Annotated in this window: 54 protein-coding genes, 1 riboswitch and 1 other annotated feature (2 of these 56 cut by a window edge); of the genes, 53 read left to right on the top strand and 1 reads right to left on the bottom strand. The window is 40.4% G+C overall.

Annotated features, from left to right (window positions below; all coding sequences use genetic code 11):
* From ACFS5O_RS15970 to ACFS5O_RS15790, 37 genes are all read left to right on the top strand, one after another.
* Window positions 1-64 carry the 3' end of a stage V sporulation protein D gene (locus ACFS5O_RS15970; protein ID WP_205726039.1) on the top strand. Its footprint begins 1,871 nt before the window's first position, so the window shows 64 of its 1,935 coding nt (coding positions 1,872-1,935); the start codon falls outside the window, past its left edge; the stop codon is at window positions 62-64.
* A gap of 224 nt (window positions 65-288) precedes the next feature.
* The gene (locus tag ACFS5O_RS15965) at window positions 289-1,755 is read left to right on the top strand and encodes a UDP-N-acetylmuramoyl-L-alanyl-D-glutamate--2,6-diaminopimelate ligase (protein WP_205726040.1); all 1,467 of its coding nucleotides are present in this window, start codon (window positions 289-291) and stop codon (window positions 1,753-1,755) included.
* Window positions 1,752-3,134: a UDP-N-acetylmuramoyl-tripeptide--D-alanyl-D-alanine ligase gene (locus ACFS5O_RS15960; protein ID WP_205726041.1), complete on the top strand. Its 1,383-nt coding sequence runs from the start codon at window positions 1,752-1,754 to the stop codon at window positions 3,132-3,134. The genes ACFS5O_RS15965 and ACFS5O_RS15960 overlap by 4 nt, the downstream gene beginning before the upstream one ends.
* A complete protein-coding gene (gene mraY / locus ACFS5O_RS15955) occupies window positions 3,131-4,105 on the top strand; it encodes a phospho-N-acetylmuramoyl-pentapeptide-transferase (protein ID WP_066393448.1) in 975 nt (324 codons plus the stop codon). Before ACFS5O_RS15960 ends, mraY begins: the two co-directional genes overlap by 4 nt.
* A complete protein-coding gene (murD, locus tag ACFS5O_RS15950; protein WP_205726042.1) occupies window positions 4,106-5,458 on the top strand; it encodes a UDP-N-acetylmuramoyl-L-alanine--D-glutamate ligase in 1,353 nt (450 codons plus the stop codon).
* A gap of 69 nt (window positions 5,459-5,527) precedes the next feature.
* Window positions 5,528-6,595, top strand: a complete 1,068-nt coding sequence (spoVE, locus tag ACFS5O_RS15945; RefSeq protein WP_379839663.1) for a stage V sporulation protein E — start codon at window positions 5,528-5,530, stop codon at window positions 6,593-6,595.
* 585 nt (window positions 6,596-7,180) lie between these two features.
* Window positions 7,181-8,095: a UDP-N-acetylmuramate dehydrogenase gene (gene murB / locus ACFS5O_RS15940; RefSeq protein ID WP_379839396.1), complete on the top strand. Its 915-nt coding sequence runs from the start codon at window positions 7,181-7,183 to the stop codon at window positions 8,093-8,095.
* A gap of 227 nt (window positions 8,096-8,322) precedes the next feature.
* Window positions 8,323-9,096 carry a cell division protein FtsQ/DivIB gene (locus ACFS5O_RS15935; RefSeq protein ID WP_205726045.1) on the top strand — a complete coding sequence of 258 codons (774 nt, stop codon included), beginning with the start codon at window positions 8,323-8,325 and terminating at the stop codon, window positions 9,094-9,096.
* Window positions 9,083-9,778, top strand: coding sequence for a DUF881 domain-containing protein (locus ACFS5O_RS15930; protein ID WP_205726046.1), 696 nt, complete (start codon window positions 9,083-9,085; stop codon window positions 9,776-9,778). The genes ACFS5O_RS15935 and ACFS5O_RS15930 overlap by 14 nt, the downstream gene beginning before the upstream one ends.
* 5 nt (window positions 9,779-9,783) lie before the next feature.
* On the top strand, window positions 9,784-10,491 hold the full coding sequence (locus ACFS5O_RS15925) for a DUF881 domain-containing protein (protein WP_205726047.1): 708 nt from the start codon (window positions 9,784-9,786) through the stop codon (window positions 10,489-10,491).
* A 1-nt stretch (window position 10,492) separates the two neighbouring features.
* Window positions 10,493-10,846: a small basic family protein gene (locus tag ACFS5O_RS15920; protein ID WP_066393455.1), complete on the top strand. Its 354-nt coding sequence runs from the start codon at window positions 10,493-10,495 to the stop codon at window positions 10,844-10,846.
* Window positions 10,847-10,981: 135 nt separating this feature from the next.
* Window positions 10,982-12,265: a cell division protein FtsA gene (ftsA, locus tag ACFS5O_RS15915; protein ID WP_066393457.1), complete on the top strand. Its 1,284-nt coding sequence runs from the start codon at window positions 10,982-10,984 to the stop codon at window positions 12,263-12,265.
* Window positions 12,266-12,297: 32 nt separating this feature from the next.
* Window positions 12,298-13,482 carry a cell division protein FtsZ gene (gene ftsZ / locus ACFS5O_RS15910; RefSeq protein WP_205726048.1) on the top strand — a complete coding sequence of 395 codons (1,185 nt, stop codon included), beginning with the start codon at window positions 12,298-12,300 and terminating at the stop codon, window positions 13,480-13,482.
* 709 nt (window positions 13,483-14,191) lie between these two features.
* On the top strand, window positions 14,192-15,103 hold the full coding sequence (gene spoIIGA, locus ACFS5O_RS15905; RefSeq protein WP_205726049.1) for a sigma-E processing peptidase SpoIIGA: 912 nt from the start codon (window positions 14,192-14,194) through the stop codon (window positions 15,101-15,103).
* Window positions 15,104-15,214: 111 nt separating this feature from the next.
* A complete protein-coding gene (gene sigE / locus ACFS5O_RS15900) occupies window positions 15,215-15,937 on the top strand; it encodes an RNA polymerase sporulation sigma factor SigE (protein WP_137789730.1) in 723 nt (240 codons plus the stop codon).
* A gap of 121 nt (window positions 15,938-16,058) precedes the next feature.
* Window positions 16,059-16,841, top strand: a complete 783-nt coding sequence (gene sigG, locus ACFS5O_RS15895) for an RNA polymerase sporulation sigma factor SigG (protein WP_066240567.1) — start codon at window positions 16,059-16,061, stop codon at window positions 16,839-16,841.
* A 91-nt stretch (window positions 16,842-16,932) separates the two neighbouring features.
* Entirely contained in the window at window positions 16,933-17,217 is a 285-nt protein-coding gene (locus tag ACFS5O_RS15890; RefSeq protein WP_066289211.1) for a YlmC/YmxH family sporulation protein, read from the top strand.
* 73 nt (window positions 17,218-17,290) lie between these two features.
* The gene (gene pgeF / locus ACFS5O_RS15885; protein ID WP_205726050.1) at window positions 17,291-18,112 is read left to right on the top strand and encodes a peptidoglycan editing factor PgeF; all 822 of its coding nucleotides are present in this window, start codon (window positions 17,291-17,293) and stop codon (window positions 18,110-18,112) included.
* A gap of 8 nt (window positions 18,113-18,120) precedes the next feature.
* On the top strand, window positions 18,121-18,801 hold the full coding sequence (locus ACFS5O_RS15880) for a YggS family pyridoxal phosphate-dependent enzyme (protein WP_205726051.1): 681 nt from the start codon (window positions 18,121-18,123) through the stop codon (window positions 18,799-18,801).
* A 12-nt stretch (window positions 18,802-18,813) separates the two neighbouring features.
* Window positions 18,814-19,236 (top strand): cell division protein SepF, encoded by a 423-nt coding sequence (locus tag ACFS5O_RS15875; protein ID WP_066393473.1) that lies wholly within the window; start codon window positions 18,814-18,816, stop codon window positions 19,234-19,236.
* Window positions 19,237-19,261: 25 nt separating this feature from the next.
* A complete protein-coding gene (locus ACFS5O_RS15870; protein WP_225218836.1) occupies window positions 19,262-19,537 on the top strand; it encodes a YggT family protein in 276 nt (91 codons plus the stop codon).
* Window positions 19,538-19,545: 8 nt separating this feature from the next.
* Window positions 19,546-20,319, top strand: coding sequence for a YlmH family RNA-binding protein (locus ACFS5O_RS15865; RefSeq protein ID WP_205726052.1), 774 nt, complete (start codon window positions 19,546-19,548; stop codon window positions 20,317-20,319).
* Between the two features lie 76 nt (window positions 20,320-20,395).
* Complete coding sequence (locus ACFS5O_RS15860; protein ID WP_137789726.1) at window positions 20,396-20,899, top strand: DivIVA domain-containing protein; 504 nt, start codon at window positions 20,396-20,398, stop codon at window positions 20,897-20,899.
* Window positions 20,900-20,944: 45 nt separating this feature from the next.
* Window positions 20,945-21,170, top strand: a binding site (T-box leader).
* A gap of 93 nt (window positions 21,171-21,263) precedes the next feature.
* Window positions 21,264-24,026, top strand: coding sequence for an isoleucine--tRNA ligase (gene ileS / locus ACFS5O_RS15855; RefSeq protein ID WP_205726053.1), 2,763 nt, complete (start codon window positions 21,264-21,266; stop codon window positions 24,024-24,026).
* A 342-nt stretch (window positions 24,027-24,368) separates the two neighbouring features.
* Window positions 24,369-24,854, top strand: a complete 486-nt coding sequence (lspA, locus tag ACFS5O_RS15850; RefSeq protein WP_269148796.1) for a signal peptidase II — start codon at window positions 24,369-24,371, stop codon at window positions 24,852-24,854.
* On the top strand, window positions 24,841-25,755 hold the full coding sequence (locus ACFS5O_RS15845; RefSeq protein ID WP_205726054.1) for an RluA family pseudouridine synthase: 915 nt from the start codon (window positions 24,841-24,843) through the stop codon (window positions 25,753-25,755). The genes lspA and ACFS5O_RS15845 overlap by 14 nt, the downstream gene beginning before the upstream one ends.
* Before the next feature lie 193 nt (window positions 25,756-25,948).
* On the top strand, window positions 25,949-26,491 hold the full coding sequence (gene pyrR, locus ACFS5O_RS15840) for a bifunctional pyr operon transcriptional regulator/uracil phosphoribosyltransferase PyrR (protein ID WP_205726055.1): 543 nt from the start codon (window positions 25,949-25,951) through the stop codon (window positions 26,489-26,491).
* A 179-nt stretch (window positions 26,492-26,670) separates the two neighbouring features.
* Window positions 26,671-27,990: a solute carrier family 23 protein gene (locus ACFS5O_RS15835; protein ID WP_205726056.1), complete on the top strand. Its 1,320-nt coding sequence runs from the start codon at window positions 26,671-26,673 to the stop codon at window positions 27,988-27,990.
* A gap of 128 nt (window positions 27,991-28,118) precedes the next feature.
* A complete protein-coding gene (locus ACFS5O_RS15830; protein ID WP_205726057.1) occupies window positions 28,119-29,039 on the top strand; it encodes an aspartate carbamoyltransferase catalytic subunit in 921 nt (306 codons plus the stop codon).
* Window positions 29,014-30,306 carry a dihydroorotase gene (locus ACFS5O_RS15825; protein ID WP_205726058.1) on the top strand — a complete coding sequence of 431 codons (1,293 nt, stop codon included), beginning with the start codon at window positions 29,014-29,016 and terminating at the stop codon, window positions 30,304-30,306. The genes ACFS5O_RS15830 and ACFS5O_RS15825 overlap by 26 nt, the downstream gene beginning before the upstream one ends.
* The gene (locus tag ACFS5O_RS15820; protein WP_205726059.1) at window positions 30,303-31,400 is read left to right on the top strand and encodes a carbamoyl phosphate synthase small subunit; all 1,098 of its coding nucleotides are present in this window, start codon (window positions 30,303-30,305) and stop codon (window positions 31,398-31,400) included. The genes ACFS5O_RS15825 and ACFS5O_RS15820 overlap by 4 nt, the downstream gene beginning before the upstream one ends.
* On the top strand, window positions 31,393-34,599 hold the full coding sequence (carB, locus tag ACFS5O_RS15815; protein WP_205726060.1) for a carbamoyl-phosphate synthase large subunit: 3,207 nt from the start codon (window positions 31,393-31,395) through the stop codon (window positions 34,597-34,599). The genes ACFS5O_RS15820 and carB overlap by 8 nt, the downstream gene beginning before the upstream one ends.
* Entirely contained in the window at window positions 34,596-35,366 is a 771-nt protein-coding gene (locus ACFS5O_RS15810) for a dihydroorotate dehydrogenase electron transfer subunit (protein WP_205726061.1), read from the top strand. The genes carB and ACFS5O_RS15810 overlap by 4 nt, the downstream gene beginning before the upstream one ends.
* Window positions 35,363-36,301 carry a dihydroorotate dehydrogenase gene (locus ACFS5O_RS15805; RefSeq protein WP_205726062.1) on the top strand — a complete coding sequence of 313 codons (939 nt, stop codon included), beginning with the start codon at window positions 35,363-35,365 and terminating at the stop codon, window positions 36,299-36,301. The genes ACFS5O_RS15810 and ACFS5O_RS15805 overlap by 4 nt, the downstream gene beginning before the upstream one ends.
* Complete coding sequence (pyrF, locus tag ACFS5O_RS15800; protein WP_205726063.1) at window positions 36,274-37,008, top strand: orotidine-5'-phosphate decarboxylase; 735 nt, start codon at window positions 36,274-36,276, stop codon at window positions 37,006-37,008. Before ACFS5O_RS15805 ends, pyrF begins: the two co-directional genes overlap by 28 nt.
* A complete protein-coding gene (gene pyrE, locus ACFS5O_RS15795; protein WP_205726064.1) occupies window positions 36,977-37,615 on the top strand; it encodes an orotate phosphoribosyltransferase in 639 nt (212 codons plus the stop codon). Before pyrF ends, pyrE begins: the two co-directional genes overlap by 32 nt.
* 31 nt (window positions 37,616-37,646) lie before the next feature.
* Window positions 37,647-38,306, top strand: coding sequence for a class I SAM-dependent methyltransferase (locus ACFS5O_RS15790; RefSeq protein ID WP_318300274.1), 660 nt, complete (start codon window positions 37,647-37,649; stop codon window positions 38,304-38,306).
* A 335-nt stretch (window positions 38,307-38,641) separates the two neighbouring features.
* Here the strand turns inward: ACFS5O_RS15790 and ACFS5O_RS15785 are convergent, their stop codons facing one another.
* Window positions 38,642-40,351, bottom strand: coding sequence for an Rqc2 family fibronectin-binding protein (locus ACFS5O_RS15785; RefSeq protein WP_205726066.1), 1,710 nt, complete (start codon window positions 40,349-40,351; stop codon window positions 38,642-38,644).
* 97 nt (window positions 40,352-40,448) lie between these two features.
* Between ACFS5O_RS15785 and ACFS5O_RS15780 the strand changes: the two genes are divergently transcribed.
* From ACFS5O_RS15780 to ACFS5O_RS15705, 16 genes are all read left to right on the top strand, one after another.
* Entirely contained in the window at window positions 40,449-43,121 is a 2,673-nt protein-coding gene (locus tag ACFS5O_RS15780; RefSeq protein WP_205726067.1) for a calcium-translocating P-type ATPase, SERCA-type, read from the top strand.
* A 407-nt stretch (window positions 43,122-43,528) separates the two neighbouring features.
* On the top strand, window positions 43,529-43,786 hold the full coding sequence (gene remA, locus ACFS5O_RS15775; protein ID WP_066240628.1) for an extracellular matrix/biofilm regulator RemA: 258 nt from the start codon (window positions 43,529-43,531) through the stop codon (window positions 43,784-43,786).
* A gap of 15 nt (window positions 43,787-43,801) precedes the next feature.
* Window positions 43,802-44,419: a guanylate kinase gene (gene gmk, locus ACFS5O_RS15770; protein WP_066393532.1), complete on the top strand. Its 618-nt coding sequence runs from the start codon at window positions 43,802-43,804 to the stop codon at window positions 44,417-44,419.
* A complete protein-coding gene (rpoZ, locus tag ACFS5O_RS15765) occupies window positions 44,419-44,625 on the top strand; it encodes a DNA-directed RNA polymerase subunit omega (protein ID WP_066393535.1) in 207 nt (68 codons plus the stop codon). Before gmk ends, rpoZ begins: the two co-directional genes overlap by 1 nt.
* A 141-nt stretch (window positions 44,626-44,766) precedes the next feature.
* Window positions 44,767-45,975 (top strand): bifunctional phosphopantothenoylcysteine decarboxylase/phosphopantothenate--cysteine ligase CoaBC, encoded by a 1,209-nt coding sequence (coaBC, locus tag ACFS5O_RS15760; RefSeq protein WP_205727255.1) that lies wholly within the window; start codon window positions 44,767-44,769, stop codon window positions 45,973-45,975.
* Window positions 45,972-48,380 (top strand): primosomal protein N', encoded by a 2,409-nt coding sequence (priA, locus tag ACFS5O_RS15755; protein ID WP_205726068.1) that lies wholly within the window; start codon window positions 45,972-45,974, stop codon window positions 48,378-48,380. Before coaBC ends, priA begins: the two co-directional genes overlap by 4 nt.
* Window positions 48,381-48,399: 19 nt before the next feature.
* Window positions 48,400-48,873, top strand: coding sequence for a peptide deformylase (gene def / locus ACFS5O_RS15750; protein WP_205726069.1), 474 nt, complete (start codon window positions 48,400-48,402; stop codon window positions 48,871-48,873).
* A 2-nt stretch (window positions 48,874-48,875) separates the two neighbouring features.
* On the top strand, window positions 48,876-49,805 hold the full coding sequence (gene fmt / locus ACFS5O_RS15745; protein WP_318300203.1) for a methionyl-tRNA formyltransferase: 930 nt from the start codon (window positions 48,876-48,878) through the stop codon (window positions 49,803-49,805).
* 2 nt (window positions 49,806-49,807) lie between these two features.
* A complete protein-coding gene (gene rsmB / locus ACFS5O_RS15740) occupies window positions 49,808-51,181 on the top strand; it encodes a 16S rRNA (cytosine(967)-C(5))-methyltransferase RsmB (RefSeq protein WP_205726070.1) in 1,374 nt (457 codons plus the stop codon).
* Entirely contained in the window at window positions 51,174-52,259 is a 1,086-nt protein-coding gene (rlmN, locus tag ACFS5O_RS15735) for a dual-specificity RNA methyltransferase RlmN (RefSeq protein ID WP_144700850.1), read from the top strand. Before rsmB ends, rlmN begins: the two co-directional genes overlap by 8 nt.
* Window positions 52,260-52,266: 7 nt before the next feature.
* The gene (locus ACFS5O_RS15730) at window positions 52,267-53,025 is read left to right on the top strand and encodes a Stp1/IreP family PP2C-type Ser/Thr phosphatase (RefSeq protein WP_205726071.1); all 759 of its coding nucleotides are present in this window, start codon (window positions 52,267-52,269) and stop codon (window positions 53,023-53,025) included.
* A complete protein-coding gene (pknB, locus tag ACFS5O_RS15725) occupies window positions 53,022-55,052 on the top strand; it encodes a Stk1 family PASTA domain-containing Ser/Thr kinase (RefSeq protein ID WP_205726072.1) in 2,031 nt (676 codons plus the stop codon). Before ACFS5O_RS15730 ends, pknB begins: the two co-directional genes overlap by 4 nt.
* 2 nt (window positions 55,053-55,054) lie before the next feature.
* On the top strand, window positions 55,055-55,945 hold the full coding sequence (gene rsgA, locus ACFS5O_RS15720) for a ribosome small subunit-dependent GTPase A (protein ID WP_205726073.1): 891 nt from the start codon (window positions 55,055-55,057) through the stop codon (window positions 55,943-55,945).
* Window positions 55,945-56,592 carry a ribulose-phosphate 3-epimerase gene (rpe, locus tag ACFS5O_RS15715; RefSeq protein ID WP_205726074.1) on the top strand — a complete coding sequence of 216 codons (648 nt, stop codon included), beginning with the start codon at window positions 55,945-55,947 and terminating at the stop codon, window positions 56,590-56,592. The genes rsgA and rpe overlap by 1 nt, the downstream gene beginning before the upstream one ends.
* A 20-nt stretch (window positions 56,593-56,612) precedes the next feature.
* A riboswitch (TPP riboswitch) is annotated at window positions 56,613-56,719 on the top strand.
* A gap of 91 nt (window positions 56,720-56,810) precedes the next feature.
* Window positions 56,811-57,380: an energy-coupled thiamine transporter ThiT gene (gene thiT, locus ACFS5O_RS15710; protein ID WP_205726075.1), complete on the top strand. Its 570-nt coding sequence runs from the start codon at window positions 56,811-56,813 to the stop codon at window positions 57,378-57,380.
* Window positions 57,377-57,671: the beginning of a thiamine diphosphokinase gene (locus ACFS5O_RS15705; RefSeq protein ID WP_205726076.1), read on the top strand. Its footprint extends 350 nt past the window's final position; the window shows 295 of its 645 coding nt (coding positions 1-295); the start codon lies at window positions 57,377-57,379; its stop codon lies off the right edge, out of view. Before thiT ends, ACFS5O_RS15705 begins: the two co-directional genes overlap by 4 nt.

The following is a 57,671-nucleotide window of genomic DNA, read 5'->3' as shown; positions in this document are numbered from 1 at the left end:
GAAGCTTGAAGCTGGTAAGACAATTCGTTTATTTTTGGGTGACAAAAAAGAAGTGGAAGATTAAAATAAAGAATGTACACATAGCCAAGCGCGGAATCTTGCTTGGCTTATTTTCTTTAAAGATGCATATTAAACGCTCTATTATAGAAAGATGTTACTTTGGTTCACTCATCTTCAAGTGATATAAGATAACACAAAAAGACGCTTTCTATGTGCTGCTACAACTATGCGAAACTACACTATTTAAAAATTAATGCTTAACAATGATTAGAGGAGAGATCAGGATTAATGGAATTAAAAGAACTGCTTACATATTTAGTGAACTATGAAATGGATATCCAAGCCAATCCTGAAATTACCTCCATTCAAATGGATTCCAGGAAAGCTGGGGAAGGCTGTCTTTTTGTTTGTATGGAAGGTCTACTGTTTGATGGACATGATTTTGCAGAAGCCGTCGCTAAAAATGGTGCTGCTGCTATTTTAGCTGAGAAGGACATCGATGTTAACATTCCTGTTATAAAAGTGAAAAATACAAAAAAAGCTCTTGCGGTATTAGCGGATGCCTTTTATGGCCACCCTTCACAAAAGCTTCATCTGATAGGGATAACTGGTACGAATGGGAAGACGACGACATCACATCTCATTGAAAAAGTTTTAAGAGATGCTGGGAAAAGCACTGGGATGATCGGGACGATTGAAATGAAGATCAAAGATCAAAGCTTTAAGGTAGCCAATACTACACCTGATTCATTATTTTTGCAGAATGCGTTTTATCAAATGAATCAAGAGAAAGTTGAGGCAGCTGTAATGGAAGTGTCTTCGCATGCTCTCGTTCAAGGTAGAGTCTGGGGATGTGACTTTAATATCGCTGTATTCACGAACTTGACACAAGATCATTTGGACTACCATAAAAATATGGAAGAATACAAGTTTGCAAAGAGTCTTCTGTTCTCTCAAATGGGAAATACTTATAACAAATCAGATCGAAAAGTTGCAGTACTAAATAACGACGATCCAGCTTCAAAAATGTTTGGAAGTGTAACATCGGCACAGGTTATTTCTTATGGAATAGATAATGATAGTGACGTTCGTGCGACCAATATTTTGATTGGATCTCAAGGAACTACATTTACACTGCATACTCCAGTCGGGTCACGAGAGGTTACGTTGAAGCTGATCGGAAAGTTCTCCGTATATAATGTGCTGGCAGCAACAACAGCATGTTTGTTATCGGGATTAGATCTAGATCAAATTCTTTCAAGTCTAAAAGAAGTAACAGGAGTTTCTGGCAGATTTGAACCTGTTATCGCAGGTCAAGATTATACGGTGATCGTTGACTACGCACATACGCCAGATAGCTTAGAGAATGTTCTGAGAACCATTAAAGAATTCGCTACAGGGAAAATTACAGCGATTGTTGGGTGTGGTGGTGACCGTGATAAGACAAAGCGCCCACTCATGGCAGGAATTGCAGCTAACTTAGCTGATCATGCGATCTTCACTAGTGATAATCCGAGAACAGAGGATCCTCTTCAGATCTTAAAAGATATGGAAGAGGGTGTAGACGAAGGGAATTATGTGACCATCCCTGATCGTAAAAAGGCAATTGAATATGCAGTTGAACAGGCTAGTGCAAACGATGTTATACTAATAGCCGGTAAAGGTCATGAAACCTATCAGATCATTGGTAAAGACATTTTAGAATTTGATGATCGAATCGTTGCAAGGGAAGCAATTAAGGCGGTGAAAAAATGAAATTAGATTTTAAAGAACTGGTCTCATTAGCAGATCGTACGAGTGGAAAGTATGAAAACCTTATATTAGAGGGTGTTTCTAAAGATACAAGACTTAAAAGTGAAAATGCACTTTACTTACCGATAGCTGGCGAGCGATTTGATGGTCATGATTTTCTACTAAATGCGATTGAACAAGGTTGTACAGCTACGGTCTGGGAGGAAGGGAAACTTCTTCCAGAAGGATTGCCGGAAGATTTTCCTATTCTTTACACAAAAGATACAGTGGCGTTTTTGCAAGATGTATCTAAATATTATTTGAAGAAGATCAATCCTGTTGTTGTAGCTGTAACGGGCAGTAACGGTAAAACAACAACAAAAGACATGATCGAAAGTGTTTCTTCTGAAAACTTTAAGACGTTTAAAACGCAAGGGAATTACAACAATCATATTGGAATGCCTTTGACCATTCTAGCGATGGAAGATACTACAGAAGTACTCATTCTAGAAATGGGTATGAGTGATTATGGAGAGATATCTCTTTTAAGTAAGATTGCAGAGCCAGATGTGGCTGTTATTACGAATATCGGTGAAAGCCATCTCGAACAACTTGGTAGTCGTGAAGGAATTGCAAAAGCGAAACTTGAGATCGCAGATGGTTTAAAACAAGGTGGGCTGTTTATCATCGATGGAGATGAACCGCTTCTTTCACATGTAAAAGGTGAGAACGTATTACAAGTTGGTTTTGGAGATTCAAATACACTGAAGTTATCTAACCTTAAGACAGATGTAAATGGTGTAACGTTTTCTTTAGAAGAAGGTACGACCGTGTATCGCATACCAATGCTCGGACGTCATAATATTAAAAATGCAGCATATGCCATAGCTGTAGGACATTACTTGAATATTGAAGAAAATAAGATACTAGAAGGACTTGAGAACCTTAAAGTGACTTCCATGCGTCTTGAAATGAAAAGCGGCAAGAAGGAAACACTTCTTATCAACGATGCCTACAACGCTAGTCCAACGAGTATGATTGCAGCTCTAGAAACACTTGCTGAACTGAAGGATTACTCTAAAAAGGTCGCTGTCCTCGGAGATATGTATGAATTAGGCTCAAATGAAGAAGAGATGCATCGAAACATAGCGAAGCATGTGGATGATACGATTTCTCACGTGATATGTGTAGGGCAAAAAGGTGCTTGGATCGCAGATGAACTAATGAAACATAAAAATGAAGACCTTGAAGTTATTCAATGTCTGACAAAAGAAGAAGCGGAAGAACCAATAACTAGATTATTATCAAAAGACACTGCTATTCTTTTTAAAGCATCAAGAGGGATGGTATTAGAAACCCTAGTCTCGAAATTTGTAGAGAAAGAACAGGAGTCGAAAAAATGATTGAGCAAGTCTTACTATTTACATTAGTAGCATCCTTCTTAATTGCGGTATTAAGTTCACCCTTTTTCATTCCGTTTTTAAGAAGATTGAAATTTGGGCAGAGCATCCGTGATGAAGGCCCGAAATCTCACCAAAAAAAGCAAGGAACACCTACGATGGGCGGGATTGTTATCGTCTTAGCCCTCGTTATCGCAACTTATGCGATGACCGCTAAGTTTTTTGCAGTTACAGCAGAAACCCATCTGCTAATCCTCGTTACATTAGGATATGGACTTATTGGTTTTTTAGATGATTTTATTAAAGTAGTGAAGAAAAGAAATCTCGGTTTAACATCGAAGCAAAAATTAGTAGGGCAATTAATCATTGCAGCTCTTTTCTTCTTAGGATTAAGAGCGATTGATTTTTCAACGGAAATTTCAGTTCCTGGAACAGATTTTTCGTTTGACCTAGGATGGTTTTACCCAGTATTGGTTGTATTCATGTTAATCGGTGCTTCTAATGCAGTAAACCTAACGGATGGACTGGATGGATTGTTGGCAGGAACAGCAGCTATTGCTTTTGGTGCATTCGCTGTCTTGTCATCTACCATTCTCCAATTTGAAGCTGCCATCTTCTGTGTGGCTGTTGTTGGTGCTGTACTTGGCTTTTTAGTTTTTAACGCGCACCCAGCGAAAGTGTTCATGGGAGATACCGGATCACTGGCTCTAGGTGGTGCGATTAGTGCGGTCGCAATCTTAACCAAGCTTGAGATTTTGCTAGTTATTATTGGCGGAGTTTTTGTAATTGAAACCCTTTCTGTAATGATTCAAGTAGCTTCATTTAAGTTAACTCGCAAGCGTGTATTTAAGATGAGCCCGCTTCATCATCACTATGAATTGTCAGGCTGGAGTGAATGGCGTATCGTTGTTACATTTTGGCTTGTAGGATTGGTATTTGCAGCACTAGGAATTTATTTAGAGGTGTGGGTATAAATGAAGGACACTACTTTTTTTAAAGACAAAAAGATATTAATCGTAGGATTAGCCAAGAGCGGTTTTGCTGGTGCAAAACTGCTTCATTCGTTTGGGGCTCATCTAACAGTGAACGACAAAAGCCCTAGAGAAGGAAATGCAGAAGCAGAAAAACTGGAGAAACTTGGTATTGAAGTGGTTTGTGGAGACCATCCGCTGACATTGCTAGATAGCAAGTTGGACTTTATTGTAAAGAATCCAGGAATTCCTTATCAAAACCCTTTGATCGATGAAGCGGTCAAACGAAACATTCCGGTATATACGGAAGTGGAAATTGCAGGTATGATTTCAGACGCATCCATTATTGCGATCACAGGGTCAAACGGTAAGACGACAACAACCACCCTAATTGGGGATATGTTAAAAAACAGTGATAAGACACCAGTCGTAGCAGGGAATATCGGTACTGTGTTCTCCGAGGTTGCTGCCAAATCTACTGAGAAAGATATATTAGTAGCTGAACTTTCTAGCTTTCAGTTAATGGGAACAGAGCGGTTCAAGCCACAGATCGCCGTTTTTCTGAACTTATTTGAAGCACATTTAGATTATCACGGTTCTCTTGATGAATACGGAAAAGCAAAAGCTAAGATCACTGAGAACCAAGATTCCTCTGATTATGTAATCTATAACGCAGATGATGAACGTGTCTCATATTTAATGAAGAACTCTAAAGCTAAACATATCCCATTTTCTGTTAAAGAGAAACATGAGGGTGGGGTCTATGTGGAAGATGGTGCACTTTATTTTCAGGATCAAAAAGTTATTGATCTAAGCGAGATCGTCTTACCTGGTAAACACAATCTATCTAATATTATGGCAGCTGTAGCCGCTTCTTTATTAGCTGGCGCAACATTAGAACAGATCCGTCAAGTCCTAACTTCGTTTCCGGGAGTTAAACATCGTCTCCAGTATGTAGGAGAGCTTAACGGAAGACGTTTCTACAATGATTCCAAAGCCACGAATATATTAGCGACGAATGCCGCGTTGTCGGCATTTGAACAACCTGTAATCTTACTAGCTGGTGGTCTTGATCGTGGAAATTCATTTGATGATCTGCTTCCATCACTAAAGAATGTAAAAGCAATGGTTACTTTTGGTCAAACCGCTGAAAAATTAGCACAAACTGCAAATCAGGCAGGAATAGAAACGATAAAACGTGCTGATAATGTGGAAGATGCTGTTCCCCTTGCGTACAGTCTATCGGACGAAGAAGACGTTATCTTGTTATCCCCTGCATGTGCAAGCTGGGATCAATATAAGACATTCGAACAAAGAGGGGACATGTTTATCAACTCTGTGCATAAACTTAAATAAGGTTTGTACAAATAAGAAGAGTTGAGGTGTTTCCCTTTGCCTGCAACGAGATCAACCCCTGATATCATAATGATTGTTGTTACGCTTTTGTTGTTATCGATCGGTATAATAATGGTTTATAGCGCGAGTGCAGATTTAGGGCTATACAAGTTTGATGATGCGTTCTTTTTTGCAAAGCGACAATTATTATTTGCCGGTGTGGGAATTGCAGCGATGTTTTTTATCATGAACATCAATTACATGACGTGGAGAGTCTGGTCTAAGATCCTTCTGATCATTTGTTTTGTATTGTTGATCGCTGTTCTTATCCCAGGTATCGGTATGGTACGAGGCGGTGCAAGAAGTTGGATCGGTGTGGGTGCTTTTTCCATCCAGCCGTCTGAATTTATGAAACTTGCCATGATTACATTCTTAGCTAAGTATTTATCAGAGCATCAAAAAAAGATCACTTCACTGAAAAAAGGTTTAGTACCTACTCTAGGATTAGTGATGATCGCTTTTGGAATGATCATGCTTCAACCAGATCTAGGAACCGGTGCTGTGATGGTCGGAACTAGTATCGTGATGGTTTTTGTTGCAGGAGCGCGTATCTCTCATTTTGTTGGGATGGCTTTGATCGGTCTGATCGGACTTGCGGGGCTGATCATATCTGCTCCTTATCGAATTAAGAGGATTACTTCTTTCCTTGACCCTTGGAGTGATCCATTAGGTAGTGGATTTCAGATTATACAGTCACTCTATTCTCTCGGTCCAGGTGGATTGCTTGGACTAGGCTTAGGGCAGAGTAGACAAAAATTTGGTTATCTCCCTGAACCGCAAACGGACTTTATCTTTGCGATTCTGTCAGAAGAGCTCGGTTTTATTGGTGCTGTTTTTGTATTAATCCTCTTTAGCCTTCTCTTATGGCGAGGTATCCGAATCGCTTTAGGAGCTCCAGATCTATTCGGCAGCTTTTTAGCGATAGGAATCATAGGAATGGTCGCTATACAGGTGATGATTAATATCGGAGTTGTAACAGGTTTGATGCCTGTAACTGGAATAACACTTCCATTTTTAAGTTATGGAGGATCCTCATTAACACTAATGCTCGCATCAATTGGAGTAATCCTCAATATTAGCCGGTATTCAAGGTATTAATACTTGAGTTTCAAAGGAAATTCTCTTATTCTAAACATAGCGATTTAAAGACGTTACCCTGTCAATTATGGCAGGGTAACTTCTTTTTCTATATTTGTTTTTTAATGTTATTGTTTCTTATAAGCTAGTCTCTGCTCTTAAATTCTTGTCTTCTAGACAGTTGATTGAAGTGGAGGGTGCGAGACTCTCAGCTAGGACAGGCGGGCAGTCCTAAAAGTGGAAGTGGCTCGTTCAGCCCCGACTAGCAAAAGGTGAATGGGCTAGTAAGGCGCACTTTGCCTTATGGTCCATTTAGCTTTTGACCTCGAGGGGCTAGCCACTGCAACTAGGCAGGTGAGACACTTATACGAGAAACGTACGAATGTGGCTCACCGCCTGCCCCGCGGAAAGCGAGCATGCTGTAACGTAAATCAACCACATTCAAGAGCGACAATGATAATCAGATGTCGTTTTTCAGAAATAAGAAACAAAATCGTTAGTTCTAACGAATACTACTTTGTCGATGTTTAAGGACATTGAAAACATGGAAAAGATTAACGCATAGCATATAAATAGAACGATGCGTATGAACGTAGGGGGTTTTTAATGATGTATAGCCAATTAGCTGAGAAATTAAAAAGTGAAGATTTAGGTACTGTCCTAGTAAATGAGCCATTAAAAAATCACACCACATTAAAAATTGGTGGGCCAGCTGATCTTTTTTATGAACCGAAAGATATTGAAAGTCTAAAAAAAGCATTAGGTTATATAAAAGAAGCGAACGCACCGATACGTGCAATCGGAAGAGGATCTAACCTGTTAGTTGCTGACGGGGGCATAGAAGGTGTTGTCATTAAAGTAGGGGAGGGGATCAACCACCTTGAAAAAGACGATACCAAGATCAGAGTTGGTGGTGGATATTCACTCATTCCGCTTGCAACTCTAATGTCACGTGAAGCATATACGGGTCTAGAGTTTGCAGCAGGTATTCCGGGCTCGGTTGGCGGCGCTGTTTTCATGAATGCAGGTGCGCATGGATCAGATATGTCAAAGATCGTTGAGAAGGCTTTAATACTATTACCTGATGGTGAACTTACATGGCTTACTAATGAAGAACTTAAATTCTCTTACCGTACTTCTGTCCTTCAAGAGACAGGTGGGATCTGTGTAGAAGTCATCCTCGTTTTGGATAAGGGCGATAAAGAAACCATTATGGCCGAGCTTAAGAAGAATAAAGATTATCGCAGAAACACTCAGCCGTGGAACTTTCCATGTTGTGGTAGTGTGTTCCGTAATCCTCTCCCTAATTATGCAGGACATCTTATTGAAACATCGGGACTTAAAGGAACAAAAGTAGGTGGAGCACAAGTTTCTGAGATGCACGCGAATTTCATTGTAAATACTGGAGATGCAAAAGCAAAAGACGTGCTGGATCTTATCAGTTTTATACAAAAAACGATTAAAGAAAAGCATGGTGTTGAACTTCATACAGAAGTTGAGATCATTGGTAGAAATGATTAACAAAAAATTGGATAAATAGTGCTGAATTGCGGCTTATCCGTGCTATAATACAAAGAACAAGAAAAAATTAACTTTTGACGTTTCGAAACGAACCATACATTTCGTTATCTTCTGACAGTTGGACTGTTATCAGTACCTTTTGAAGACTTGGCGTCTAGCTGCCAAGTTCTTTTATTTCTGTCAACCGTTAATGTTTCTTGTACTAACTTATAAAACGGAGGAAGAGGATGGACAAGGTAAAGGTTGTCAAGATTGAGGACCGAATTCCGAAGCTGAAAGAACACCGCAAACAAAAAGCAAATCGTCGTCTTATTTATTACTTGTCCTTTTTCTTCCTGTTATTGTTGGTCGTCGTTTATTTTCAATCTGATCTTAGTCATGTGAAGAAAATTACCGTCTCAGGCAACTATTTTGTAACCGACAATGAAATTCTTGAAAAAAGTGAAATCTCAACAAAGACAAAGTATTTAAATGTATCTGAGGATGAAATGATGGAGCGACTTGAGGAAATCTCAGAAATTAGTTCTGTTTCCATCCAAAAGAAGTTTTTTAACCAAGTTATAATTAAAGTGAGTGAGTTTCAACGAGTCGGTTATTTCAGAAAAGAGAACCTATACTACCCGATGCTTCAGAACGGGAAGATGTTAGAGCCTTTGAAGAAAAATGAGAGACCCGTGAATGCGCCTGTAATCGTCAGCTGGAAGGATCCAGAACAATTAGAGATGATGGCACAGGAACTACAAAAACTACCTGAAGGAATCATTCATCGTATATCTGAGATCACACATACACCTGCTGCCAACAGTTCAAATCAACTAACGTTGTTTATGACGGATGGTAACAAAGTGGTGACGACGATCTCTAAGTTCTCAGATAGGCTGACAGCATATCCGTCTTTAGTCAGCGAACTAAAACCTGAGGAAAAAGGAACATTTTATTTAGGAATCAGCACACGTTTTGAACGATACAACAAAGTGGAGGAAAGTAATGAGCAAAATTAAAGGGACGCATCTTTTCCTATCTTTAATCCTTCTCGTTACCGGGTTCATACTATCTTTCTCCTATCAGAGAGCACAGATCGAAAAGCAAAATGTTGTGCAGAACAATGAATGGAAAAAAGAAGATTCATTGCGAAGCCAAATCTTAAATCTTCAAAAAACGAATAGAGAATTAGCAGGCGACCTTCAAAGTCTGCAGCAAAATGTTGAGAAGAAAGAAAACAAGCTGGCAGATCAAGAGGAGATATCTTCTAAACTAGTAGAAGATTTGAAAGAGCTCAGAATGGTAGTAGGAAACGTAAAAGTGAAAGGGGAGGGGGTAGAAGTTACCCTTCAAGATTCCTCCTATATACCGGAAGGGGAGAACCCTAACGATTATATCGTCCATGAAGAACATATTAGAAGTGTCATTGACGAACTTCACGTATCAGGTGCGGAAGCCATTGCGATAAACGGTCAAAGGATCTCTCATGATACGTATATCGCTTGTATCGGTCCTGTCGTTTCTGTGGATGGTAACCAATACCCTGCACCTTTTGTGATCACAGCCATTGGGAATTCCACAACCCTAGAGAAATCTTTGAATCTATACATCGTTGATAAAATTGTAACGGATGGTGTAGAAGTGAGAGTGGAGCAAGAGAGCGCGATCGAGATGGAGCCATTTATTACAGAAGAGGGATGAGTTAGTTGAAAGAGAGACAATTCATGTTCGCAACAATTGCCCTCATACTTGGCGGAATGCTGGCGATCCAATTTGAGACCACAAACAATCCTGTTGTTCGGGATACTCGAGATTTATGGGAATTAAGAGCTGATTTGGAAAAAGAAAAACAGCGTCAGCAGGAGCTTAATGAGGAATTTGAACGCTACAGTGAACTTCTAAACCAATACAAAGGTAACGGGAAAGACGAAAAAATCCAAGCAATGGAAAAAGCACTCGGAGATTTAAAAAAACAAGCAGGATTAACGACGATTAGCGGACAAGGAATCGTGATAACGATCGAACCTTTTAATGAAGAGCTAATTGGAGTAGGTCAACCTGTTCCTAAAATAGATCCTGATATGCTTAGAAGACTTGTAAATGAATTAAATCGATATGATGCAAAAGAGATCAGCATCGATGGACAACGTATCGTATCGAAAACCCCGATCCGGGAAGTGAATGGAAACATTTACATAAACAATGAGCCTGTTTCTTCATTTCCGATTGAAATCAGAGTTTTGGCAAAAGACAATGAAAAACTTCATCAGAAGATTATTGCTTCACCAGCTGTTGAAGAATTTATTCGAGAAAATTTTCTTGTAGAATCTAAGCAAACCGCTAAAGTTATTTTGCCAGCTTTCGATAAAGATATGAAGGTGAAGTTTATGAAACCGGCAAAGGAGGAAACGTAAGATGTGGTTGCCGGTACTTGGACTGCTATTAGGTCTGTTATTAGGTTTCATGTCTGATATCCGGGTCCCTCCAGAATATGCAAACTACTTATCCATTGCTGTCTTAGCTGCACTTGATACCCTATTCGGCGGTATTCGTGCACATCTTCAAGGCAGTTTTGAAGATAAAGTGTTCATTACTGGTTTTTTCTTTAACATTTTATTGGCTGCAGGGCTTGCATATTTAGGGGTGCACCTTGGTATTGACCTGTATCTAGCAGCAATCTTTGCATTTGGTGTTAGGCTGTTTAATAATATCGCAGTTATTAGACGCTTAATCATTTCAAAATGGTCAGATTCACGCAAAAAGGCCTAAAAAATTTGAAAAAACGGTAAAAAAAAAGAGGGATAACCCGTTGTTTGTGGAATTTATTCCATAATTAAGCGCAAATCAAGGGATTTTTTAAAAAAATGAAGATTTATTGGATGAAAGGTAAGGAGGTGCCACAGAATGAACAGCAATGAAATTTATGTAAGTTTAGACATCGGTACATCCAATATTAAAGTGATCATTGGAGAAATGACTAGTGAGTCCTTTAATGTAATTGGTGTTGGCCATGCAAAATCAGCTGGAATCAGAAAAGGTTCCATTGTAGATATTGACGAAACTGTTCGTTCCATTAGAAAAGCCGTAGAGCAAGCCGAAAGAATGTTAGGTATTCCGATTAATGCCGTCATCGTAGGTGTTAAAGGAAACCATATTCAGCTTCAACCTTGCCACGGTGTAGTTGCGGTATCAAGGGAAGACCGAGAAATTGGTGATGAAGACATTGCTAGAGTAATAGAGGCAGCTCAAGTTATGTCAGTGCCTCCAGAACGCGAAATTATAGATGTGATTCCTCGACAATTTATTGTCGATGGTACAGATGAGATTATCGATCCACGAGGCATGCTAGGTGTACGCCTTGAGATGGAAGGAACCGTAATAACGGGTTCCAAAACGATCTTACATAATTTATTACGATGCGTAGAACGAGCTGGACTAACAGTGGCGGACATTTGTTTAGAGCCATTGGCAACATCATCGATTGCACTTTCACGAGATGAGATGGAGCTTGGTGTAGCACTGATCGATATTGGTGGGGGTTCTACTACACTATCTGTTTTTGACCAAGGAACCATGCAGTTAACATCCGTTCTTCCGATAGGTGGAGACTTTATCACAAAAGATATTTCCATCGGATTGAGAACTTCTGCTGAAGATGCAGAAAAGATTAAGCTGAAGCATGGTCATTCTTTCGTGGATTATGCATCAAAAGATGAAACATTTACTGTATCGCAAATTGGATCTTCACAAGAACAAGAAATCTCGCAATACGAACTCTCATTAATTATTGAAGCTCGTATGGCTGAAATATTTGAGATGATTGATGATGAATTGCATCAGCGTGGATATTCCGAACTGCCAGGTGGTTTTGTTATTACAGGCGGAGTTGCTGCAATTCCAGGAGTACTTGAACTCGCTCAAGATATCTTCCAGCAGAACGTACGCGTTTCGTTGCCGGATTATATCGGAGTCAGAGAACCGAAGTTTACAGCGGGAGTTGGATTAATCCAATTCACTCACAAAAATATTAAAGTTCAAGGAAAAGAAGTTGCTACTGCGTTAGTTGATAACGCTGGAGAACCTTTACCTAAAAAGAAGCAACAATCCAGCCAAAAATCGGGACAAGAAAAACAATCCGGTGGCATGAAATCAAAAGTCAAAGACTGGTTTGGTTTATTTTTTGAATAACATTAAGGAACTAGTCATTAGGAGGAACGCTCATGTTAGAGTTTGATATGAATATGGATCAATTGGCGACAATTAAAGTTATTGGTGTTGGTGGCGGCGGAAGTAACGCTGTTAACCGAATGATCGAACACGGTGTGCAAGGTGTAGAATTCATCTGTGTAAATACAGATGCTCAAGCTCTAAACCTATCTAAAGCACCTGTAAAAATGCAGATCGGTACGAAATTAACAAGAGGACTTGGTGCAGGTGCAAATCCTGATATTGGTAAAAAGGCTGCTGAAGAAAGCCGCGAGCAGATCGAAGAAGCACTTAGCGGTGCGGATATGGTCTTCGTTACAGCTGGTATGGGTGGCGGTACTGGTACTGGTGCAGCTCCTGTAGTCGCAGAGATCGCGAAAGATCTTGGCGCTCTTACAGTGGGTGTTGTTACAAGACCGTTCACTTTCGAAGGACGCAAGCGTTCTACTCAAGCAGTAGGTGGAATTTCTGTATTAAAAGAAAAAGTGGATACACTGATTGTCATTCCGAATGATCGATTGTTAGAGATCGTAGATAAAAATACTCCTATGCTTGAAGCTTTCCGTGAAGCGGATAACGTACTTCGTCAAGGTGTACAAGGTATCTCTGATTTAATCGCTGTACCAGGATTGATCAACCTTGACTTTGCCGATGTAAAAACAATCATGACGGAACGCGGTTCTGCACTGATGGGTATTGGTGTAGGTACTGGGGAGAACCGTGCCGCTGAAGCTGCGAAAAAAGCCATTTCATCTCCACTTCTAGAAACATCTATTGATGGAGCAAAAGGTGTATTGATGAACATTACTGGTGGAGCTAACTTAAGTCTTTACGAAGTAAACGAAGCTGCAGATATCGTTTCATCTGCTTCTGATCCTGAAGTGAATATGATCTTTGGTTCCGTGATTAATGAAGAACTTAAAGATGAGATTTTAGTTACGGTAATCGCTACTGGATTTGATGAAACGGAAAAGATGGTTAACAACCAACAGAGAGCAGAGCGTCCTAGAATGCAACAAGCTCCAACATCTAGTCAGTCTCATGCATCTCAAAGTCAATCTCAACCACAAAGCCAGTCTCAAGGGCAAACTCGTGAAGAGAGCCAAGAATCAAGAAATACTTCTTACACGAATGCTGATTCAGATACGCTTGATATTCCAACATTCTTGCGTAACCGCAGCCGTAACAGAAGAAGATAAATACAAAATGAAAGCATGTTCTCTATTTTAGAGAGCATGCTTTTTTGTTTTAGCAAAAAACCTCTTCCTAAAGGTATTTTAAAGCTGTTTTAGGATTCATGTTGCATTTGTTAGTTGTCGATTTCCGTTCCAGTATGCTCGCTTTCCGTGGGGCAGGCGGTGAGCCACATTCGTAACGTTTCACTTTTAAGTGTCTCACCTGACCGCCAGTCCCACAGGAGTCTCGCAACTTCCACTCCAATCAACTTGACAATGAAGAATTACAAAATCTTTTTTAGTAACCAGCTTTTTGATAAGAGCCAAATTAAATCAGCTTTTCTAAAGTACTAGTGGCATTTTTGAGAAGAAGATTGTTGCTATCAATAAATTTTGAAAAATGCTTCAATGAATAGATAATTGGAGAGGGAGGGCGAGACTCCTGCAGGATGAGTGGGACAGGTGAGACCGTTCAATGACGCAAAGCGGCGAATGGGCTCAACGCACACCCTGCGGAAAGCGAGCTCTGCATCGGAAATTAACCTCCTTCATGAACAACAATGTATAAGCATACAGTTTTTTGTCATATTCTTGTCCGAAAAGCGTATATCTAACATATAAGTTATTTTGACAAAAATAGAGAAAATAAGAACTTTACTTCTCTCATAAACTGACAGACTTTCAAACAACCTATACGTTATACTGATTTCAAAATTAAGAAAGGAGAAAACCAATGACCCTTTATTTGGATGTCATTTGGTTTCTTAATTTCTGCATTGATTATGTTTTGATCTCTCTGACAGCGTATGTGCTAAAGCGCAATGCATCGAAAAAGAGAATCCTATTTGCTTCTTTATTAGCATCAAGTTATGTGTTTTTAATCATCTTCCCAGAACTTATGTTATTTTCACAACCAGTCATGAAATTTATCCTATCCGTTTTCATCATGATTGTGGCCTTTGGGTTTAAGCGTTTTAAATTTGTTATGAAGAATATCGCCATGTTTTATTTCGTTTCTTTTGTTACAGGTGGAGGTATTTTCGGTCTTCATTATTTTATGCAGAGTGATGCTGTGATTATGAATGGTGTTATCACGACAAAAAGTTCAGGGATGGGTGACCCGATCAGCTGGCTTTTTGTTGTAGTGGGTGTTCCTCTTCTTTGGTACTTTTCAAAGAAACGAGTTGATGATATTTCTGTGGAAAAAATGGATTCCAACAGTCTTGTCAAAGTTTCTATCAAAATTGATCAAACCATAATTTCTGCAAATGGCCTTATTGATACCGGAAATAAATTATATGATCCCATTTCTAAAATGCCCGTCATGATTCTTGATATGAACAAACACGGTGACTCTTTTCCTGAAGTTATCCGAACCGCTGCGAAAGATGTTCTCGCATTGAATACCGATGACAATGAGCACCCTTGGCTGAATAGACTCCGAATCGTACCGTACCGTGCAGTTGGTCATCAGCAGTTTTTAGCTTGTTTGAAACCAGATCATGTTGAAATTGAAAAAGAAGGTGTTTCTTTAGTATCTCCACAATGCCTCATAGGCTTGAGCTGGACTGTTTTATCTAGCGAAGGACAGTTCGATGCCATCGTTCATCCTAAGATGTCTATGCAACATGTACAAGCGTCTTAAAAGGCAAAAGATAAATCGGGAAAAAAATACACCTGATACACATTGAAAGTATTTTTAACAACAGTTATATGTGAGAAACAACTAAAAAGATCATGTGGAAGGGGAGTTATGATGTTTAATAAGTGGCGTTTAAAGATGACGATGTATTGGTATAAGTTACTCTTTAAGTTAGGGCTGAAGTCAGACGAGATTTATTATATAGGTGGGAATGAAGCTTTACCACCACCACTTAGTAAAGAAGAAGAAGCGGTCCTACTTGAAAAGCTTCCTTCTGGTGACCAAGCTGCTAAATCTCTTTTGATCGAAAGAAACCTTCGTCTAGTTGTTTACATTGCACGAAAGTTTGAGAATACAGGAATTAACATTGAAGATTTAATCAGTATTGGAACGATAGGCTTGATTAAAGCTGTAAACACGTTCAATCCAGAAAAAAAGATCAAGCTCGCCACTTATGCTTCCAGATGCATTGAGAACGAAATCTTGATGTATTTGCGCCGGAACAACAAGACGCGGTCAGAAGTATCATTTGATGAACCGTTAAATGTGGATTGGGATGGAAACGAACTTTTGCTCTCAGATGTTCTAGGTACAGAGGACGACATCATTACTCGCAGGATTGAGGCTAATGTAGACCGTAAACTCTTATTAAAAGCTCTTTTTACATTGAACGACCGTGAAAAACAGATCATGGAACTTCGCTTCGGTCTTTCAGGCGGTGAAGAAAAAACACAAAAAGATGTGGCTGATATGCTCGGTATTTCTCAGTCTTATATTTCCAGATTAGAAAAAAGGATCATAAAGAGACTTCAAAAAGAATTTAATAAAATGGTTTAGCATTTATTCTATATAGGTTTTGAATTGTTTTTACCATTATCTCTAAAATGACAATTGCATAAATTTCCCTCCGTTCGGTGATACTTAATTTGAAATTAGCTCCCGGCAGGAGGGAAAAGACTTGACAAGAAATAAAGTTGAGATTTGCGGAGTTGACACATCAAAGCTTCCTGTTTTAAAAAATCCAGAGATGCGTATTCTTTTTGATAAGATGCATAAAGGTGATCCTGATGCACGCGAAACTTTGGTTAACGGAAACCTCAGACTCGTTCTGAGTGTCATTCAACGGTTCAACAACCGCGGAGAGCATGTAGATGATTTATTTCAAGTAGGGTGTATTGGGCTGATGAAGTCCATAGACAATTTTGATCTAGGTCAGAACGTTAAGTTTTCAACCTATGCAGTTCCGATGATCATTGGTGAGATTCGCCGATATCTTCGAGACAATAACCCGATAAGAGTTTCTAGAAGCTTAAGGGATATCGCATATAAAGCACTGCAAGTTCGAGATCAGCTTATGAACAAACTATCTCGGGAGCCAACTGCACAACAGATTGCAGAAGCTCTAGATGTACCGAAAGAAGAAGTGGTCTTTGCGCTTGACGCCATCCAAGATCCAGTTTCACTATTTGAACCGATATACAATGACGGCGGTGATCCGATCTTTGTGATGGATCAAATCAGCGATGATAAAGCAAAAGACATGCAGTGGATTGAGGAGATCGCTTTAAAAGAAGGAATGCGCCGTTTGAATGATAGAGAAAAGATGATCTTAACGATGCGTTTCTTTCAAGGGAAAACGCAAATGGAAGTAGCGGATGAGATCGGAATATCACAGGCACAAGTATCAAGACTCGAAAAAGCAGCGATCTCTCAGATGAATAAAAACATCCAAAGCAGTTAAAACCCGTTTTCACGGGTTTTTTTATTTTTGGACAGAAACATGAAATAGCTTTGTCCTTCATATACTGAAAGAAGAAAGGCGGGGATCGTAGATGAATAAGATATCAGATTTTCAAGTCAAAGATGTGGTTAACGTAGCAAATGGGAAAAAGCTCGGTCATATAGCTGATCTTGAAATCAACTTAAATACAGGTAAGATAGATGCGATCATCATCCCTGGTGCTGGAAAGATGCTTGGTTTTTTTGCAAGAGAGAACGACATCGTGATTCCTTGGAGAAATATTGTTAAGATCGGTGCAGATGTTATTCTTGTAAGACATATGGAAGCTAGCGAACTAAATGAATATGTTAAAGAACCGTTTGATCAATTGAAATAAACGGTTCTTTTTTCTTTCTTGCTTAAAATTGTGGTAAAATAAAGATAAAACTTTCCAGGAGGAATAGATACAGATGAACACATTTGAACGCTCTGGAAAGCATCTTGCAATAAAGAGTTGGCAAAAGATAAATTCTAATCTTATAGCTGGTTTCACAACACGTGAGGGCGGGAATAGTACAATGCCCTTTCATTCTATGAACATGGGCTTTCATGTGAATGACAATCCAGATATGGTACGAAAAAACCGCAAATTATTTGCAGATGAGATCGGTTTTTCAGTTGAAAATTGGGTAGGCTCTAAACAAGTTCATGCTAAAAATATTGTAAAGATAACGAAAGAAGACAGAGGTTTAGGTGCTTTAGATTTCGAAACAGCAATACCAGATGCGGATGGATTATATACATCAGACGAAAATATTCTTTTAACATCCCTTTATGCGGACTGTGTTCCTCTCTACTTTTATTCACCCAACGATAACTTAATCGGACTCGCGCATGCGGGGTGGAAAGGAACGGTTGCGAAGATCGGTCCATCGATGATCACCATGTGGCAAGATAAAGAGAATGTTGACGTAAAGTCGGTATTAGCTGCGATTGGTCCTTCTATAGGACAATGTTGTTATGAAGTAGATGATGTAGTGATAAATGAAGTAAATATAGCGCTAGGCGTAGATAATGTAGACAAGGTGTATAAGAAGAATGAAGCAGGAAACTATCAATTAAACTTAAAAAAATTGAATGAGGTCCTTCTTTTAAGAGCTGGAGTATTGCCTGAAAATATGAGCGTTTCCGATCAATGTACGAGCTGTCAGAACGACGTGTTCTTTTCACATCGTTCTGACAGGGGCAAGACAGGAAGAATGATGAGTTATATAGGCAGGAAAGGGGATTAATTAAGAAATTGGGTATCAAAGAAAACAAAGAGTACATTTTAAATGAAATACAAAGCGCATGTGAGAAAAAAAACAGGTCTTCAAAGGGCGTTAATTTGATCGCTGTGACGAAATATGTGAGTAACGAAACAACAAGAGAAGCAGTCTTAGCAGGTATCGAACATATTGGTGAGAACAGAATAGAAGGACTGTTATCCAAAAAAGAATATCTGAAAGACCTGCCTGTAAAATGGCACTTTATTGGAACTTTGCAGACTAGAAAAGTAAAAGACGTGATTGAACATGTGGATTATATTCATTCATTAGATCGTTTAAGTTTAGCAAATGAGATTCAGAAAAGAGCAGTTAAGACTATTTCCTGTTTTGTTCAAGTTAATGTAGCTGAAGAAGATTCCAAACACGGCTTGCCAGTAAAAGATGTAGTAGCTTTTGTCGATAAACTAAAGGACTACGATCGTATAAAGGTTGTCGGCCTGATGACTATGGCACCTTTTACTGAGGATGAATCCTTAATCAGAAACGTGTTCTCAACACTAAAGCAACTTCAATTGGAGATACAGAAACAAAAAATGGTTCATGCTCCATGTACTGAACTATCTATGGGGATGTCTAACGATTATTCGATTGCTGTTGAAGAAGGTGCAACATTTATTAGAGTAGGGACGAGTTTAGTAGGAAAAGAATTTTAGGAGGTGGTACAGATGGGAATTAAAACAAAATTCAAGCGTTTCTTTGATCTGGAAGACGATTATGAGTATGAAGAGGAATATGAGGAAGAGTCGATGCCTGAAGAAGAAGAAATCACACCTTCCCATACGAAAAAAGGAAAACCGAACGTGGTGAGTCTTCAGAGTATCCAACAACAAGTTAAAGTTGTGCTTGTCGAACCTCGAGTATATGCAGAAGCACAAGATATTGCGGATCAATTAAAAAATCGCAGAGCTGTTGTTATGAATTTACAAAGAATTCCGCATGATCAAGCAAAAAGAATCGTAGACTTCTTATCAGGTACTGTTTATGCAATCGGTGGCGACATTCAAAAGTTGGGACCGAATACATTTTTATGTACTCCTGAAAATGTTGATGTTTCCGGAACGATTTCAGAAATGATGGAAGAAGATTAAATCAGGTAGGTGAAAATTATTGAATATGATCTATGCAGTTGAAGACGTAGTACTAACTCTTATTCAGATCTACTACTACATGATTATCGGGTACATACTATTATCTTGGTTTCCAAATGCTCGTGAGTCATCTATCGGTCAGGTGATCGCTAGGCTAGTTGAACCATATCTTTCTCCATTTCGAAAGATTATTCCGCCTCTTGGCATGATTGATCTTTCTCCGATCGTAGCACTTATGGCACTGCATTTTGCTCGTTTTGGAGTATCGGCGATCGCACAGATGATAGCACGTTCACTGTAGGTTTTGTTATGAGTATCTATCAGCATTACAGACCAGAAGAGCACGAATTTGTGGACCGGGTCTTGAACTGGAAGTCGGAGGTGTTGGAGAGGTATAGTCCAAGATTGACTGACTTTCTTGATCCGAGAGAACAAGAAATCGTAAAAACCATCATTGGTAACGATACTGAAGTTCGCCTCTCTTTATGGGGAGGCTCTTCTTTTTCTGAACGGAAGAGAGCATTGATTTATCCGGATTATTTTACTGCTCAAAATGAAGATTTTCAATTAGTCTGTTATGACATTCAATATCCTGCTAAATTCTCTACGATTGAACATCGAGATGTTTTGGGTGCTTTAATGAACATAGGTGTTAAAAGAGGTAAGTATGGTGATATCTTAATTTCAGGAGATCGTGTACAGTTCATCTGTGCAACCGAGATCGCTGGATTTATCGATTTGAACTTAACGAAAATCGGCAAGACAGGTATTACGCTACATACGATTCAAGAAGATGAATTAGTAGAAGTAAAGACTGAATATCACGAAAAGACTGGTACTGTGTCTTCCCTACGACTTGATGTGATTGTCGCTGAGGTGTACAACCTGTCTCGTGCAAAAGCTTCTCCTTTGATACAAGGAGGACGAGTTAAGCTCAACCACAAAATCGTTGATCATGTTTCAACTGAATTGATGGAAGGTGATGAGCTCTCTGTAAGAGGATTTGGCAGGAGTAAACTCATCGCGATCGAGGGAACGACTAAGAAAGAGAAGTGGCGCATCCGCTACGGACTTTTAAAATAATTTCCTTAAATAGAAGGAATGACAGAAAATTTGTCGAAATTAGGTAAAAAATAATGCATCAATGGAGGTGGCCGTTGTGCCTTTAACACCACTGGATATTCATAACAAGGAATTCACAAGAGGTTTCAGAGGGTATAGTGAAGATGAAGTGAATGACTTTCTAGATCAAGTCATCAAAGATTATGAAACAGTGATCCGAGAAAAGAAAGAACTAGAGGAAACGGTAGCGAACCTTGAAGAAAAGATCTCTTATTTTAAAAACATTGAGGAAACTCTAAATAAGTCGATTCTGATTGCTCAGGAAACAGGAGAAGAAGTAAAGCGAACAGCTACGAAAGAAGCTCGTTTAATTGTTAAAGAAGCTGAAAAAAATGCGGATAGAATCATTAACGAGTCGCTTTCTAAATCTCGAAAGATCTCGATGGAAATCGATGAATTAAAGAAACAGTCTTCTGTTTACCGAACACGTTTCAAAATGTTGATTGAAGCGCAACTTGAAATGTTAAAGAATGATGACTGGGATTCTTTAAATGCACCAGATAATCTTGAAGGCTATGAACTTCAAGAAGTAAAGTCGTAAGCTTGACATTACTTTGAAAAATCGCATATACTTTTCTAAGATTAATATGTGACGAAGACGGGGACAGTAAATTACTTTAATCTATTCAAGCGATCTAGGAAATGGTGCGAGCCTAGTATAGAGAAGTATTCGAAGATCACCCTTGAGTTCCTGAACTGAAAAAAGTAGTAAGTTCAGGCGCTTCATCCACGCTACGGATGACTAAGCGGGTTTCGTGTTTTAATACGAACCTATTAGGGTGGTACCGCGGGATAACCTTCTCGTCCCTACTGTTAGCATGCAGTAGGGGCGAGAAGGTTTTTTTGATTTCACATGGTACTTTTGGTCATCTGTCACGTTTTATCGTAATGAAGGAGGAAAGATGATGAATTATAAAGACACGTTATTAATGCCGAAAACAGAGTTCCCGATGCGAGGAAATCTTCCTCAAAGAGAACCTGTTGTTCAAGACAAGTGGAAAGAACTAGACATCTACAATATGGTGTTAGGAAATACGAAGGATTTACCTCCGTTTATCCTGCATGATGGACCACCTTATGCCAATGGTGATATCCACATCGGACACGCAGAGAATAAAATTTTAAAAGATATCATCGTGCGCTTTAAATCAATGACAGGTCACTATGCGCCTTACGTTCCTGGTTGGGATACTCACGGATTACCGATCGAAACAGCTCTTACAAAAAGCGGTAAAGTAAAACGCAAAGAATTAACTGTTGCAGAATTCCGTAAGCTTTGTGAAGAGTATGCGTTGAAGCAGGTCGATCATCAACGTGAGCAGTTTAAACGTCTAGGTGTTCGTGGAGATTGGGAAAACCCATATATCACGTTAGATAAAGGTTACGAGGCTCGACAGATTGAAGTATTTGGTGAAATGGCTAAAAGAGATCTGATCTACAAAGGGTTAAAACCTGTATATTGGTCTCCTTCTTCAGAATCTGCATTAGCAGAAGCAGAGATCGAGTACCAAGATAAACGCTCAGCTTCTATCTATGTAGCTTTTGATGTTAAGGATGGAAAAGGTGTTCTTGATACAGATGAGAAACTTGTAATCTGGACAACGACTCCATGGACGATTCCAGCAAACTTAGGAATCTCTGTTCATCCAGAATTAGACTATGTTTCTGTTCAAACGGAAAATGGTAAATACGTTGTTGCAGAAGCACTATTAGAATCTCTTACAAAAGAATTCGAATGGGAACAAGCTGAAATTGTTAAACGTTTCAAAGGTGCTGAAATTGAAAATGCAGTAGCAAGCCACCCGTTATATGGACGTGATTCACTAGTTATGCTTGGTGACCACGTTACAACAGACGCAGGAACAGGCTGTGTTCATACAGCTCCTGGTCACGGGGAAGATGACTTTTTAGTAGGTAAGAAATACGGATTAGAAGTATTGTGTCCGGTTGATGACAGAGGTGTTATGACAAAAGAAGCACCTGGTTTTGAAGGATTGTTCTATGATGAAGCGAACAAGCCGATCACGGAACAATTACAAGAAAAGGGTGCACTTCTAAAGCTTTCATTCATCACTCACTCTTATCCACATGATTGGAGAACGAAAAAGCCAGTAATCTTCCGTGCGACTGCACAGTGGTTTGCATCTATTAAAGGAATCCGTGAAGATATGCTGCGCGCGATCGAAGAAGTAAACTGGGTTCCAACTTGGGGCGAAACACGTTTACACAACATGATCAAAGACCGTGAAGATTGGTGTATTTCCCGCCAAAGAGCTTGGGGTGTTCCAATTCCTGTCTTTTATGGTGAAGATGGTGAAGCAATCCTTACAGAAGAAACGATCGCTCACGTTGTAGAATTGTTCAGAGAGCATGGCTCAAACATTTGGTTTGAAAGAGAAGCAAAAGATTTACTTCCTGAAGGATTTACTTCTCCTCATAGTCCGAATGGCCGTTTCTCTAAAGAGACGGATATCATGGATGTGTGGTTTGATTCAGGTACATCTCACTGGGGTGTTCTTGAAGAGAGAGAAAATTTAGTAAGACCTGCAGATTTATACCTTGAAGGTTCTGACCAATACCGTGGATGGTTTAACTCTTCTCTTTCTACATCTGTTGCGATCACTGGAAAAGCTCCTTACAAAGCAGTCTTAAGCCATGGATTCGTTCTGGATGGAGAAGGACGTAAGATGAGCAAGTCAATCGGTAATACATTAGATCCGATCAAAGTGATGAAGCAACTTGGTGCTGATATCATCCGTTTATGGGTATCTTCTGTAGATTATCAATCTGACGTACGTGTATCAGACGATATCTTAAAACAAGTAGCCGAAGTATACAGAAAGATCCGAAATACGCTTCGTTTCTTGTTAGGTAACCTGCATGGTTTTGATCCGAATCAGCATGCTGTGAAGTTTGAAGATATGCCTGATCTAGAAAAATACATGATGGTTAAACTTGATAAAGTAGTAGCCAAAGTAAAAAAAGCTTACGAAGAATATCAGTTTATCACGGTATATAATACGATTCACAACTTCTGTACGATCGAGTTGAGTTCATTCTATCTCGATATGGCAAAAGATACGCTATACATTCAAGCAGAGGACGATCATAAACGCCGTAGCATTCAAACTGTGCTTTATCAATCCTTAATGGCTCTTACAAAACTTTCTGCTCCAGTACTTTCTCATACAGCTGATGAAGTATGGGAATACATTCCGGGTGTTGATGAAGTGAGTGTTCAATTAACAACAATGCCAGAAGTGCAGAACTACCAAGGTACAGAAAAGCTTGAAAAAGACTGGGATGTATTCATGGATGTTCGTGATGAAGTATTAAAAGCACTTGAAGAAGCAAGAAGCCAAAAAACAATTGGTAAGTCACTTACGGCTTCCATCACTCTTTATCCAACTGAATCATTAAAACCATGGTTAGAATCAGTGGAAGACTTAAATAAGCTCTTTATCGTTTCTAAAGCTGAGGTTGGAGGAGTAAAGTCAGAAGCTCCAGAATCTGCAGGAGTCTATGAGCATGTTGCTGTTTCGGTTAGCTCTGCAGAAGGTGAAACATGCGAACGCTGCTGGGTTGTTTCTGAAGATGTTGGTCAGAACGAGAGCCATCCAACACTTTGTGCAAGCTGCGCGGAGATCGTTGAAAAGCACTACGCTTAAAAGCTGTTTTCATATTCAAAGTTGTTATTTGTTAATGGTTGATTTCCGTTTCAGATGCTCGCTTTCCGCGGGGCAGGCAGTGAGCCACATTCGTACGTTTCTCGTATAAGTGTCTCACTTGCCTACCTGTCCCGCAGGAGTCTCGCATCTTACACTCCAATCAACTTGACTGTGAAGTGAATGAGCTAGAGTGCATTCCATTTTAGAAAATACCCCAAAAAACAAATCCCGCATTTTGCGGGATTTTTGTTTGTTGTGGTGTACTTCATTGATGTTAGGCACAAATTAAATTGTAGAACGTCCGATGGCTGTGCTACAATTCATAAAGACATTAATTTCTGTATCGGAGGAGTTCTATTGTTTTATTATCTTGTAGCTTTGTTCATCTTGGTAATCGACCAAGTGACGAAGTGGCTAATCGTAAAGAATATGGAATTAGGGCAATCTATTTCTGTTATTGATCAAGTATTCTACATAACCTCTCACCGAAACAGGGGAGCCGCTTTTGGTATTCTCCAAGATCAGCGATACTTTTTTATCATAATTACCGTTATTGTTGTGGGTGCAGTAGTTTATTACCTACAAAAACACGCACATGATACACTCCTGAAAACGGCGCTTGCTCTCGTATTAGGAGGAGCTATTGGTAATTTTATCGATCGTTTGCTTCGCGGAGAAGTTGTTGATTTTCTAAATGTTTACATCGGCAGCTATGACTTCCCGATTTTTAATGTGGCTGACTCAGCACTCGTCGTAGGTGTTGGTTTGATTTTTATTCAAAGTTTTATGGAAAGCAAAAAGAAGGAGCCAGAAAATGAACAAATTTGAATATACGGTAACTCCTGAACAAGCAGGAAACCGTATTGATAAAGTTTTATCTGATGTACAAGATGATTGGTCACGTTCACAGATTCAAAACTGGATCAAAGATAAGATCGTATTGTTAGAAGGAAAACCCGTAAAGTCTAATTATAAATGTGTAGCTGGAGATGCCATCGAGATTGATATTCCAGAACCAGAAGTACTTGATGTTGTTCCAGAAGAGATGAATCTGGATATCGTATATGAAGATTCTGATGTGCTTGTGGTAAATAAGCCTCGTGGGATGGTCGTACACCCCGCACCTGGCCATTACAGTGGAACACTTGTCAACGGACTAATGGCACACTGTAAAGACCTATCTGGAATCAATGGTGTACTTCGTCCAGGGATCGTCCACCGTATTGATAAAGATACTTCTGGTTTATTAATGGTCGCAAAAAACGATAAGGCTCATGAATCACTTGTTGATCAGCTTAAAGCAAAAACAACAACTCGTGTTTATAAAGCAATCGTTCACGGAGTGATGCCACATGACCAAGGTACGATTGATGCACCGATTGGAAGAGACAAAAGTGATCGTCAAAAAATGACCGTAACCGATGAGAACAGCCGAGATGCTGTTACACATTTTAATGTGATCAAACGCTTTACAAATTACACGTTTGTAGAATGTCAACTTGAAACAGGACGTACTCACCAAATTCGTGTTCATATGAAATATATTGGATTCCCATTAGCCGGAGATCCGAAGTATGGCCCTTCAAAGACGCTGCAGATCGAAGGTCAAGCGCTTCATGCGCAAACTTTAGGGTTTGATCATCCAACGACGGGTGAATATATGGAATTTGAGCGAGAAATCCCAGCGGATATGATGGAGCTATTAGATCTTTTAGAGAAAAGAAGTTGACAAACGTTTAACGGTTTGTCATAATCAATGTAACTTAAATAGTCCTTTAACTTTAGTCCCGTGAGGCTGAGAAGGAAACGTTATTCTTGAGAATTCTTGTTTAGGATTTCTCTATCCTCTCGTCATGTGACGGGAGGATTTTTTTTTTGGAATTAACGGTTAAAGGCAACAAGTTTTAAAGGAGGGTTAGTTTATGTCAAAGACCATATTAATGGATGACCAAGCAATCAGAAGAGCACTTACTCGAATCGCACATGAGATCATTGAGCGAAATAAGGGAGTTACAGACATTGTATTAGCTGGCATAAAGACCCGTGGCGAATTTCTTGCAAAGCGTCTTGCTGAACGCATCGAACAGATTGAAGGGAACGCTGTTTCAGTAGGTGTCATTGATATCACATTGTACCGAGATGATCTTAAGATCAAAACGGACAATTCAGAACCCGAAGTAAAAGGAACGGATATCCCGGTTGAAGTGACAGACAAAAAGATAATCCTAGTGGATGATGTTCTTTATACAGGAAGAACAGTTAGAGCGGGAATGGATGCCATCATGGATCTAGGACGAGCTTCTAATATACAGCTTGCGGTTCTCATCGACAGAGGACATAGAGAGCTTCCGATTCGAGCCGATTATGTTGGAAAGAATGTTCCAACATCAAGCGAAGAAATCATTTCCGCTTCTTTGATTGAAGTGGACGGATTCGATGAAGTTTCTATCTCAACAACTAAATAAGTCCCTTTAAATTCAGTCCAGAGAGGCTGGCAAGGGAGGTATGAATCAAGTGACACGATCCGTGTACACTTGTGCCTCCGCGGCCTCTTTTGCAAAAAGCAGAAGAGGTTTTTTTATTGCAAAGAGCTGAAAGTACCTTTGCAAAAAACTATGTGTTATCAATCAGGAGGTCAATCGTTATGGAAAACCAGACAAAAGCGATTTTAGATGTACATGATAAACCATCACCCGTTCAGTGGTTAACGTTGAGCTTGCAGCACCTGTTCGCCATGTTCGGAGCTACCGTATTAGTACCGTTCTTAGTGGGGCTTCATCCAGGTGTAGCTCTCGTTTCGAGTGGACTTGCAACCTTAGCTTATCTACTCGTGACAAAAGGACAGATTCCAGCGTATCTTGGATCAAGTTTTGCATTTATCACACCGATCTTAACGGTAAAAGCTTTTGGAGGGCCAGAGGCAGCGATGCTTGGAAGCTTTTTAGCTGGATTAGTATACGGAGTGGTAGCTCTTTTGATCAAAGGGTTCGGTTTTAAGTGGCTGATGAGAGTGTTGCCACCTGTAGTAGTCGGTCCGGTTATTATTGTAATCGGTTTAGGATTAGCAAATGTAGCAGTAGGCATGGCGATGAACGATCCGGCCACAGAAAAATATAGCTTGATGCACTTTACGGTAGCATTATTTACTCTCGCAGTAACCATCGTTTGCTCGATCTTCTTTAGGGGAATTTTAGGAATCATCCCGATTCTGATCGGAATCATAGCAGGCTTTACTTTTGCTTACTTTAGAGGAATCGTAGATTTTTCGAAAGTAGCTGAAGCGAAGTGGATTCAAGCTCCAGATTTCTTCGTACCTTTTGTAAATTATACACCTGACTTTACGTGGAGCATCGCAATGATCATGATGCCAGTGGCTGCGGTAACGATAGCAGAACATATCGGACATCAGCTCGTGCTTTCAAAAGTAGTTGGGCGAAACTTTATTGAAAAGCCAGGTCTTCATCGTTCGATCTTAGGCGATGGAATGGGAGTGATCATTGGTTCATTCATCGGAGGACCTCCTGTAACAACATATGGTGAAAATATTGGGGTATTAGCGATCACGCGTGTCTATTCAGTCTTTGTGATCGGAGGAGCAGCGGTAACAGCCATACTATTCGGATTCTCTGGAAAAGTAACAGCGTTGATCAGTACGATTCCTACAGCGGTCATGGGCGGCGTCTCCATCCTATTATTCGGTATCATCGCTTCATCAGGTTTACGCATGTTAGTAGACAACAATATTGATTTTGGAAACAAAAGAAACTTGATCATCTCATCCGTGATCTTAGTAACAGGAATTGGTGGAGCAGCATTAAAGATTAATGCGAACTTTGAGATTGCAGGTATGGCATTAGCAACGCTTATCGGTATCGTTTTAAACCTAGTGCTTCCAGGGCGACAGAACGACAAAGATCTAATAAACAAAATGTTCAAAACAAACGATAACGACACAGCCGCATAAAACACCTTTTAACTAAGTACGAGAGACTTAAAAGGGTGACGACAAGAGAGGAACGATATTCTTCTTCTGTTAAGAGCACCCTGAAAACATTTCAGGGTGCTATTTTTATGTCAAAAGGAGAGATTAGGATGAACCATTTACTAACGATGAATGAGTTATCGATTGAAGACATTCAATTTATATTAAGAAAAGCAGAAGAGTTTAAAAGCGGAAAGCAAGATGAGATCTTTCAACAAAAGTTGATCGCGAATTTATTTTTTGAGCCAAGTACGAGAACAAGGTTCAGCTTTGAAGCTGCAGAACACAGACTTGGCATGAAACCTTTAAACGTAGAAGTGACCGGTTCCTCCGTACAAAAAGGAGAGACGCTTTACGATACGTTACGAACGCTAGAAGAAATAGGCGTGGAAGCTTTTGTGATCAGGCATCCGGAAGATCGCTTTTTCGATGGCTTAGCTGAAAAAATAAATGTGCCGATCATCAACGCTGGCGATGGTTGTGGCAATCACCCAACTCAATCTTTGTTAGACCTACTAACGATTCAACAAGAATTTATCGTACTACAGGGATTAACGGTTGTAATCGTAGGGGACATTCTACATAGCCGTGTCGCTCGCTCGAACGCAGAAGTCCTCCGAAAGATGGGGGCTAGAGTCCTTTTCTCAGGGCCAGAAGAGTGGTTCGTGGATGAATGGAAAGAAGACTTTATACCGATGGATGAGGCAATCGAACAAGCTGATGCTCTTATGATGCTCAGGATACAACACGAAAGACATAGCGCTTCTATGCATCTCTCGAAAGACGATTACCATCAGCAATATGGATTAACGGTTGAACGCGAGAAAAGGATGAAAGCACACAGCATCATCATGCACCCAGCACCTGTAAATCGAGGCGTTGAACTAGCAGATGAACTTGTAGAGTGTGAACGCTCAAGAATATTTAAGCAAGTACAGAATGGTGTGTTTATCCGAATGGCGGTATTGAGATGGGCATTGAATACGAATCAGGAGGCTATTAACGATGAGCTACTTATTAAAAAACGCTAAGATCCTAGACGGAAACAACAATCTTGTGCAAACAGATATCTTAATTGTGGATAACAAAATCCAAAAGGTAGAGAAAGATATTGATACTCAGAATCATGAAGTGCTAGATGTAGCAGGAAAATTAGTAACACCGGGTTTTGTAGATCTTCATGTTCACTTAAGAGAGCCAGGTGGAGAACATAAAGAGACCATCGCATCAGGTACGAAAGCAGCGGTAAAAGGTGGATATACAACACTTGCTGCGATGCCAAACACGAGACCTGTACCAGATAGCAAAGAAACTTTAGCGCTCGTACAAAACAAGATCAGTGACACAGCAAACTGCAGAGTACTCCCTTACGCATCGATCACAACAAGGCAGATTGGAAGTGAGTTGACCGACTTTGAAACGCTCCTGGCGGGTGGTGCATTCGCTTTTACGGATGATGGAGTAGGAGTCCAATCAGCGGGTATGATGCTGAACGCGATGAAGGAAGCAAATCGACTGGGTGCTGTCATCGTAGCACATTGTGAAGACAACACCCTTCTTCCTAAAGGAGGAGCTTTTCACGAAGGTGAGTTTACAAAGAAGGAAAATTTGCCGGGAATTCCATCTGTTAGTGAATCTGTCCACATCGCACGTGATGTACTACTCGCAGAAGCAGCAGATGCAAGATATCATGTTTGTCACGTGAGTACGAAAGAATCTGTTCGAGTCATAAGAGATGCGAAATCAGCAGGAATTAAAGTAACAGCAGAAGTAACACCCCATCACTTGATCTTAAGTGATAAAGACATTAAAGCGAACGATACACACTATAAAATGAATCCGCCGTTAAGAAGTGAAGCTGATCGCCAAGCTTTAATCGAGGGACTAAAAGATGGCACGCTTGATTTCATTGCAACCGATCATGCACCACATAGTGCAGAAGAGAAAGCACAGAGTGTTGAACTTGCACCTTTTGGAATCGTGGGCCTTGAAACAGCGTTTCCTCTTCTATATACAGAGCTAGTTGTGAAAAAGAAGATATTCACGCTGCAAGAACTCGTGGATAAGATGACGAAAAAGCCTTCAGAAAGCTTTAATCTTCCATATGGCAGACTTGAAGAAGGCTCGCTTGCTGATCTTACAATCATCGATTTAGAAAAAGAAGAAACAATCCATGCTAAGGATTTTGTATCTAAAGGAAAGAACACACCGTTTGACGGTTGGAACTGCATAGGATGGCCAGTTGCGACCATATTTGATGGAAAACTTGTTTATCAACGAGAGGAGAGCTTAGTATGAAACGCTACTTAATTTTAGAAGATGGAACGATTTTTAACGGATTGGCTTTTGGTTCACAACGTGAATCTAGTGGAGAGGTAGTATTCACAACAAGTATGACAGGATATCAAGAAGTGATGACGGATCCCTCATATTGTGATCAGATTATCTGCTTCACGTATCCACTAGTAGGAAACTACGGAATCAACCGTTCAGATTATGAATCGATCTCTCCTGCAACGAGTGGAATCATTGTGAATGAACATGCTGAGTTTCCAAACCATCATGAAGGCATGCAATCCCTAAGCAGCTGGCTGACAGCCAAAGATATTCCTGGTTTATATGGTATTGATACACGTAAACTTACAAGGAAAATCCGACAGCACGGAACGTTAAAAGGTAGAATGACAAATTCTATTGAAAATGCTGAAGAAATAATAAAGAACTTAAATGCCGAAGAGCGAATAACGGATCAAGTGACTAAAGTATCAACAAAAACACCTTATCACTTACCGAACAGCGGTCATCGAGTGGTAGTCGTAGATTTTGGGGTAAAAAGCGGAATGTTACGCGAGTTGTCTAAAAGATTGTGTGATGTGATCGTTGTTCCACACAACACATCTGCAGCAGATATTATCCGCCTTCAACCGGATGGTGTGCTCTTGAGCAACGGACCTGGAGATCCAAAAGATGTTCACTCAGCAATTACGATGATTCAAGAGCTTTTAAAAAATAACATCCCGATCTTAGGAATCTGCTTAGGTCATCAGCTGTTAGCTCTTGCTTGTGGTGGCGATACAGAAAAGCTGAAGTTTGGACACCGAGGATCGAACCATCCAGTAAAAGATCTTGAGACTGGAAAAATTGCGCTCACTTCTCAAAACCATGGTTATGCCGTAACAGAAGCATCTCTACAAAACTCAGAGCTCGTTCTAACACACAAAGCCGTTAACGATGGAACGGTGGAAGGATTGAAACATAAAGTAAAACCAGCGTTTTCGATTCAATATCATCCAGAAGCATCACCTGGACCACAAGACTCGAATCCGATCTTTGATGACTTCATGAACATGATAAAAACAACGAAGAAAGAAGGTTTGATGCAATATGCCTAAACGACATGACATCCGAAAAATTCTAGTGATTGGTTCTGGACCGATCGTAATTGGACAAGCTGCAGAATTTGATTATGCAGGGACACAGGCTTGCCAAGCTTTAAAAGAAGAAGGATATGAAGTTGTACTCGTAAACTCTAATCCTGCGACGATCATGACAGACCCTAATATGGCAGATAAAGTGTATATCGAACCTTTAACTCTTGAGTTTGTATCTCGTATCATACGCCAAGAACGTCCAGATGGACTGTTAGCTACATTAGGTGGACAGACAGGTCTGAATCTAGCGGTTGAACTTTTTAACTCAGGCGTTCTAGAAGAATACAACGTGGAACTATTAGGTACGAAACTTCCTTCGATCCAACAAGCTGAAGACCGTGATTTATTTAGAGAATTGATGAGAGAGTTGAACGAGCCAGTTCCTGAGAGTGCAATCGTTCATAACATGGATGAAGCAAGAGCATTCGTTAACGAGAACGGCTTTCCGGTAATCATCCGTCCTGCGTTTACGCTTGGTGGAACAGGCGGCGGAATCGTAACAAATGAAGAAGAGTTCTTAGAGATCACACCATCTGGCTTACACGCGAGTCCTGTGGGACAAGTATTGATCGAAAAAAGTATCGCGGGATTCAAAGAAATTGAATATGAAGTCATGAGAGATAAGAACGATACGGCCATCGTTGTATGTAACATGGAAAACATCGATCCGGTAGGAATTCATACAGGTGATTCCATCGTCGTAGCACCAAGCCAAACACTTACGGATAGAGACTATCAGCTTTTACGAAACGCCTCTTTAAGAATTATTAGAGCGCTAAAAATTGAAGGTGGTTGTAACGTACAGCTCGCTCTAGATCCCGAAAGCTCACAATATTATGTGATCGAAGTAAACCCGCGTGTTAGCCGTTCATCTGCTCTTGCGTCTAAAGCGACAGGATATCCGATCGCGAAGCTAGCAGCAAAAATCGCAGTAGGCTACACACTCGATGAGATCAAAAACCCAGTGACGGGAACGACTTATGCATGTTTTGAGCCAGCACTAGATTATATCGTTTCAAAGATTCCAAGATGGCCGTTTGATAAGTTTGAAGGAGCGAACCGTAAGCTTGGCACACAGATGAAAGCGACGGGAGAAGTTATGGCGATCGGACGTAACTTTGAAGAGTCCCTTTTAAAAGCGGTACGATCTCTTGAGATTTCGGCTTTCCACCTTGATGTGAAAGAGAATAACTTAACAGAATCTGCCGTTCAAGAAAAAATCTTGAGAGCAGATGATGAAAGGCTGTTCTACATCGCTGAAGCCTTAAGAATGGGAATTACGGTAGAACAGATACACGAATGGACAAAGATTGACTATTTCTTCTTAGAAAAGCTTCACGGCATCATACTTTTAGAGAAACGGCTTAAAGAACGTAAAAAAGATCCAGTCATCTTAAAGAAAGCAAAAGAAAAAGGATTTAGTGACCGTTGGATTGCAGAAGCTTGGGAAATGGACGAGTATGATCTGTATCAGTTCCGATTGAACGAGAGAATCAAGCCAGTCTTCAAAATGGTAGATACGTGTGCTGCTGAGTTTGAGTCAGCTACACCTTATTATTACGGAACGTATGCAGAAGAAGATGAATCAATCATCACAGATAAAAAGAGTGTGGTCGTTCTAGGATCTGGTCCGATCAGAATCGGGCAAGGTATTGAGTTTGATTATGCGACCGTTCATACGGTATGGGCAATCCAAGAAGCAGGTTATGAAGCGATCATCATCAATAACAACCCAGAAACAGTTTCTACTGACTTTAGCATGTCAGACAAGCTCTATTTTGAACCGCTGACGGTAGAAGATGTTATGCATGTGATCGATCATGAGAAGCCAGAAGGCGTTATCGTACAATTCGGTGGTCAAACAGCGATCAACTTATCAGAAGAGCTTGAAAGAAGAGGAATTAAAATCCTCGGTACATCACTAGACAGCATGGACTTAGCTGAAGACAGAGAGCGATTTGAACAAGTGATGAAACAACTAGAGATCCCGCAACCGGCTGGAAAAACGGCGTTCTCCGTTAAGGATGCCGTGACTATCGCGAATTCTATCGGATATCCTGTCCTCGTTCGTCCATCATACGTGCTTGGTGGAAGAGCAATGGAGATCGTGTACCAAGAAAGCGAGCTTCTTCAGTATATGGAGAACGCAGCTAAAGTAAATCCTGATCACCCGGTATTAGTCGATCGATATCTTGAAGGAAAAGAGATCGAAGTAGATGCGATCTCAGACGGTAAAGATGTATTTATTCCTGGAATGATGGAGCATATTGAGCGTGCAGGTGTTCACTCTGGAGATTCAATCGCAGTCTATCCTCCTCAAACGCTGCCTGATGAGATCAAGCAGAAGATCATTGACAGAACGATTTCAATCGCTAAAGGTTTAAAGATCATCGGACTTTTAAACATCCAGTTCGTTTGGCACAAGAATGAAGTGTATGTACTTGAAGTGAATCCCCGCTCAAGCCGTACAGTACCATTTTTAAGTAAGATCACAGGTGTACCAATGGCGAACGTCGCTACAAAAGTCATCCTAGGTGAGAATCTAGTTAGTCAAGGATACGAAACGGGTTATCAGAAAGAAGCAGATGAAGTTTCGGTCAAGGTTCCCGTATTCTCGTTCGCAAAACTGCGTCGAGTGGATACGTATTTAGGACCTGAGATGAAATCTACAGGTGAAGTGATGGGAAGAGATAAGAACCTTCAAAAAGCACTATACAAAGGCTTGATTGCTTCAGGTATGAAAATTCCAACACACGGAACGGTACTCTTTACAGTAGCAGACAAAGACAAAGAAGAAGCGCTAGAGATGGTGAAGAGATTTTACGAGATCGGTTATACGATTATGGCAACAGAAGGAACGGCAAACATCATTGAACAAGAAGGCATCCCTGTTGATGTTGTTGGCAAGATCGGATCTGAAGGAAGAAATCTCCTAGATGTAATCCGTAAAGGTGAAGCACAGTTTGTAGTAAACACATTAACAAAAGGAAAGATTCCGGCAAGAGACGGATTCCGCATTCGAAGAGAATGCGCAGAGAACGGAGTGGTATGTTTGACAAACTTAGATACGTCAGTCGCTCTATTAGAAGTACTCGAGTCTATCTCGTTCTCAGCACATGCACTTTCAGCATTCACTAAAAAAGATAAGGTGCTCGTATGAAGAAGCACTTGTTGAACGTTACATCAAATATAGAAATCGCGAGAAACATATTTGAGATGAAACTGACTGGCCCTGGTGTAGGTAGTATGACTACACCTGGTCAGTTTCTCCATGTCTCTGTAGGAAATCATTCTTCAAAACTATTACGCCGACCACTTTCGATCTGTGATGTCGATCTTGACCGAGAAGAAGTAACACTCTTGTACCGTGCACAAGGTGAAGGTACAAAACAACTCAGTCAAAAATCAGCAGGTGAAATTGTAGATGTACTAGGTCCGCTAGGTAACGGATTTGAACTCGCTGAAAATGATCATAACAGAAAGGCATTACTCATCGGCGGAGGGATCGGTGTGCCACCCCTGTATTACCTTGGGAAACACCTAAAGAGTAAAGGAATAGAAGTTACGTTTATTCTAGGTTATCAATCGATTGAAGACAGCTTTTACATTGAGAAGTTTAATGAGATCGGTGAAACCATCGTGACAACAGTTGATGGATCCCTTGGGATAAAAGGTTTTGTTACAGACGCGATGATGAACGTTATGAACGATGAACCCATCATCTACTCTGTTGGACCAGCAATCATGCTAAAAGCGGTAGAAGAGAGAGCAGGTGGCCTTCGAGGATATCTCTCATTAGAAGAACGGATGGGCTGTGGAATCGGAGCATGTTTTGCCTGTGTCTGTCCAACCGAAACGAGAGAATCAGGTTATGTGAAAATTTGTAGCGATGGACCGGTATTTAAGATGGGGGAGGTTGTACTATGAGTAGGCTGCATGTTTCATTACCAGGTTTAAATATGAAAAACCCTATCCTTCCTGCATCAGGATGCTTTGGATTCGGAAAAGAATATGCCAAGTGGTATGACTTAAGTGTACTGGGTGGTATTACGATAAAAGCAGCTACTCTAGAAGGACGTTTTGGCAATCCTACCCCTCGAGTGGCTGAAACAGAGAGCGGAATGCTAAATGCTATAGGTCTTCAGAACCCAGGCGTACAGAAAATTTTAGAGAATGAAATTCCAGCGTTACAACCTTTTAATATCCCGATCTTAGCGAATATTGCGGGTTCAACAGAAGAAGAGTATATCGAAGTGACAAGGCAGATCTCATCCTCTCCTCAAGTGTCTGCTGTAGAGCTAAATATTTCGTGTCCGAATGTGAAAGAAGGCGGAATCCAGTTTGGTACACACTATAGATCTGCTGCTAATCTTACAAGAAAAGTGAAAGCTGTATCAGAAAAACCAGTTTATGTGAAGCTTTCTCCAAATGTCTCAAACATCGTAGAGATGGCACAGGCGGTCGAAGAAGCAGGAGCTGACGGCCTTTCGATGATCAACACACTAGTCGGAATGAAATTAGATTGGAGAACCGGCAATCCGATATTAGGGAACAAGACGGGTGGACTTTCAGGGCCAGCCATAAAGCCTGTGGCTATTCGTATGATCTATGAAGTAAGTCAAAAAGTGTCACTTCCGATAATCGGTATGGGTGGGGTCAGTACAGCTGAGGATGTTCTTGAAATGATGTCTGCTGGTGCATCAGCTGTTGCAGTCGGTACAGCAAACTTTGTAAATCCTTATGTTTGTCCCGAAATCATAGAGCAGCTTCCTAAACTGCTCGACGAGATTGGTGTAGAAAATATTAGTGAGATGACAGGAAGGAGTACAAAGCAATGGAAAACCCCGTTATCATCGCGTTAGATTTTAAAGATGCAGATCAAGCAAAATCTTTGTTATCAAACTTTGAAGGACATTCTCCTTATGTAAAGGTTGGTATGGAGCTTTTTTATGCGGAAGGAACTTCTTTTATCAAATGGCTAAAAGAAAGAAACTTTCGTATCTTCCTAGATTTAAAGTTACATGACATCCCGACAACGGTTCATAAAGCTATGAAGGTATTAGGTGGACTGAACATTGACATGGTAAATGTTCATGCAGCAGGCGGAATTCAAATGATGAGTGCTGCAAAAGAAGGTCTACTAGCAGCTGGTGCCAACCATACAAAATTGATTGCGGTCACACAGCTTACAAGTACAACAGAAAAAGTATTGAACGAAGAGCTCTTGATTAAGGATGTTGATATGAAAGAGTGTGTAACGCATTATGCAGATCTTGCTAAAAAAGCAGGATTAGATGGTGTCGTTTGTTCTGTTCAAGAAGCTATGAAGATCAAAGAAGTTTGTGGAAACACCTTCTTGACAGTAACGCCTGGCATTCGTCCGAGCGGCTCTGATACACATGACCAAGCTCGTGTTGCGACACCAAGAGAAGCTGCGTTAAAAGGATCAGATTATATGGTGATCGGCAGAAGTATCACCCAATCAGAAACACCTGTTACAACGTATTCTCAACTATTAAATGAATGGAGAGATAGTCATGAAAACAACAACTTCCCAACATTTGCTTAACATTGAGGCCGTAACTCTTTCACCAGAAAGTCCCTACACATGGTCTTCTGGAATGAAATCTCCCATTTATTGCGATAACCGTTTGATTATTGCGTATCCTGAGATTCGTAAACAAGTTGCTGGGGAGCTTTCCGCGTTAATAGAGAAGCATTACCCAGAAGCTGATCTTATCGCCGGAACCGCAACAGCAGGTATACCTCATGCTGCTTTTGTAGCGGATCAGATGAATTTACCGATGTGTTACGTACGATCGAGTGCCAAAGCTCATGGGAAAACGAACCAAATTGAAGGGTTAACGAATAAAAGCAAAAAGGCAGTAGTGGTTGAAGACCTGATTTCAACCGGCAAAAGTTCGATTCAATCCGTAATTGCCCTTCGAGAAGCAGGGATCGAAGTGGTCGGTGTTGTAGCCATCTTCAGTTATGGTCTGAAAAAGGCAGATATAGCACTTGGTGAGTTGGATATTCCTTTTCAAACCGTAACAAATTTTAGTACATTAATAGAGGAAGCACAAGAAAGCGGAAAGATTAGTGAACAAGGGCTTTCTTTATTAAAAGAATGGCAACAAGACCCAGAACATTGGGGAGCTGCCTCTTTTTCTAAATAGTGTTACGTAAGGAGAATACATTTTGAGAAAAATGAACGGTGAAGAATTTGATGAACTTGTTTCCTTTTTTGACAGCATGGCGAGAACGACTTGGCTGAAAAAAGTTCATGATCATCTAAAAGAAGTAACAGGGTCATGGAGTGAAAAAGATGTTTTAGATGTTGGATGTGGAACAGGGAGATTGCTGTTACGTGGAGCTGAGGAAGCGAATAGACTAGTCGGAGTTGATCTGTCATCAGAGATGGTCAAGGCTAGTATTCAGCAGTTCTTTTACCATGAGTTGAGTGGGAAAAGTGAGTTTATTGTTGCTGATGCAGAGAACCTTCCGTTTCAAGATCATTCGTTTCATCTTGCTCTATCAACTTGTGTGATGTTTCTATTACCGGATCCAGCTAAAGGAATCCATGAGGTTCATCGTGTTCTAAAAGATGATGGTCATATCGTCATGTTGAATCCAAGCGGAAAAATGAGTCAAGAAAGCGCAGCTTCTTACGCAAAGGAGCATGACATTTCAGGGTTCGAACGAACAGCCCTATTGAAATGGTCAAATGTGAGTACGAGAAGACATCGTTATTCAACAGATGAAATGACAGAATTACTTCACAACCTAAAATTTACTGAGGTTCAACATTATGAAGTGTTAGGTGGCCTCGCCATTATCAGTAAAGCAAAAAAAACGCAGAACAGCTAAAATTAAGCTGCTCTGCGTTTTTTAATTATTGCTTTCTGAAACGTGTTTTTATGGTCATAATCTACTTCTGATAGATGCAAAGGAGTTTCAGAGTATTTAAAACAGCACGGTTTAAATAACATCCTGTATTTAGACTTCAAATGTATTAAAATACTTCACTGAATACTTGATTGGAGCGTAAGGTGCGAGACTCCTGGGGGATTAGCGGGACAGGTGAGACTCTTAATAGCGCATAGCGCTAAGAGGCTCACCGCACGCCCCCCGGAAAGCGAGCAACCTGAAGTGGAAATCAACACATTCAAAAACATCATTGCATACGGTTTTTCCAAAAAAGGCTACTTTTTTAAACGGAAAACAAGATCTTCATCCGGCGTCACGAAAAGCGTCTGCTGATTGTCATAAATAACAAATCCAGGCTTTGCCCCGTTAGGCTTCTTCACATGTTTTACTAACGTGTAGTCAACTGGAACAGAACTCGAATTTTTGGCTTTACTGAAAAAACCTGCCAAAACAGCCGCTTCTTTAATAGCTGTTTCACTGGGACTCGACGAACGGATCAAAACATGAGAACCTGGAATGTCCTTCGTATGAAGCCATGTCTCATTTGCTCTTGATAACTTAAAGGTCAGGTAGTCGTTCTGTTTGTTGTTCTTACCCACTAAGATTTCTGTACCATCAGTAGAAATGAACTTTTCAGGCTGAGGCGTCTTGTTTTGTTTTTTCTTGTTCTTACTTTGTCTATGTTTTAAATAACCACCTTCACCAAGCTCTTCTCTAATTTCTTCAACATCTTTCATGGATGCTGAATCCATCTGAACGATCAGACGCTCAAAATAGAGCAATTCATTTTTTGCCTTTTCGATCTGATCTTTAATAATAGAAACTGATTTTTTCAGTTTTCCATATTTTTTGAAGTAACTTTGCGCATTATCAGCAGGCGTTTTAAGAGGATCAAGCGTGATTTTTACAAGTGGTTGATCCTCAGTGAAGTAATCTTCTACCTCAACTTCTTTATCTCCCTTTTTCGCGAGATACATATAAGCTGTAAGAAGTTCTCCCTTTCGTTGATACTCCTCGGCATTATGCGTTTGTTGAAGTTCTTTCTCTAATTTTCCTATCTTTTTCTGTATCTTGTCATATTCGTTCGATAGATATTTTTCAAGATCGTTTGCTTGCTGTTTGATTCGATCACGGTCGGCTTTCCCATAAAAATACCGATCTAGCATATGGCTGACCGTATCAAATGATCGGCTCTCACCCGTCACATGATGCAGTGGAAGAACTGAGAAATACTCTTTCTTATCGTTTATGATCATTTGAGGTTCATATGCTTGATCTGATAGTTGCTTCATCACACTGAAGAAGGCTTCCGCCACTTCGTTTTTAACGGAGAGTCCCGCTCTGTGCACGATTTCTTTAGCGATTAGAGGAGAGAACCCGCTGAATCTGGATACGAGTTGTTTATCCAATTTTCCTTCGTTCCAAGAAATCTTAGAAACAAATTCATCGACGTTTGTCACTGTAAAAGGATCCGTTTTTTCTTGTGCAGGAGGCATGATGTACTCGAAACCTGGCAGGATGGTACGGTGTCGATTCTGAAAGCTGGGAATGTGCTTGATACTGTCAACAATCTTCTGTGATTTTTGGTCGACAAGAATAATGTTGCTATGTCTTCCCATGATTTCGATATAAAGTACCTTTGTCGTTTCGTCCCCGATCTCATCTCTATTTTTAACAGTGATCGTTATGATTCTCTCAAGATCAAGCTGTTCAATTTTTTCAATAAAAGCGCCTTCCAAATGCTTTCTAAGAAGCATACAGAACATAGGAGGAGTATCTGGATTCTCATACGTATTTTCAGTGAGATGTACTCTTGCGAATGAAGGATTTGCAGATAATAAAAGTTTATGATTTTTTCCGTTCGCTCGGATCGTAAATACAAGATCTGTCTTATGTGGTTGATAGACTTTGGAGATACGTCCTGAAGTAAGTATGTTTTGTAATTCAGTTGTTATGGCACGTGTCATTATTCCGTCAAAACTCATGTTATGGTCACCTCTTATTTCTGATTCATAGTATAGCATTTTTGCGGACATGCCTGCATATAAATGGTATTAACTAATCTTATCAGAGGTGGAAGCTATGAATTGGTACCAGCTGCCGCAAGACGAAATTGAATCCATTCTTAACAGCAGGATGGAAGAAGGGCTCTCGAAAAGTGAGCAAGAACGAAGGTTAAAGTTAGATGGACCGAATCAGCTAGAAGAAGGAAAGAAGCAGTCTGCCATTTTGATGTTCCTTGCACAATTTAAAGATTTCATGGTCCTGGTCCTCTTAGCGGCTACATTGTTATCCGGTTTCTTAGGAGAATATTTAGACGCAATCGCCATCATATTAATCGTGGTGATGAACGGTGTTCTAGGGTTTATACAAGAGCGAAAAGCCGAGAAATCCTTAGCTTCTTTAAAAGAACTTTCAGCACCTAGTGCGCAGGTGCTAAGAGAAGGTAGATGGGTTTCCATCGCTGCAAAAGACGTAGTTACAGGGGATGTAATTAAAGTAAAAAGTGGCGATCGAGTCGGAGCAGATATTAGACTTCTAAAAACATCAGGATTACAAATCGAGGAATCAGCTCTAACGGGTGAGTCTGTACCCGCACAAAAACACAACAACATCATTTCTAATGAAGACTTAAATCTTGGTGATCAAGAGAACATGGCGTTTATGGGCACGATGGTCACTAGAGGAACAGGACAAGGTATCGTTGTAGCAACAGGTATGAAAACGGAGATGGGCAAGATCGCACACCTCATACAAACAGCTGAAAATATTGCAACGCCTCTACAGATGAAACTTGAACAGCTTGGAAAAATTTTGATCGCTCTTGCGTTGTTATTAACGGTCTTAGTCGTTTTAGCAGGTGTTATGCAAGGACATGATCTCTATAGCATGATCTTAGCAGGTGTGTCACTAGCTGTTGCTGCCATTCCGGAAGGACTTCCAGCTATCGTTACGATTGCACTCGCGTTAGGCGTTCAAAAGATGATTCGAAAACGAGCGATTGTAAGAAAGCTGCCGTCTGTAGAAACATTAGGATGTGCAACTGTCATCTGCTCTGATAAAACGGGCACACTGACTCAAAATAAGATGACGGTTACACGTATCTGGTCTCAAGGCAGACAGTGGAGTGTAAATGAAGAAGGCTTTGAAGTCATTGGTGGCGGTATTCAAGAAAACAATAAACGAGAAGATAAACTCACAGAAGTATTGGCATATGCAGCTCTTTGTAACAATGCCACGATAGAAGAAGGGAAGAAAGGCTCGTTATTAGAAGTTGGTGATCCGACCGAAACTGCATTACTCGTTAGTGCTTATAAAGCAGGAATCACGAAAGAATCATTAAGTGAACAATTTTCGATTCAGCATGAGTTTCCATTTGACTCTACACGTAAAATGATGAGCGTTGTTGTACGGGACACAGAAGGAAATCAGATGCTCGTGGTAAAAGGAGCACCAGATGTCCTACTTGAGAAAAGTGATTATATCGTGTGGGATGATAAGAAACAGTTGATCAAACAAGCTCATAAAGAAAGAATCAAAGAAGCGATCTATGCTCTCGGCAGCCAGGCACTGCGTACGATTGCAGTTGCGATAAGACCTTTAAAAGACGGCGAGCACTACTCACAAGCTTCTTTTGCAGAAAGAAGTCTTACATTTATCGGATTACAGGGAATGATGGACCCGCCACGCCCTGAAGTTGAACAAAGTATTAGAGATTGCCAGACTGCCGGCATCAAAACGGTGATGATAACGGGAGATCACGTAGTAACTGCAGCGAGTATCGCAAAAAAATTAAACATGCTGCCTACTGGTGGAAGAGTGATGGAAGGTGCTGAGCTTGCACAATTAAGCGATGATGAATTGGACAAAGTTTCAGAAGATGTTTACGTTTACGCTCGGGTTTCTCCAGAGCACAAGTTAAAAATCGTAAAGTCTCTTCAACGAAGAGGTCACGTTGTAGCAATGACAGGTGATGGCGTCAATGATGCGCCAGCGATCAAGTCAGCAAATATCGGTATTGCAATGGGTATAACCGGAACCGACGTTGCGAAAGAAGCATCCTCGCTTGTTCTTGGTGATGACAATTTTGCAACGATTCGTTCGGCGATTGAAGAAGGAAGAAACATCTATGAAAATATACGAAAATTTATTCGTTATCTTTTAGCGTCCAATGTAGGTGAGATCTTGGTTATGCTTTTTGCGATGATCATGGGATTACCACTTCCTTTAGTTCCGATTCAAATTCTTTGGGTTAACTTGGTGACAGATGGTTTGCCGGCAATGGCACTAGGTGTTGATCAGGCTGAAGAAGACGTTATGAGAAGAAAGCCAAGACAAGCGAAAGAAGGGGTCTTCTCTAGAGGATTAGGATGGAAGATCGTTTCAAGGGGATTCTTGATCGGTGGAGCGACAATACTTGCATTCTGGGTCACGTTAAAAGAAAATCCAGATCAACTGATCGTCGCGCAATCCGTAGCCTTTGCAACACTTGTTATGGCACAATTGATCCACGTGTTCGATTGCAGAAGTGAGCGCTCTGTTTTTCATAGAAATCCGTTTCAGAACGGTTACCTAGTCTTGGCGGTTATTTCATCTATTCTATTGTTACTAGTCGTTATGTACGTAGAACCTTTGCAAGATATATTCCATACGGTACCGCTTTCCATAAGACAATGGCTACTCGTTCTTGGTATGGCTTCTATTCCAACATTTGCTCTAGCAGGCTTTCAGTTATTTAAAAAAGAAGCAAGATAAACAAATAGAGCTGGTTCCCAGTTGTTTGGGTACCAGCTCCTATTATTTTTTATCATGACAAGTGTTAATGCGCTCGTCCAGCGGCTGTGAAGCACGCTGGACGAGCGATTCTAGACTTTTATGAGCGATTCTAGACTTTTATGAGCGATTCTAGACTTTTATGAGCGATTCTAGACTTTTATGAGCGATTCTAGGGCTTCAGTTAAAATTCGAAGCTGTACAAGTCGCAGATGTATCTTTCAACTTTTTTACGCGAATTCCTTAAAAATAGGGAAATTAGTTTAGATTTCAGGATTTATGTGCTAAAATATAAGAACATGTGTACAGTTTTTCACAATATCGTACAATTAGCGTATGACCCGTTATTCCATTTGGCTAGAATAGTAGCAGGTTAGGGGCGTTTAGAGATGAAATTAATTAACATTGGGTACGGAAATATTGTTGCTGCTCACCGAATTATTGCGGTAGTCAGTCCTGAATCTGCACCGATTAAACGATTAATCACGGTCGCACGAGAAAAAAACATGCTGATTGATGCTACATATGGCCGCAGAACGAGAGCGGTTGTTGTGACTGACAGTGATCATGTCATCTTGTCAGCTGTTCAGCCTGAAACAGTAGCTCACAGACTGATGTCGGTTGATGAGGGCTCAGAAGAAAGTTAGGTTGTGGAGGTTTTTATGGAAAAAGAAAGAGGCATTCTGTTTGTTCTTTCCGGTCCGTCGGGTGTTGGAAAAGGAACGGTGTGTAAAGCGCTTCGTGAACAAAAGCTGGACATTCAATATTCCGTTTCAGCAACGACTAGAAAGCCGCGTGAAGGCGAACGGCATGGGGTAGAATACTTCTTTAAAACAAAAGAAGAGTTCCTTGATATGATTGAAAATAAACAGCTGCTCGAGTGGGCAGAATATGTTGGCAACTATTATGGAACACCGATTGAATATGTGAATAGTACGCTTGATGAAGGTAAAGATGTTATCTTGGAAATCGAGGTACAAGGTGCACTTCAAGTTAAAAATATTTTTCCAGAAGGTGTGTTCATCTTTTTAACACCGCCTAGTCTGGATGAGTTAAGAAGTCGTATTGTTGGACGCGGAACTGAGACGGAAGATTTGATCAATAACCGCATGTCTGTAGCTAAGGAAGAAATCGAACTCATGAGACACTATGATTATTCTGTAGTGAATGATGAGATCGATGCTGCTTGCAATCGAATCAAAGCGATCATTACCACCGAGCATTGCCGTGTGGACAGAGTTCGTCCAAAATACGAAAAAATTTTAGGAGATGACAAATAATGCTATATCCATCCATCGATTCTCTTATGGAAAAGATAGATTCAAAATACTCACTAGTTACACTTAGTTCTAAGCGTGCTAGAGAAATTCAAAAATACGATAACCAGCAGATCGCAAAACCTGTATCACACAAGTTTGTCGGTAAAGCACTTGAAGAAATTCAATCTGGTGTATTAATGAAAGTCGGAGAAACTCCAGAAGATTAATAGAACAAGCGAAAAAATATACAACCTTGACTAAAGGTTGTTATTTTTTTGTTCTCGACAGATTTCAATTCATTTTTTAATACATATAAATGCTGTAAAATAGAGTTAGCATGTATAAGTCAAGAGCGGCGGAAGGGGTTTATTATGGAAAAGAAGAGAATATTGCTTGCTGTTTCAGGCGGAATAGCTGCATACAAGGCAGCAACAGTAGCAAGCAGATTATTTCAAAACGGATACGAAGTAAAAGTGATCTTGACTCAATCTGCACAAAAGTTCATTACACCACTTACCTTTCAAACGCTAACAAGAGAAGAAGTTTATACGGATACGTTTGAAGAAAAAAATCCAGCAGTTGTTAGCCATATAGATCTTGCCGACTGGGCAGATCTTGTATTAATCGCCCCAGCAACAGCAAACTCTATCGGTAAGCTAGCTAACGGTATCGCGGACGATATGCTCACAACAACATTGCTTGCAACAAAAGCAGACGTACTGATCGCACCTGCGATGAATGTAAATATGTTCAACCATCCCGCAGTGAAGAAGAATATGGAAACATTAGCTTCATTTGGATGGCGTTTTATAGAACCGAACGAAGGACTTTTAGCATGTGGATGGATCGGTAAAGGGAGACTTGCCGAACCTGAAGAACTAATAGAATCTGTTCATACCTATTTTAATGAACAAAAAGCAGAAGATAAGCCGTTAACAGGAAAAAAAATACTCGTAACAGCTGGTCCAACAAGAGAAGAATTGGATCCTGTTCGTTATTTTACAAATCATTCATCAGGCAAGATGGGGTATGCAATAGCAGCAGTTGCAAAAGACCTAGGTGCTGATGTAACCCTTGTTACAGGACCAACCGCACTGCCAGTTCCAAAAGGCGTTACCATTGAAAATATCATTTCCACTAAGGATATGTATGAAGCGACAATGTCTCGTTACCATGAACAAGATGTTGTCATTAAATGTGCAGCCGTAGCTGATTATACACCTGTAACGGTTCATTCAAACAAATTCAAGAAGAAAAATGATATTTGGACGATTGAGATGAAAAAGACGATTGATATTTTGCAATCATTAGGTGAGAAAAAGGAACATCAAGTGTTAGTAGGATTTGCGGCTGAGACTGAAAACCTGGAAAGTTACGCAAAAGATAAGATGGTAAGAAAAAACCTAGATATGGTTGTAGGAAATGATGTATCAAAAGAAGGTTCTGGTTTTGGAAGTGACACGAACGAGATCATAATAATCAAGAAGGATGGCTCTAAGAAGGTTCTGCCGATTCTGTCAAAAGAAAGGGCAGCACATGAAATATTGATAGAAGTTATGGAATTGATGAAAAGATGATCGCTGCAGTGGTAGTTGACGTTCCTTCAGGTAGTGTAAACAAAACCTTTGACTATAAAATTCCAGCTGTTTGGGAGAAATGGGCTGAACCTGGTATGCGTGTTATCGTACCGTTTGGGCCGAGAAAGCTTCAAGGCTTCATTTTAGAGGTAAAAACAACGTCCACAGTAAAAGGGATAAAAAACATTACGGAAATTCTGGACCCGCTCCCTGTATTAACTTCCGAACTGATCGAGCTAGGCAAGTGGCTTGCTGAAAATACGCTTAGCTTTTACATTACAGCTTATCAAGCCATGTTGCCAGCTGCGATGAAAGCCACTTACGAAAAGTCTTTTCAAGTGATCAAACCTGATAAACTTCCGGATTCAATTCATTCCCTTCTCTCAACTAGCAATGAGATTCATGTAAGTGATGTGACAAAATCAAATCCTGATTTATTGCCGGTACTGCAGGCACTTGCAAAAGAAGGAATTCTTGAAGTTGTTTATAAAGTGAAAAATAAAGCGAACAAAAAGCGGCGGAAATTCGTTTCTATCAAAGACCGGACTTTAGCTGACGAACAGATCCACAAGTTGAACAAAAACGCTGAAAAACAAAAGGCGATTCTCTTAGAACTATTACATCGGCCAGATGGAGAGTACTCTTTGCAGGAAATTTTGAATGAAACAGGAGCTACTCTTTCAACAGCACAAACATTATCTAAAAAAGGCATTCTTTTTATAGAAGAAAAAGAGGTCTATCGCGATCCGTTTCAAGGGCGTACCATGAAACGAACACAGCCTCTTCTATTAACAGAAAATCAAGAAAATGCGATTAAACCGATTCTACATTCGATCGAAAACAATAAACATGAAACTGTACTTCTCCATGGCGTAACGGGAAGCGGGAAAACAGAGATCTACCTGCAGTCCATCCAAAATGTTCTGGATAAAGGAAAAGAAGCCATCGTACTCGTACCTGAGATCTCGCTCACACCACAGATGGTAAACCGTTTTAAAGGCCGTTTTGGTAGTGCGGTTGCTGTTCTTCATAGCGGATTATCAATTGGAGAAAAATATGATGAATGGCGAAAGATTCTTAGAAAAGAAGTTTCAGTCGTTGTTGGAGCGAGGTCTGCGATTTTTGCTCCGTTCCAAAACTTAGGAATCGTCATTATAGATGAAGAACACGAAACAAGTTATAAACAAGAAGATCACCCACGCTATCACGCACGAGATGTCGCGATATGGAGAGGAAAATACCATTCATGTCCAATTGTTCTTGGAAGCGCGACACCAGCGCTCGAGACATACGCAAGAGCTCAAAAAGGACGGTATCAGTTAGCAGAGCTAGCTAATCGTGTACATGCTAATCCGATGCCAGAAGTCACCATAGTCGATATGAGAGAGGAATTAAAGAACGGGAACCGCTCTATGTTTTCACTTGCATTGATGGACAAGCTGAAAGATGGACTTCAAAAGGGAGAACAGTCGGTTTTGTTCTTAAATCGAAGAGGCTATGCTTCGTTTATTCTTTGTAGAGATTGTGGATACGTAGCACAATGTCCTCATTGTGACATATCTTTAACCTATCATAAGCGTTTTGGTGAATTAAAATGCCATTATTGCGGTTATAAAGAGAGTACACCTTCTGTTTGTCCTAGTTGTACTTCCGAACATATCCGTTTTTTTGGAACCGGAACACAGAAAGTAGAAGAAGAGCTTGCAAAAGTCCTTCCTGAAGCGCGCGTGATCCGGATGGATGTTGACACGACTTCAAAGAAAGGAAGTCACGAAAAGCTGCTGACGGCCTTTGAAAATGGTGAAGCTGATATCTTACTCGGTACTCAGATGATCGCAAAAGGTTTAGATTTTCCAAAAGTAACATTAGTAGGTGTATTGGCTGCCGATACGATGCTTCATCTCCCAGACTTTAGAGCTTCAGAAAAAACCTTTCAGCTTCTTACACAAGTGAGCGGACGTGCAGGCAGACACGAACTTGAGGGAAAGGTGATCGTACAAGGGTATGATACACAGCATTACAGCATTCAATTAGCATCAAAACACGATTATCACACCTTTTATAACCATGAGATGCAAACACGGAAACTGCATCAATATCCACCCTTTTATTATTTAGGATTGTTAACGTTCAGTCATCTCGACCTCATGCAAGTTGTTGAAGCAAGTGAGAAAGCAGCAACATACCTATCGAAGAGATTATCACCGGATAGTCTGCTTCTTGGTCCTGTTACTTCACCGATCGCACGTGTGAAGGATAGATATCGCTATCAGGTCATGATAAAATACAAAAATGAGCCGGAGCTAAGAACTTGGTTTGAAGAGATTATGGCTCATTTTCAAAAAGATAAAGAGATTAAAGATCTTCAGATAACGGGTGATTTAAACGCCCAAACACTTATGTAACGAGTTAAGGAGATATATAATGACCATTCTTAAAATTGTAGAACATCCACATCCCGTTTTAGAGACTGAATGTGAACAAGTAAAAACATTCGATAAAAAGTTAAAGAAATTAGTGAAAGATATGTTCGAAACGATGTATGAGGCAGAAGGTGTAGGACTTGCTGCACCACAGATCGGCATTGCAGAACAGATCGCTGTTGTAGATATTGGTGATGACACCGGTCAACTGGTTCTAATAAACCCTGTTATCAAGAAAGCATCTGGAAGCCAAATTGGCCCTGAAGGATGTTTGAGTTTCCCAGGATTGTTCGGTGAAGTCGAACGTCCTTTTAACGTTACTGTTACAGCTCAAGACGTAGATGGAAAAGCGTTCACTATAGAAGCAAATGATTTTCTTGCTCGTGCCATCCAACATGAAATCGATCATCTGCACGGAATTTTATTTACTTCAAAAGTAATCGAATACTACGAAACGGAAGAACTGGAGGGATAAGCATGAAAGTATTATTTATGGGAACGCCTGATTTTTCCGTACCTGTTCTTCGTCAGCTCGTGGAAGATGGCTACAATGTCGTGGGGGTTGTCACACAACCTGACAAGCCGGTAGGCAGAAAAAAAGAGATCAAGCAAACCCCTGTTAAAGAAGAAGCGTTAAAACATGGAATTTCTGTGTATCAGCCTATTAAACTGCGAGAAGACTATGAAGAAATCATCGCTCTTCAACCAGACTTAATCGTCACAGCAGCATATGGACAGATTTTACCAAAAGCGATCCTTGAAACACCTCAACATGGATGTATCAACGTACATGCATCATTGCTTCCAAAGTATCGTGGAGGTGCTCCGATCCACAAAAGTATTATGGATGGAAACGATAAGACTGGGATCACGATCATGTATATGGTTGAAAAATTAGATGCAGGTGATATACTTACCCAAGTTGAAGTTGAAATCGAAGAACATGATCACGTTGGTTCGATGCACGATAAGTTGAGTGCAGCTGGCGCGAAATTATTGTCTGAAACTATTCCTCAACTTGTTGAAGGAAAACTAACCCCTATGCCACAAGTGGCCGAAGAAGTTTCATTTGCTTGGAACATCACTCGAGATCAAGAGAAGATCGATTGGACGATGTCTGGTGAAGAAATTTATAACCACATTCGTGGGCTACACCCATGGCCAGTTGCTTATACGTATTTGAACGGACAGCCACTTAAGGTGTGGTGGGGTGAAAAGAAAGAAACAAGTGCTGATAGTGAGCCGGGGACTGTAATCGGTGTTCATGAAAAAGGACTACAGGTCGCAACAGGAAACAAAACAAGTATTATTATTACAGATTTGCAACTCTCTGGTAAAAAGAGGATGTTAGCAAGTGATTATCTTAAAGGAGCAAGCGTTTCAAAAGGCTTGAGATTAGGTGAGTAGAGTTGGACAACAACATTCGGGCAATCGCCCTGGACGTTTTACAAAAAATAGAACAGAACCAGGCATATAGCAATTTACAATTGAATCAAACGTTACAGAACACGAATTTAAAGAATGTCGATAAAGCACTTCTGACGAATATCGTGTATGGAACGATACAACGAAAAAACACGATTGATTTTTATTTAGATCAATTGTTGAATAAACCGATCAAGAAAAAAGATCGCTGGGTTCTTTCATTACTGAGATTATCTATTTTTCAGATGTTATATTTAGATAGAGTTCCTGATCATGCGATCATTCATGAAGCAGTAGAGATAACGAAAGAACGCGGAAATCAAGGGTTAGCGGGTCTAGTCAATGGTATTTTGCGTAAACTTCAGCGAGAAGGTACAGCGGCCATGGATAAAAAGGCAGAAGAAGGCATTGAAAAAGAAGCTCTTTCATACAGCATGCCTCAATGGTTGTTTGACCGGTGGAGAGATCAGTTCGGACAAGAGGATGCCGAAAAGATGGCACAGTCTAACTTATTAGCTTCTCCTGTAACCGCAAGAGTGAACACGAAGAAAAGCAATAGAAAAGACGTTTTGGAGCTTCTTTTAGAAGAAGGAATTGTAGCTGAAGAAGGAGAATTGTCTCCTGAAGGTATCATCGTTAAAGAAGGTTATCTTCCAGCAACTGATGTTTATAAACAAGGACTCGTAACGATCCAAGACGAAAGCTCCATGTTAGTAGCACGGGCTGTTGATCCTGTTTCTGGAGAGACCATTCTAGATACATGTGCCGCACCGGGTGGTAAGTCAACGCACATGGCAGAACTGATGCAAGGCGAAGGAAAGGTAGTTTCGCTAGACCTTCATGCTCATAAGATTGACTTGATCAAAAGACAAGCAGAACGTCTTGGACTTGAAAATATTGAAGCGTCCGTTTTAGATGCACGAAAAGTATCGGAAGAGTTTCCATCTGGATCTTTTGATAGAGTTCTCGTAGATGCGCCGTGCAGTGGTTTCGGTGTAATTCGTAAGAAGCCTGATTTAAAATGGTCAAAAACAGAAGAAGATGTGACGAGATTAACTAGCATACAAAGAGATATACTGCACGCTGCTTCAGTTATGGTCAAAGAAGGCGGACTCCTCGTGTACAGTACGTGTACAGTAGATAAAGAAGAAAACGATAACGTTGCCGATTGGTTCTTAACAAACCATCCGGATTTCGAGTGGGATTTCCAATTTGCCGAAAAAATGCCTAAGAAGATAAAATCCTATATAATAGAAGGTAGATCGGACCTTCAGATCATGCCGCACTATTTTAATAGTGACGGATTCTATATAGCAGCATTCAGAAAAAAGACAACAGGTGGTGAGAAACATGCTTAAACCTTTAACAGAGAAACAAACAAAACCAAATATCAAACCTTCTATCTTCTCTTTAGAACTTCATGAGTTAGAAGCGTGGCTTACAGATATAAGAGAACCAAAGTTCAGAGGAAAACAGATCTTTGAATGGCTGTATAAAAAACGTGTGTCTTCTTTTGAGGAGATGACGAACCTTCCTTTAGGTCTTCGTGAGAAGCTTGAGAAAGATTTTTATATCAAACCATTAAAAGAAGTTGTGCGTCAAGAGTCTTCAGATGGCACGATTAAATTCTTATTTGAGCTACAAGACGGCTATTCGATTGAAACGGTTCTCATGAGACATGAATATGGAAATAGTATTTGTGTGACTACTCAAGTAGGATGCCGTTTAGGTTGCACGTTCTGCGCTTCTACATTAGGTGGGCTGAAACGTAATCTTCTAGCTGGTGAGATCGTGGCTCAAGTTCTGCAAGTTCAGCGTGCACTTGATGAAACAGAAGAAAGAGTTAGTTCAGTAGTTGTTATGGGAATAGGTGAGCCTTTCGATAACTATGAAGGACTCATGTCGTTCCTGAAAATAATCAATCACGATCAAGGCCTTAATATCGGAGCTCGACACATTACGATCTCAACGAGTGGTGTAGTGCCATACATCTATAAGTTTGCGGACGAAGGGATGCAGATCAATTTTGCGATCTCCTTGCATGCACCGAACACAGAGACGAGAAGCCGATTGATGCCAGTAAACAGAATGTATCCGTTGAACGAATTGATGGATTCTATTCGTTATTACATTAAAAAGACAGGACGTCGTGTGACGTTTGAATATGGATTGTTCGGGAAAGTTAACGATTCCGTAGAACATGCGAACGAGTTAGCCGATCTGATCAAAGATATTAAGTGTCACGTAAATCTTATTCCTGTAAACTATGTACCAGAAAGAGACTATGTCCGAACACCAAAGACACAAATTTTTAAGTTCTTAGAGACGTTAACCTCCAGAGGCATTAATGCCACCATCAGAAGAGAACAAGGACATGACATTGATGCTGCATGCGGTCAGCTGCGTGCGAAGGAACGTAAAGAAGAGACGAGGTGACGGGAAAATGCAAATTGCCTTTCAAACAGACGTTGGAATGGTAAGGAAGCATAATGAAGACAGCGGGGAAGTGTTCACAAAGGGTGAACACTTTCTTGCAGTTATCGCAGATGGTATGGGTGGACATAAAGCAGGCGATATCGCGAGCCAAGAAGCCCTGAAAGTGATGAAAGAAGCATGGTCTCAATTTGAAGAAGATATGGAAAACGTGAAAGAATGGATTCAGAATGTTTTAAAAGACACGAATAAACATATCTTTGATTTTTCTCAGGAAAATCCTGAAACGAGAGGTATGGGCACTACAGTTGTGGCTGCTTTAGGTACCAATAAAGAAGTTACAGTCGCTCATATCGGTGACAGCCGATGCTATCTGTATTCGAATGGTGAGTTGAAACGAGTAACGGATGATCACTCACTTGTCCAAGAATTAGTGAAATCTGGTCAGATAACAGAAGATGAGGCAGAGATTCATCCAAGACGAAACATGATCATGAAAGCTGTAGGTACTGATGAAACCGTAGAAGCTGAGTTTAATACGATCACTTGGCAGTACGGTGACTATCTTTTGCTTTGTTCTGACGGTCTATCAGATAAAGTATCGTCTAAACGGATTCAAGAAGTATTTCAAGATCCTTTGGAATCTGTTACTGAGAAGGTAGAACGATTGATCACTTGGGCAAAAGATGCCGGTGGAGAAGATAACATTACTGCTATCCTTATACAGAATAGTTCTGACACAGAGATAAAAGGGGAAGCAATAACATGATAGGAAAAAGAGTCAGTGGCCGCTACAAGCTTTTAGAAGTTATTGGTGACGGCGGAATGGCCATCGTTTATCGAGCAAAAGATTTAATCTTAGATAGAGATGTAGCAGTAAAAGTTCTACGTTCAGAGTTTAATAAAGACGAAGATTTCATCAGACGATTTAAAAGAGAAGCTGAATCAGCAACAAGTCTTAACCATCCAAACATTGTGAGCATCTATGATGTTGGAGAAGATGAAGAGATCTATTTTATCGTGATGGAGTATGTGCAGGGTAAAACACTAAAGCAATACATAAAAGAACACGGAAAAATATCAGTAGAAGAATCTTTGCACATAATGAAGCAGATCGTTTCAGGGATGGCGGTCGCTCATGATCATGGAATCATACATCGCGATATCAAACCGCATAATATATTAATTACAGATAACGGAACCGCTAAGTTAACAGACTTTGGAATCGCGCTCGCCATCACTTCAGCTACGATCACGCATACAAACTCTATACTGGGTTCTGTTCATTACTTTTCACCTGAACAAGCAAGAGGAGGTATCGCGAACGCAAAATCGGATATCTACTCTTTTGGAGCTGTACTTTACGAAATGGTTACAGGAAGAGTGCCTTTCGTAGGAGATTCACCGGTTTCTGTTGCGTTAAAGCATCTACAAGAAAACGTGATCGAACCGCGTAGGTTGAATCCTGAAATCCCGCAAAGTGTAGAGAACATCGTATTAAAATCGTTGGCAAAAAATCCTTTGAAAAGATACGACAGTGCTGATGAATTGTTGAGCGATATGAATTCAGCGCTAGATCCAGACCGTATGTATGAACAAAAGTGGAACGAAGAAAGCGAGGAAGACGAAAAAACGAAGTATATTCCTCCTATCGTCGCACCACCTGTCGAGACACCAGTAAAGAAAGTGGAAGCTGAAGGAGAAGAAGTAAAAGAAAAAAAGCCTGAGAAACCTAAGAAAAAACGAAACTGGTGGCTTATTTTACTTCTCTCACTTCTTTTATTAGGCGGAGCTGGAATTGCTGCTTTTACGATGATGCCTTCAATCTTTTATGTTGAAGAAGTCAGTGTTCCAGATGTAGCGGGAGAAGAATATGTCGATGCTTTCGATAGCTTGAGAGCAGAAGGTCTGGAAGTGAAACGGCAGGAAGTATTTGATCCCGAGATTGAAGAAGGCCTTGTAGTAAGACAAGACCCATCTCCTGGAACAAAGGTGAAGCAGGAGGCAATCGTCACTTTATTCGTATCAAAAGGACCTGAAAAAGAAAATATGCCTGATGTAGAAGGGTATAATATAGAAGATGCGAAAGAACGTTTGAAAGAAGATGGCTTCTCACAGATCAATATCAACTATGAAGAATCGGACTCTGAACCTGAAGGTACCGTACTCGAACAAAGTCCTGATCGCGATGAAAAAGTAACACCTGCAGAAACAGAAGTTACGCTAACGGTCAGTTCTGGGACACCAACGGTTCAAGTTGAGAACTTGATCGGTGCATCTGAACAAGATGTAAAAACGTTTGCTGACAATGCTGGACTGACAGTTGAATTTTCAAAAGAGTTCTCTGATACCGTTGAAAAAGGCAGAGTTATCTCGCAAAACCCATCTCCTTTCAGGCAAGTTGAAAAAGGGGCTACGATTTCTGTTGTACTTTCAGATGGACCAGAGTCAGTAGAAGAAGAACCACCACCGGCTGAAGAGGAACCACCTGCTGAAGACCGAACGGTTACAAAAGATATTGAAGTTAAGGTAGATAAGAAGGACAAAAGAGAACCAGTTACAGTTAGGATCGTATATTCGGACAAGAATGCATCGAATGAAGTGTTTGTTGAAGAACAGATTACGGACAAAAAGAAATACAAATTGCCTCTAACGATTGGTGAAGGAGGTTCTGCTTCTTACGTTGTATATGTCAATGGACAAGAAGAGGAATCCGAGACGATCAATTATGATGATGTAAAGAGTGCTAGTGGACGAATGAGTAGAGATGATCAGGAAGGGGACGATGGTGATTAAGCATGCCTGAAGGAAGAATTGTTAAAGCGCTCGCCGGCTTTTATTACGTTAAGGAAAACGGGAAATCCGAAGTTTTTCAATGCAGAGGAAGAGGGAACTTTCGCAAAAAGAAAGTAAACCCATTGGTAGGGGACTGGGTAGAATACGAGTCAAGCAACATTACAGATGGTTACATTCTTGATGTGAAGGAACGCAGAAACGAATTAGTTCGGCCTCCTATCGCAAACGTAGACCAAGCCATTCTTGTTTTTTCGGCTACCGAACCGGATTTTAGCACGCTTTTGTTAGACCGTTTTCTCGTTCATATTGAAGCGAACGACATCTTGCCTGTAATCTGTATCTCAAAGATGGATCTAGTACAGAAACCGGATGAGATGAAAGAGATCAACCATTACATTGAGACGTACAAAACTTTAGGTTATGAAGTTATTCCAACTTCGACCAAAACTGATGATAGCCTTGAGATGTTCTATCCGCTTTTCAAAGACAAAGTAACCGTCTTTGCAGGGCAGTCTGGGGTAGGTAAATCTTCACTTTTAAATGCGATCAATCCAGAACTTATGCTCGAAACAAATGAGATCTCGAGCCATCTAGGTCGAGGGAAGCATACAACTCGTCATGTGGAACTCATTCTTTTCGGTAATGGCTTGGTTGCTGACACTCCTGGATTTAGTTCGTTAGACTTTTTAAACATTGAAGCTGAAGACTTGTCCATGTACTTTCCTGAGATGAACGAGCTTCGTGGCGATTGCAAGTTCAGGGGCTGCTCACATACGTCAGAACCAAAGTGTGCGGTTAAAAAGGGTGTAGAGGACGGAGTCGTTCCAACCTTCCGCTATGACCATTATGTTAGTTTTTTACAAGAAATTAAAGATCAAAAACGGAGGTACTGATGATTAAAATTGCTCCTTCCATTCTTTCGGCTGACTTTTCAAGGTTAGGCGATGATATAAAAGCTGTTGAAGAAGCAGGTGCAGACTATATTCATGTTGATGTGATGGATGGTCATTTTGTCCCGAACATCACGATTGGACCGCTTGTCGTTCAAGCGATACGACCTGTTACGAAACTTCCTTTAGATGTACATCTCATGATAGAAAATCCTGATCATTACATTGAAGAATTTGCAAAAGCGGGTGCTGATATTATTTCGGTACATGTAGAAGCATCACGGCATCTTCATCGAACGATTCAACTCATTAAACAACTGGGTGTAAAAGCGGGTGTAGTAATAAATCCAGCTACTCCAGTCGACTCGATCAAACATATATTGCAAGATGTTGACCTTGTGTTGTTGATGACTGTAAATCCTGGTTTTGGTGGACAAGCGTTCATTGAGAGCGTAGTGACTAAGATTAAAGAAGTTTCCGATCTAGTAAAAACACAAGGATTGAACGTTGAGATCGAAGTTGACGGTGGCGTGAATCCAAAAACAGCTCGTCTTTGTGTCGAAGCAGGTGCAAATGTATTAGTTGCTGGTTCTGCCATTTACGGGAAGCAAGATTTAAAGGGTGCAATAGAAGCCATTCGTGGTGTATAATTGGAAAAGAAAATAAAATAAGCAACCACAGGGGGAGTCCTTTAAAGGGCTGAGAGGGGAGTGTTCTCCCGACCCTTTGAACCTGAAGCTGGATCATACCTGCGTAGGGATGTGGAGTCGTATGACTTTTTTGAATGTATATCTAAAAAGCAACCGAGCTCACATGCCGGTTGCTTTTTTTGTTTTCTGTCAAAGGAAGAATATAGGGGGTATTTTGAATGAAAACAAACAACATTTCATTGCTAACAGAAATCGCTATTATGTCTGCATTATCGTTGATCTTAGGTTTGATTAAGTTTGCAGGTCCTTGGCCACAAGGTGGTTCTGTTTCGTTAGAGATGGTTCCGATCTTTTTAATGGCGTTTAGAAGAGGACTGAAAGCAGGAGTCCTTACAGGATTGGCTGTTGGGCTCTTACAGCTACTTGTGAATCCTTATGTGATCCACCCCGCTCAGATGATTCTAGACTATCCTTTAGCGTTTGCTTTAGCAGGTGTTGCGGGGGCATTCGCACCATCTATCTCTCAAAGTGCAAGCAAGAGAACGTTCTTGATGGTTACAGGAATCTTCGTAGGGTGCTTGTTAAGAACCATCTCTCACGTTTTTTCAGGGGTTATCTTTTTTAGCGATTTAGCAGAAGAGATGAACGTATGGATTTATTCGTTCTTATACAACGGATCATTCATGGTTGTTATTTTTGCGATTACGGCGCTAGTTGTTATTCTATTAACGAATACAGCACCGAAACTACTACATGCCGCACGTAATGGTCATCACCAAGCAGCATGAAGATAAGCATCGTCGCAGGTGGTCCTGAATATCTGATTCCTGATCTAAAGCACTACGATCTCAAAAGGGATCACATTTGGATCGGAGTCGACAGAGGAACGCTCTTTCTGTTGAAAAATGACATCTTCCCACAGCATGCATTTGGCGATTTTGATTCTATTTCTGATGATGAGAGAAAAAGTATTCTAGACTCATCCATAATAGTGAATCAATATCGATCAGAAAAAGATGCTACAGACATGGAGCTCGCACTAGAGTGGGCGTTGAAACAGAACCCAGAACAAATACTCA

It is taken from the genome of Fictibacillus nanhaiensis, assembly GCF_042686385.1.
In the GTDB taxonomy this organism is placed as follows: domain Bacteria; phylum Bacillota; class Bacilli; order Bacillales; family Fictibacillaceae; genus Fictibacillus; species Fictibacillus nanhaiensis.
This window is presented reverse-complemented; position numbering and strand designations above follow the sequence as displayed.

What these genes read in the sequence shown, in the direction of transcription:
- ACFS5O_RS15965 (WP_205726040.1), top strand. Translation starts at nt 289, where the DNA reads ATGGAATTAAAAGAACTGCTTACATATTTAGTGAACTATGAAATGGAT.
- ACFS5O_RS15960 (WP_205726041.1), top strand. Translation starts at nt 1,752, where the DNA reads ATGAAATTAGATTTTAAAGAACTGGTCTCATTAGCAGATCGTACGAGT.
- mraY (WP_066393448.1), top strand. Translation starts at nt 3,131, where the DNA reads ATGATTGAGCAAGTCTTACTATTTACATTAGTAGCATCCTTCTTAATT.
- murD (WP_205726042.1), top strand. Translation starts at nt 4,106, where the DNA reads ATGAAGGACACTACTTTTTTTAAAGACAAAAAGATATTAATCGTAGGA.
- spoVE (WP_379839663.1), top strand. Translation starts at nt 5,528, where the DNA reads ATGATTGTTGTTACGCTTTTGTTGTTATCGATCGGTATAATAATGGTT.
- murB (WP_379839396.1), top strand. Translation starts at nt 7,181, where the DNA reads ATGATGTATAGCCAATTAGCTGAGAAATTAAAAAGTGAAGATTTAGGT.
- ACFS5O_RS15935 (WP_205726045.1), top strand. Translation starts at nt 8,323, where the DNA reads ATGGACAAGGTAAAGGTTGTCAAGATTGAGGACCGAATTCCGAAGCTG.
- ACFS5O_RS15930 (WP_205726046.1), top strand. Translation starts at nt 9,083, where the DNA reads ATGAGCAAAATTAAAGGGACGCATCTTTTCCTATCTTTAATCCTTCTC.
- ACFS5O_RS15920 (WP_066393455.1), top strand. Translation starts at nt 10,493, where the DNA reads ATGTGGTTGCCGGTACTTGGACTGCTATTAGGTCTGTTATTAGGTTTC.
- ftsA (WP_066393457.1), top strand. Translation starts at nt 10,982, where the DNA reads ATGAACAGCAATGAAATTTATGTAAGTTTAGACATCGGTACATCCAAT.
- ftsZ (WP_205726048.1), top strand. Translation starts at nt 12,298, where the DNA reads ATGTTAGAGTTTGATATGAATATGGATCAATTGGCGACAATTAAAGTT.
- spoIIGA (WP_205726049.1), top strand. Translation starts at nt 14,192, where the DNA reads ATGACCCTTTATTTGGATGTCATTTGGTTTCTTAATTTCTGCATTGAT.
- sigE (WP_137789730.1), top strand. Translation starts at nt 15,215, where the DNA reads ATGTTTAATAAGTGGCGTTTAAAGATGACGATGTATTGGTATAAGTTA.
- ACFS5O_RS15890 (WP_066289211.1), top strand. Translation starts at nt 16,933, where the DNA reads ATGAATAAGATATCAGATTTTCAAGTCAAAGATGTGGTTAACGTAGCA.
- pgeF (WP_205726050.1), top strand. Translation starts at nt 17,291, where the DNA reads ATGAACACATTTGAACGCTCTGGAAAGCATCTTGCAATAAAGAGTTGG.
- ACFS5O_RS15875 (WP_066393473.1), top strand. Translation starts at nt 18,814, where the DNA reads ATGGGAATTAAAACAAAATTCAAGCGTTTCTTTGATCTGGAAGACGAT.
- ACFS5O_RS15870 (WP_225218836.1), top strand. Translation starts at nt 19,262, where the DNA reads ATGATCTATGCAGTTGAAGACGTAGTACTAACTCTTATTCAGATCTAC.
- ACFS5O_RS15865 (WP_205726052.1), top strand. Translation starts at nt 19,546, where the DNA reads ATGAGTATCTATCAGCATTACAGACCAGAAGAGCACGAATTTGTGGAC.
- ileS (WP_205726053.1), top strand. Translation starts at nt 21,264, where the DNA reads ATGAATTATAAAGACACGTTATTAATGCCGAAAACAGAGTTCCCGATG.
- ACFS5O_RS15845 (WP_205726054.1), top strand. Translation starts at nt 24,841, where the DNA reads ATGAACAAATTTGAATATACGGTAACTCCTGAACAAGCAGGAAACCGT.
- pyrR (WP_205726055.1), top strand. Translation starts at nt 25,949, where the DNA reads ATGTCAAAGACCATATTAATGGATGACCAAGCAATCAGAAGAGCACTT.
- ACFS5O_RS15835 (WP_205726056.1), top strand. Translation starts at nt 26,671, where the DNA reads ATGGAAAACCAGACAAAAGCGATTTTAGATGTACATGATAAACCATCA.
- ACFS5O_RS15830 (WP_205726057.1), top strand. Translation starts at nt 28,119, where the DNA reads ATGAACCATTTACTAACGATGAATGAGTTATCGATTGAAGACATTCAA.
- ACFS5O_RS15825 (WP_205726058.1), top strand. Translation starts at nt 29,014, where the DNA reads ATGAGCTACTTATTAAAAAACGCTAAGATCCTAGACGGAAACAACAAT.
- ACFS5O_RS15820 (WP_205726059.1), top strand. Translation starts at nt 30,303, where the DNA reads ATGAAACGCTACTTAATTTTAGAAGATGGAACGATTTTTAACGGATTG.
- carB (WP_205726060.1), top strand. Translation starts at nt 31,393, where the DNA reads ATGCCTAAACGACATGACATCCGAAAAATTCTAGTGATTGGTTCTGGA.
- ACFS5O_RS15810 (WP_205726061.1), top strand. Translation starts at nt 34,596, where the DNA reads ATGAAGAAGCACTTGTTGAACGTTACATCAAATATAGAAATCGCGAGA.
- ACFS5O_RS15805 (WP_205726062.1), top strand. Translation starts at nt 35,363, where the DNA reads ATGAGTAGGCTGCATGTTTCATTACCAGGTTTAAATATGAAAAACCCT.
- pyrF (WP_205726063.1), top strand. Translation starts at nt 36,274, where the DNA reads ATGGAAAACCCCGTTATCATCGCGTTAGATTTTAAAGATGCAGATCAA.
- pyrE (WP_205726064.1), top strand. Translation starts at nt 36,977, where the DNA reads ATGAAAACAACAACTTCCCAACATTTGCTTAACATTGAGGCCGTAACT.
- ACFS5O_RS15790 (WP_318300274.1), top strand. Translation starts at nt 37,647, where the DNA reads ATGAACGGTGAAGAATTTGATGAACTTGTTTCCTTTTTTGACAGCATG.
- ACFS5O_RS15785 (WP_205726066.1), bottom strand. Translation starts at nt 40,351, where the DNA reads ATGAGTTTTGACGGAATAATGACACGTGCCATAACAACTGAATTACAA.
- ACFS5O_RS15780 (WP_205726067.1), top strand. Translation starts at nt 40,449, where the DNA reads ATGAATTGGTACCAGCTGCCGCAAGACGAAATTGAATCCATTCTTAAC.
- remA (WP_066240628.1), top strand. Translation starts at nt 43,529, where the DNA reads ATGAAATTAATTAACATTGGGTACGGAAATATTGTTGCTGCTCACCGA.
- gmk (WP_066393532.1), top strand. Translation starts at nt 43,802, where the DNA reads ATGGAAAAAGAAAGAGGCATTCTGTTTGTTCTTTCCGGTCCGTCGGGT.
- rpoZ (WP_066393535.1), top strand. Translation starts at nt 44,419, where the DNA reads ATGCTATATCCATCCATCGATTCTCTTATGGAAAAGATAGATTCAAAA.
- priA (WP_205726068.1), top strand. Translation starts at nt 45,972, where the DNA reads ATGATCGCTGCAGTGGTAGTTGACGTTCCTTCAGGTAGTGTAAACAAA.
- def (WP_205726069.1), top strand. Translation starts at nt 48,400, where the DNA reads ATGACCATTCTTAAAATTGTAGAACATCCACATCCCGTTTTAGAGACT.
- fmt (WP_318300203.1), top strand. Translation starts at nt 48,876, where the DNA reads ATGAAAGTATTATTTATGGGAACGCCTGATTTTTCCGTACCTGTTCTT.
- rlmN (WP_144700850.1), top strand. Translation starts at nt 51,174, where the DNA reads ATGCTTAAACCTTTAACAGAGAAACAAACAAAACCAAATATCAAACCT.
- ACFS5O_RS15730 (WP_205726071.1), top strand. Translation starts at nt 52,267, where the DNA reads ATGCAAATTGCCTTTCAAACAGACGTTGGAATGGTAAGGAAGCATAAT.
- pknB (WP_205726072.1), top strand. Translation starts at nt 53,022, where the DNA reads ATGATAGGAAAAAGAGTCAGTGGCCGCTACAAGCTTTTAGAAGTTATT.
- rsgA (WP_205726073.1), top strand. Translation starts at nt 55,055, where the DNA reads ATGCCTGAAGGAAGAATTGTTAAAGCGCTCGCCGGCTTTTATTACGTT.
- rpe (WP_205726074.1), top strand. Translation starts at nt 55,945, where the DNA reads ATGATTAAAATTGCTCCTTCCATTCTTTCGGCTGACTTTTCAAGGTTA.
- thiT (WP_205726075.1), top strand. Translation starts at nt 56,811, where the DNA reads ATGAAAACAAACAACATTTCATTGCTAACAGAAATCGCTATTATGTCT.